A 57,671-nucleotide genomic window follows, 5' to 3' on the forward strand; every position below is an offset into this window, starting at 1 on the left:
CTTTGTTGAATGTATCATTAATGCCAACAGCTAAACGAGCACCTTTGAACTGGAATCCAACGGGCTGGCACAACAAAAAGATTAGTTCAGGTTGGTTATATAATCGTAGCCATTTGATTGGTTATCAATTAACAGGACAGAATAATAATCCTAAGAATTTGATGACAGGAACGCGTTCATTAAATAGTCCAGAGATGTTAGCACATGAAATGGATGTTGCTTATTATTTGAAACAAAGTAGTTCAAATTATATTAGGTATCGCGTTACACCAGTCTTTCGTGGGGATGAATTATTACCACGGGGAGTGCAAATGGAAGCTCAATCTATTGGTAATAATTCAGTTCATTTTAATGTTTATATTTTTAATGTTGAATCTGGAGTTACCTTAAATTATACAGATGGTACTAGTCAGATTGGTTAAATTATAGATTAATGGGATTATTATCCTGTCGCTACAGACTAGCTATTTGTTTTTATCAATGTAAAACATTCTTAGAATATATCGATGACAAAAGCCATACCAATTTAAATTTGGTATGGCTTTTGTCATTTTATTTTTGACTGACTGACAAATATCGAAATTCTAGTCAGTTTAGTTAAATACTATCTTCAAAACTCCAATTTAGGGTAGTAGAATATTTGCCGCCCTTTAAATAATTGTCATTGATATGGAGTAGAAGACCGTCTTTTTTGTCCCAGTCAATAGATTCTAATGCTGTGCCAACGTCAGTTTGGTAAATTGGTGTTTTACTGTTGAGAATATCAGAGTGATTGCCACTATCGTAATAACGCAAACTTGCTGCTAGGACATCACCATTATCGTTGATCATCTCACCATTTTGAGTTACAAAAACTTTGAGGGATTTCTTTTCGCGACGATCATCATTAACATTGATCATACTATTAGGTGAGTTTAATGTATCGGGTCGGTATTTGAGGGTGCTTTTACTAAAAGCTGAAATTGATCCAAAATCAATGTCTTCAATTTTAGGAAAAATTTTATTTGTGATGTAGTCGATTCTTTCATCAGTAGCTTCGTTACGATAAACTTCACCGTCATGATTCACCCCATAAACGTAGGAATTGAAGGAGAATTCTTTCTTGGCAGTGATGTCAGGTGCAGTGGTATTTACGACAATGTCCTTGCTAACATCAGGATTAAGATCTCCCACGGTTAGAATGAGATTATCAGAGCCCGTGTCAGAGTCGGGAATGATTTGATAGTCATCAGTAGTCAATTCCTCACCAGCAACTTCAACACTGTTGACCTTGGTTCCAGGTAACATTGGGATGACATAATAGCCATCTTTTAAAACACCGTCATCACTCTTGTTGATCAGATTATCGTAATAGGTAATATTATCATCACCAGTAGAATCGATCAGATGTTGATCGGTATTATCTTGATGTTGATAGGTATTGTTAATTAATTTATTGGTAATTTCAATATCAGGTTTACTTGAAGGGATGACTGTTAGCTTAGCTTTGTTTGACGTAATAGTTTTCGTTATCTTGCTTGTTGAGAAAGTAATAATAGCTTGGAAATATGAACCATCATCAGCCATTGTTGTTGCAGGTGTGGTATAGAAGGTTTCGTCGCCACTCGATACTTTGACCCCCTTAGAAGCGCCTGGGGCATATTTATACCAGTCAATGGTGACAGTTCCATTACCATCGTCGTCATCCCCATCGGCATCGCCACCAGTATCTCCAAGCAAAGTAAAGGTAGCAGACTCTCCGGAATCAACAGTTTGGTCATCTAAACCACCACCAATTATAATGTCCTCATCATCCTGAACTGATGTGCCATCTTTATTGGTAAAAGTACCAGTAACACGAACAGTTCCTGAAATAGATTTGTTGTTGGCAGTCACCATTCCGTTTTCATCAATTGTTGCAAGGGTAGTATTATCTACGGACCAAGTAATATCACCAGTGGCATTGGCTGGTGTTGGTATGGCATGAGCGTAAGTAGTATTAGATAATTGATCACTGGTGTTATATAGGTACTTATCATCAACGGTAACGTCTAATTTGAGTGCATTAACTGCTTCAGGTAAAGTATGAACAGCTGCTACGTTTGAGTAGATGTGAGTTTTAAAACCCAGCCATCCAGTCAAATAAGTATAGTATTGGGTATCTAATTGATACCAAACTGTTCCTACTTTATTAGGAGTTACTGTAAAATTTTTTCTGTAACCACCATCACCTTTGGATACAGGAGACCAGTTTTTACCATCAGTTGATTGTGACCAACGAAAATGTTCACCGTCAAAGATACCCAAAATAACGTTCCAAACAGATCTACCAGCATCGGTTCTTAAAGTAACCGGTGAATCAACGACGGTATAATAGTCTGGATTGGGCTGAAGTCCATAACCATTTGTCATCCAAATGCCCAGGAATTTTTTAGGTGGGGCGTGGGGTTTATTTGGTGGAATAACAACGACTTCATCATCAATTGCACGGGCTATTTGTTGTTCTCGGGAGTAGGTAAGAGTAATTAGTATCAAGGGAACTAATATTAATAAGAGCGATTTAATTACTTTTTGGAAACCTTTGCTTTTTTTATTCTTCATAACGTGACCTCCGAGTACTGGGCACCATAAGTGTACAGGAGGATGTTTAAACAATTATATTGTTTTATGCAAATTATTTTATTTAAATTTGAATATATTGATTAAAATCAATCGATATATTGAATTTTTGGGATATATTTTATTTGTTTACATAATGTATACATTAAAGAATAACGACACTAGCGATTGTTTATTGGCAAAATCGACGGGCAGCACTTAAACTATCACGTTTTTTTCCATGGATAATTTGATTTTCTAATTCAATACGTTGATTTAATTTATCCAAATGTAATTGGGCATCTATCAAAGAAGATTCGGCCCGTTCACGTTGTTGTAATAAGATTTTATGACGCTTTTTTAAGGCGGCAAGACCAGTCTTCTGACATAGCTTTATGTATTCCTTTATTTCAGGGATAGGTGTATCTAATTCACGCAAGAACTTGATTCCTTCTAGCCAGACGATAGCTTCATCATCAAAAACTCTTTGGCCTTTATCGTTTCTCTGTACGGAAGGGACCATATCCAAATCGGTATAATAACGAATTGTTGCGATTGGTAAATCTAATTTTTTACTCACTTCAGACATGCTAAACATTTAATCACATTCTTAGAGAAATCATTTTTGAGCAGTTGGACGAATGACAATTTCGTTCATAGTTGTGTCTTCAGGAGAGTCAATGGTGAAAGCAATTGCCTTTGCTACTCGGTCTGGACTAACGGCATAGTCATTATAAAATTTATCTAAATTTTTTTTAGTTTCAGGGTCTTTAATATGGTCAGTTAATTCAGTAGCAATAGCGCCAGGGGAAATTACAGTTATCCGAATGTTACTTTTAGCAGCGGCTTCCTCTTTACGTAAGGCCTCACTAATGGCTCTAACACCGAACTTAGTTGCAGAGTAAACTCCAGACCCAATACTAGTGGCATGACCAGCAACGGATGAAATATTAATGATCTGACCACTATATTGATTGCGCATAGTTTTTAAGGAAGCATTAATGCCATATAGGGTTCCCTTGAGATTGACATCAATCATTTTATCCCATTCATCGACTCGTCCCTTAATAAATTCAGAACGAGGCATAAGTCCGGCATTATTGATCCAAACGTCGATACGACCATAAAATTTTAAAGCCATTGCAGCTAAATTTTGTACCTGTGAGGCAACCGCTACATCAGTTACTTGATAGATTGCTGAACCGCCAGTGTCGTCAATATCCTGAACGATTTTTTGTAATCGGGATTCCCGACGAGCCCCCAAAACCAGTTCATTGCCTTGATGGGCTAGTAATTTGGCAGTAACTTCGCCGATTCCGCTGGAAGCACCAGTAATAACAATAACTTTTTTATTCATATGTAATTTCTCCTTTGAAAATATAAATCAGGTCTTCAAAGTGATATTAGCATCTTTAATATTAAATAATTATTTTAGAGCTTTATATAAGCTAGACAAGTTGTCTTAGAAAAAAGGGTACAAAAAAAGACTTAGGTGACCACACCTAAGTCTTCGGTTGATACAAAGCAGTCGAGATAACCGCTTATTAAATACGTATCGTTTTAAGTATAACAAAATTAGAATAAAAAAGATATAACAAAAAAGACATCCGAAGGGATGGCTTCAATTAATTTTTAAATTAGTCTTTTGAAACTTTTTCTTTCCATGAAGTTGCTGTTTCAGCAAGAACTTTGTTCAAATCTTCGATGTTCTTCTTACCTTCAGTGTTCATCCATTCTTTACCGGCTTCTTCACCGTCTTTAGCGAATGGTACGATAGCACCTCTCCATGTAGCACGGCCACATAGAACACCATTGAACTTAGCATCAGCATCTTTAGCCAAGTGTAGTTCATCTCTAAATGCTTGGGCTGTAACACCGGCACTCAAGAAGATATATGGTAGGTTAGTTGCGTCACTTTGTTCCTTGAAGTACTTGATAGCTTCATCCTTTGTGTAAACAACAGGGTTGTCGCCGTTAAATCCTTCAACGTAATCCAAGTTAATAGGAACTTCAACCTTCAAAACGTCAATGTGATATTGAGGCTTTGAGTATTCTTTCATAGCATCGATAACTTTACGAGGCTTTGCTTTAGCATATTCAGCACTCTTAACATCACCGATTGAATCATCATAAGTAACCAATTCAACGAAGAAAGGAATATCTTCAGCAACACATTCGTCACCGATTCTTTCTACAAAGGCTTCTTTTTGTTCAAGGATTGAATCATCTTCATCAGGATCAATGTATAGTAAGAACTTAATTGAGTCTGCTCCGGCTTCCTTCAAACGATGTACTGACCAGATTGGGATTAAATCAGGAATTCTACCTGCTTCAGTAGCGTCGTAACCTGTCTTTTCATATGAAACTAAAAGACCTGAACCTTCAGCACGTACTTTTGATGCTGGAAGACCATATTCTGGATCCAAAAGAATAGCTGAAGCGTAGGGTGTTAATTCGCTTGAAATAGCTTTCTTGAATTCAACGATATCTTTTTCGTTAGCTGGCTTGTTTGCGGCTGCGGCTAACATCTTCTTTAGTGATCCACGTTGGTCAATAGCAAGAGCTGCAATAACTCCGTTCTTGTCAGACATTTTCTCTAGTGCTGCGTACTTTTTTGCTGTTGTCATATACATTCATTCCTCCGAATAATAAATTAAACTTTAGTACTTAACTATGTCTACCTTTTCAAAATAATCTTTATATTGGCTGATGTCAATATTTCCAGTCTTTTCTTGCAAAGTATTTAGAATACCGACAGTCATAGCTCTTTTCATAACATCTTCTGGTTTTTCATCTTTAACCAAACCTGCAGCTAAACCAGCTACAGTAGAGTCACCAGATCCAACAGGGTTAATTGCATGAATTTTTGGAATATTTACTTTGAAGAAGGATTGTTGGTATTTAACAAATGCACCCTGTGATCCAAGTGAAACTACTACCCAAGGAATTCCTTTAAAGATTTCCTCAGTCGCCAACTTGTCTTTTAAATCGTCCAAATCAGTTATTTTTTGACCAATCAATTGGGCAATCTCGTCTTGGTTAGGTTTGATCATAAATGGCTTAATATCGCTCTCTAGAGCTAAACGTAATGCTACATTAGAACTATCTAAAATAACAGGGACATTGTGTCTAGCGGCAACACCAATCATTTTGGAATAAATTCCAGCTGAAAGACCTTGTGGTAAACTTCCAGAAATCGTTACTAAGTCGAAACCGCTTACTTGAGCGCCGAAATGATCTAAGAAATCATTTTCATCATCAGAGTTTAAAACTGGCCCGGCTTCAAGAATTTCGGTTTGGTCACCGTTATCATGTAAGATAGCGATACAGTTACGAGATTCTTGATTTATTTTCATGAAAGCATGATCGATGTCGTTTTCATCAAGTTGATTAGTGATATATTGGCCAATTGTTCCACCAATAATACCTGATGCGGTTACAGGAACATTTAATTGTTTAAGAACTCTAGTAACGTTTAATCCTTTGCCACCAGCTGTCTTGGAAACATCTTTGACACGGTTGACCGTATTAATATTGAGATGTTCTAGCGGGTAAGAGATATCAACAGAAGGGTTCATAGTGATTGTTAAAACTGATTTACTCATTGTGCAGACTCCTCTATAAATGGTCTAATTGAGGCCATTAAAAATGGGTTCTATGAAACAAACATTACGAGGTAGTCCAGCTTCAAGCACTGTACAAATAGTTCAGTGCTTGAAGTTGGGCTATCTTTTTTGTTCCATATAGCCCCGATGAGTTACACCTGGGTAGCTCACTTTTATTTTTAAATTTTAAATTAATTGGTTAAAACGAGTTGGTCCTGTTCCACTCTCTAGTCGTGGTAGAATCCTTCGTCCCATAGCTTCATTTCGTGATCGTAGAAGTGTGGATTGTCATGTTGTTCTGGATTGTCTTTGCTTTCAACGGCATCGATTTTCTTAACTAGGTCGTCATCTTCACCCAAGTATTTAGCAGCAAGGAATGTCTTAACGATTTCTTCGGCTAGGTGTTCACCAACAACGGCACCACCAAAACTGATGACATTAGCATTTAAGTGTTCCTTTGCATATTTAGCAACTGTTGTATCGGCAACTAAAGCAGCACGAACTCCTTGGTTCTTGTCAGCAGCAGTTGAGATACCAACGCCGGTACCACAAAGTACAACACCATAGTCAGCTTTGCCATCACGGACAAGGTTAGCTACACGTAATCCATAGATAGGGTAGTGAGTTCTTGTGTGGTCATATGTACCAACATCAATAACCTTGTGGCCCATAGCCTTTAACATTTCTGAAATCTTAATTTTAGTATCTGTAACAATATGGTCGTTTCCTAATGCAATAATCATAAATTTAATCCCTCCTAGTTAATATAGTTTTTCAAGCATGTCCAAACGGATTTGGTGACGTCCACCAGCATATTCAACACCTAAGTATTCATCAACGATTGATTCGGCACGTTTGTTTCCAACAATTCCTGCACCAATAGCAATGGCTTTAGCACCGTTGTGTTGTGTAGTCATGTGAGCTGTATTTTCTTCAGTAACGTTAGCTGTTACCATTCCGTGAATCTTGTTACTTGCCATAGCTGAGCCAGTACCATATTCATCAAACATAATTCCACGATCTGTTTTGCCATCTAGTACAGCATGTGTAACTGCAAGTGATGAGTCAACGAAATCTGCGGCTGGCTTTTCTGAAAGGTCAATGACTTCATAACCTTTGCCTTCATTTTCAAGGTAATTCTTAATATAATTTTTTAATTCAAATCCAGCTTTATCTGAAGCTAATGCAATTTTCATAAAAATAATCCCTCCAATTAATTGGTAATAAGTCTTACATATTGTTGATAGTAATCGATAGTTTCTTTTGAAGTGCTCTTGTTAGTAATCAGGTAATCCACATCGTCAAGACTATAGAAAGTATAGAAATCGTTTCTATTTAACTTGTATCTGTCAGCGACAATGAATTTTGTCTGAGAATTGTTTAAAGCAACGCTTTGAATTCGACCTTCTTCAGTGTTGGCAGTCATAATTTGAGAATTCTGAATACCATTGACACCGACGAAAGCTTTATCGAATTTCAATCCACTCACAGCATTACTTGCTAATGCACCAATCAATGTTCCTGAGCGACTACGATAAATACCACCAGCTAAAATTAATTCACAATTGAGATCTGAATTTTTAAAGCTTTCAAAGACAGGAATACTAATTGTTACGACTCTCAAAGAATTAATGTTTCTAATATTTTGAGCAATCAATTCAAGTGTTGTTCCTGGACCGATAAAGATAGTATCGAAATTATCGATTTGATCTGCAGCTAATTTAGCTAACTCCTGTTTTTCCTTAATATGAACTTCACGCTTTTCAACATGAGATGCTTCCTCTAATGGAGAAACACTCAATTTCTGAGCGCCACCGTGGATTCGGATCAACTTGCCAGATTCTGACAATTCTTCAAGATCACGACGGATGGTCATATCGGAACACTGTAATAGGGTAGTTAAATCATTAACAGTAACAATATCGTTTTTATCTAATTCGGATATTATCTTTAGAAAGCGTTCTTTCTTTAACAAAAGATCACCTCTTTTTGTTTACTATTGTTCGTTACAAACATTAATTTAGCATTAAGCTGGTTACTTGTCAAATGCTTTTTGAAAGCATTTCCAAATATTGACTAGTCTATAAAAGTGGTGGTCTATTAGTTTATATAGGAAGAGAAATTTATTGGTTTATATATTAATATTAGGTATTGACATATTTTATGATAGCGTTTACTATTGTTCTTGTAAACAAAAACAAACAAAAACAATAACAGGTAGGTGATGGTGTTAATGAGTGAATTAGCTACTGATCAACTATTTAGCGAAAGTGAAGTTTATATTTCAAAAGCTTCAACCCAAGAAGAGGTCTTTCGCGAAGTAGCCGCATCTTTATTAAAGAAGGATCTTGTAACTAAAGACTTCATTAATAACTTATTGGAACGTGAAGCAAACTATCCTACAGGAATTGATATGTCAGTCGTATCGCCAAAGATACCCAATATAGCAATCCCACATACGGAAAGCGAATTCGTTAAAGCAAGAATGATTGTTCCAATCAAGTTAGATAAGGAGATTTCTTTCCATAATATGATTGATCCAGCGAAGGAATTCAACGTGAAGTTTTTATTCATGATTTTGAACAATGATCCAGAAGGCCAATCTAATATCTTGGCACAGATCATGGACTTTATGGCCCGGACATCTGAGAACGAACTTGTACCATTCTTTAAGAGTGATAATCCTAAAGAAATCTACGCCTTTTTAAATCGTAAATTTATTAAATATGCTAAAAGCAATCAATAAGGAGAGTGTTAATTATGTTTAAAATTTTAGCTGCTTGTGGTGCCGGAGTTAACTCAAGTCACCAAATCAAAGATGCTTTGGAAACAGAAATGAGCAACCGTGGCTACGAAGTACAAGCTGACGCTGTTATGGTTAAAGATATTACTGAAGATATGATGAAGGATTACGATCTATTTACACCAATCGCCGCTACTGATCTTGGATTTACACCAAGCTGTCCAGTTGTTGATGCTGGTCCTATCCTATATAGAATGCCTGCTATGGCTGCACCTGTTTACGACCAAGTAGAACAAGCTATCAAGGATAGTGGCAAAGCATAGTAACAACAATATTCATCTAGGGGGAAACAGGATATGTCAGGAATTATTGATTTTGCCAATGCGATATTCAAACCTTTAATTGATCTTGGTGCTGCACCAATGATGTTAATCGTTTTGACAATTATCGCCTTGATTTTCAGGGTTAAATTTTCTAAGGCTTTGGAGGGTGGTATTAAATTAGCCATCGCTCTTACAGCTATCAGTGCTGTTATCGGATTATTGACAACAGCTTTCCAAGACGCTTTGAATGCCTTCGTTAAGTCAACTGGTATTCAATTATCAGTTACTGACTTAGGTTGGGCTCCACTTGCTACTATTACATGGGGTTCACCTTATACATTGTTCTTCTTGCTAGTTATGGTTATCGTTAATATCGTCATGATCGTAATGAACAAGACAAACACACTTGATGTTGATATTTTTGATATTTGGCATCTAGCTTTCGTTGGATTACTAGCAATGTTCTTCGGAGCAAACCTATTGATTACAACATGTTTAGTTATTTTCATCGGTGTTTTGAAGATTATCAATTCTGATTTGATGAAACCTACTTTTAATGATCTATTACATGCACCATCTTCAAACCCAATGACTACAACACATATGAATTACATGATGAATCCTATCATCATGGTCTTTGATAAGATCTTCGACGTTATCTTCCCATGGTTAGATAAATTTGATTTCGATGCTGCTGCATTGAATAAGAAGATCGGTTTCTGGGGAAGCAAATTCGCCATTGGTATTTACTTAGGTATCTTTATCGGTTTACTTTCACACCAAGGTGTTAAAGAAATCTTTACACTATCATTTACTGCTGCTTTCTGTTTGGAACTATTCTCATTGATCGGTTCATGGTTTATCGCTGCCGTTGAACCATTGTCACAAGGTATTACAGACTTCGCTAACAAGAAGTTAAAGGGTCGTACAATGAACGTTGGACTTGACTGGCCATTCGTTGCCGGACGTGCTGAAATCTGGGCTGCCGCTAACGTCTTAGCACCAATCATGCTTCTTGAAGCACTTGTATTACCTGGTAACAAGATCTTACCTTTAGGTGGTATTATCGCCATGGGTGTTACACCAGCCTTGTTAGTTGTTACACGTGGTAAGATTATCCGTATGATCATCATCGGTGCTTTGGAACTACCATTGTTCCTATGGGCCGGTACATTATCAGCTCCAATGGTTACTGCTACTGCTAAGAAACTTGGCGCATTCCCTAAGGGTCTTGCATCAGGAACAATGATCTCTCACTCAACTATGGAAGGTCCTATTGAAAAATTCTTGGCTTACTTAGTTGGTAACGCATCAACTGGTCAAATTAAATTTGTTCTTTATGCTGCACTTGCTTTAGTTGCTTACTTATTACTATTCATGTGGTATGCAAAGCAAATGAAGAAGAGAAACAAGATTTATGCTGACGAAGCTGCTGCTAAAGCTGCTAAATAATTAGATAAAAATAAAATCCTTCAGATTAAATTCTGAGGGATTTTTTATTTTGAAATGAGTTTGGATGGGGTGGTGGTAGTGGCGGTTCACTGCCGCCTTCCACAAAAATTGGAATTGGGCTGGAACGCTGAGGGCACGACTTGGAGGCTTTTGTCTTCGACGAAAGTCTTCAAGCTCGGCCTTATTCTAAGTGGGTTCCCCACTAAGAATAATTTCTCGGCTGAGCCCAATTCCAATTTTTGTTCCAGGCTAGAGGGTTGGTTTTATAATCAATATAATGATTAATTAATTTAGATCAAAAGCAATTTAAAAGCCATTAGAATAACTAATTCAATAGCGGTTAAAGTTAAAAATCTAAGCAACCCAAATCTCGATTTTTGTGGAGGACGGCATCTTTCAATCAACTAGTGTTTTTTATTAACTTCATTTTGCAATTAAGTTAATTTTTTAATATTAAATTTGAATATCTTAGCCTTGCTTAATAAAAATATTTAGTTATAGTAAACTTTAATGTAAAAATTTCTGAAAGCTAATAATTATCGGTGCTAGCTATTGTATAATAAAAATAAGGAGGCGAGGGCATGAGTCGCACACCATATACTTATCAGGATACTGATGCTTTTAAAAGTACAGAACAATTAATCATCAGAGGTCGTTTTTTTGCAACAACTGTATCTGACAAGTTTAATCAATTTGAACCAAAGAAAAGAAACATTCATAAGATTTTGACTATCAAGAACAAGCTGTTGGTTCCAGAACTATTAGCTGTTAAACGGGAAAGAATGTCAAAGTCACTCTTTGCATTTTTTCGGGGAACCGTTGATGTGATGCATTATGATATGTCGAGAAACGAGAACAGTGGTATCAAAGTATTAGTCGGTGGGGATGCTCATCTGGGTAACTTTGGTTTCTATGGATCTTCAGAAGGTCAATTGCTATTTGACATGAATGATTTTGATGAAGCTCATTTGGGACATTGGGAATATGATTTAAAGCGTTTATTAGTTAGTGCTTTGATTGTAGCTAGAGCTCATGGTTTCGTTGAAACGGATGTCCAAGAATTCTTGTTAACTGTCGTTGATACTTATTTTGATACGCTAAAACATATGACGAAAATTTCTGAAATGAAGCGGTTTATTTTACCAAATACACTTCAAAATATTACAGAGATTTTTGGTAAATTGAAGGATAATGAAGAATACTTTCAAGAATCCTTTAATAGTATGATTGCTAAGAGTATTAAGAAGGCTCAAAAGAGTAATTCTAAATTAGTGATCGAGAAATATACTGAGATAAGCGCCGCTGGGGAACGTCGTTTTGTCGAAAATAAACCTGTTACACAACACATTAGTGAAAAAGATTATAAGAATGTTGTCGATGGTTATAAGCGCTACAAGAAAAATCAACGCAGCGATGTACGATTGTTCTTGGAAGATTTTGATATCGTCGATATCGTTCGTCACAGTGTTGGTGTTGGTAGCGTGGGAACGTTGTGCTATTTGATACTTTTACAAGATTTAGATAGTAACTACCTAGTGCTCCAAGCTAAACAAGCTTTACCAATTTATAACGATGATAAATTGTATTCTGACGTTGAAGTTAGTCAGGGTCAAAATATCGTTAATAGTCAATTGATTCTTCAAAGTGCTTCAGATCCATTCTTGGGAGCTTTTGACACTAAGAAATATAGCTTTTACATGCGTCAATTTAAAGATATGAAATCATCAATTAATCTGGACAAATTAGATTTTGAATCATTTGAGGATTACACCAAAGTTTGTGTGATCTTACTTGCCAGAGCGCATTCACATTCACCGAACTATCCGTTGATCATTGGTTTTGGCGAAGAATACGCTGATATGGCTAACTCATTAATGAACTTTACTAATAGTTATGTTGAACAAGTTGAATATGATTTTGAATCATTTAAAAAGGAACAAAGGGATGAAGGTTAAATAATATATGAAGGCAAAATATTACAATAGGGATTTAAGTTGGATATTATTCGATGATCGAGTCATTGATCAAGCGTACGATGAAAATGTACCATTACTAGAAAAATTAAGATTTTTGGCAATTGCCTCAAATAACTTAGATGAATTTTTCCGTGTGAGAATGCACAACATTCATACTCTCGTTGATGAGCACCGATCAGAGAGAAGAACAGGATATTCTGGTAAGGAAATCTTGAGTTTAGCTTATGAATATAACTGTTCTAATATAGTGCGCCAATATACAGCCTACGATGCTTTGATCAAAGAAAGTGCTGATCGTAATCTATTTCATTTGATGAAATATAACGAATTGAATGATGCTGAAAAAAAGCATATCAAAAAATTCTATAATAAGAAGCTTGTACCAAGAATAGATATGCAAAGATTTGCAGAAGAGTATAAATTCCGAAAAAACTTATACTTTTTGATGAAGACGCCTAAATATAATTACATCTGTCCAATTCCAGAAGATATGGATCGTCTAGTTGAAACTGGAGTTGATGATCATTATATTTTGATTGAAGATGTTATGCGCAATTGTGCCAAGGATTTAATCAGAAAGTATAAGATTTCAAAGATGATTGTTTTCCGTGCTACTTATGATAAGAATAAGCCTTATGATTTCTTGGATAAGAACATGTCTGATGAAAAATATCTAAGCACAATGATCAACTACGTTGATACTAGAGATCTTCGTGAGATTATGAGGGTAGAGTTCTCAGGTGAGGATGAACAAAAAGGTCGCGAATACTTTTCTAAATTGTTGGGAATTAACAAAAAAGGTGTTTACAAGATTCCTGGTCCAGTTGATTTGAAATTCCTAGGTGGATTCTTCAAACGTTACAAGAGTCATGAAGACATGGTCTTTCCTAAGTTCAATGCTTTGAAGTGGAATCCAGCTAAGAATATGTTGCAATACTTGGATAAATCACCAATTTTTGTACAATATCCATACGACTCATTCAGTGTCTTTATCAGTTACTTGGAAGCAGCTGTTAATGATCCTAAGACAAAAAAGATTTGTATTACGATTTATCGTACTGAAGAGAATTCAGATCTCTTGAGATTGCTCAAGAAAGCTGCTGCTAAAGGAATTGATGTTACAGCGGTAGTTGAATTACGGGCTAGATTTGATGAAGTTCATAACATTGAGGTTGCCAAAACACTTGATGAAGCAGGTGTTAAGGTCTTATTTGGTGATAAAGTAAATAAAGTTCACTCAAAGATTTGTTTGGTATTGCACGCTGATAATACTGGCTATGTGCAAATTGGAACTGGTAACTATAATGCTATTACTGCTAATGTCTTTTCTGATGTCAGCTACTTTACAAGTAATCAAAGATATATTGATGATGCTACTAAGTTCTTCAATTATTTGGTTACTGGCGAAAAGAAGCCTTATGAATTACTAACTACTTCGCCTAACGGCATTAATAATATGGTAATTACTAATATCAAACATGCTACCGAAGCTTATTTGCGTGATGGTCAAGGAGAAGTCTTCATGAAGGTCAATGGTTTGACTGATGTGGATGTGATCAATGCTATTTATGAAGCCGCTAAAGTTGGTTTACCATTTAGACTGATTGTCAGAGGTCCTTGCTCATTGAAACTTGGTGTTTGTGGTTCCAAAGAAGATATTCGAGTGAAGAGTATCGTCGGTGAACTATTGGAACACAGTCGAATTTTCAAGTTCCAATATGGGAATGATCATACTGATGTTTGGATTTCTTCAGCCGATATGATGACTAGAAACCTGGAACGTCGGGTGGAAATTGCTGTACCAGTAGTTGAAGAAAAGCCTAAGCGCCAATTGTTGAAAATCATTAAGATGTTCTGGAAGGATACTGAAAATTCATATCAAATGAATGATAAAGGTGTTTACACGAAGGAACATGTTAAACATGGAATTTCAGCTCAACAAACTTGGATCAAGCGTCTTGAGTGGAGAAAATATATCCAAACTAATTAATAAATATTTTCCTAATAAATTTGCAAATCTATATAAAATAAAAACCAAAAAGTCGTAATAATTGAACCATGATTATTACGACTTTTTGGTTTTTATTATACGTTTCTCCACAATACATAAATAAATGAGTATTATTTCACATTGTTATATTTAAAATGTCATATTTAGTAATTTTTTTGTCAATTTTCTGGATTGAATAATCCCTGTATAAATTTATAATTTAGTTGAAGTCAGGATGAAAGCGGATACATTAAACCGTAAAAGGAGAAAAATTGAAAACTAAGGAATATCAACTTAATTTAGATTTTTTCGATAATAAACAAGAAGATACTCAAAAAACTATTTTTTCATTAGCGAATGGGCATTTTGGAGTGGAAGCAATCAATCCAATTAATGAAAGTATCAACTATGGTACTAATGTTAACGGTTATTTCGACACTGGAGAAATTACTTATGGTGAAAAAGCTTTCGGATATGCTTCAGAACATCAAACCATTGTAAATATTCCCAGTTTAAGAACAATTTATATTCAAAGTTTAAATGGAACGACTTTTGATAAGTCAATGTTAAAAGAAAGAACTTTGGATATGAAAACCGGAATTCTCACAGAAAAATTTGTACTAGAAAATAGTTCTGGTGAAACTATTCAAATGGAAGTCACATCATTTGTGGGACAAAGTTTAAAAAATTGGTATGGGATAGAATATTCCTTTGCTGCTGGAACGTATGTGGATGATATCTATATTACTAAGAATATTATTTTTAATAGGGATATTAAGCAAGTAGAAACAGATGATCCGCGGAAACAAAGTCTCGTTCAAAAAGTTACTGTTATAGGAGAACAAGAACAAGATTCATATTCATGCGTGATAAAGACGCAAAATACTAATTTATCATTACCAATCTTATTAAAATCTGCCGATGAAATTAACTTAAGTAACTATAAAGTATCATTGAAAAAAATGAGCAAAGTAGGATACATCTTTGGAATTGGTGATATTCAAGAGAATGTTAAAAATCCATTTTTGCAGATACCAAATTTAGATGAAATAAAGGCTGATTCAATATCATTTTGGAAGAATACTTGGGAAAACTCTGCATTAAGTATTGATGATTCTCCAAAGTTAAACAAAGCAAGTCTTTATAATATGTTCCAATTATTTCAATCGGCCGGTAGAGATGGCAAAACAAGTTTGTCTGCGAAAGGCCTTAGTGGAACCGGTTATGAGGGGCATTATTTCTGGGATACTGAGATGTACGGCATACCTTACTTTGCACATACATCACCAGGTATCGCCCGAAACTTATTGATTTATCGGTTTAATTGTTTGGATCAATCGAGAAAAAGAGCCTCTGAATTAGGTGTCGATAAGGGTGCCTTATTTGCATGGAGAACAATTAATGGTTTAGAAGCCTCAGCTTATTATCCAGCTGGAACAGCACAATATCATATCGATGCTGATATAGCTTTTGCAGTGGATTATTACTATAAAGCAACTAAAGATAATGAATTCATTGAAAAATATGGTATGGAATTGATTTTAGAAACAGCACGCTTTTGGAAAGGATTTGGTGATTACAATACAGTTGATGGACAAAGGCAATTTGAATTTCATACTGTAACTGGCCCAGATGAATATACGGCCTTAGTTGATAATAATTATTACACTAATCGAATGGCTAAATATAATTTATCACTGGTCAAAAAGTACGCTGATATTTTAAAGAAAAATAATTCCAATAAGACTAAAGAATTGAAATTAACTGATGAAGAAATTATTGATTTAGATCAGACGGTCAAAGATGTTTACTTGCCATATAACACTGATAAAGGTATTTATGCTCAAGATGATAGTTTTTTACAAAAGCCAGTTTGGCCATTTGATAAGACGCCAAAGGAAAACTATCCATTGTTATTACATTATCATCCATTAACTATTTATAGGTATCAAGTGGCCAAACAAGCCGACACATTGTTAGCAGAATATCTATTTGCAGGTGAAACTCCTGTTGATCAATTGGAACGTGAATATGACTATTATGACAAGGTAACAACACATGATTCATCATTATCGAAATCAATTTATGGCATTATCGCTGCAAGGTTAAATCGAACGGATGAGACCTATAACGCCTTTAAAGACAGTGTGCTCATGGATTTAGAGAACAGTCATGGAAATACTGATGATGGATTGCATGTGGCTAACTTAGCAGGAAGTTGGCTATCAATAGTAGCTGGATTTGCTGGTATGTCGTTGTGTGATGATTATTTATCCTTTGAATATCATTTACCAAAGCAATTTTCAAAATTGAAATTTAGAATGCTTTATCTAAATAATTTACTGGAAATATCATTAAGCCAAAATAGCATCACAATAAGCTTGATCAAAGGAACAGGTTTTAAAACAAAAATCAGCGACACAATTTATGAATTAAATTCGGAGAACAAGAAGATTACACAAGTAGTAACAAAATAAAATTTATAAATCTTAAGGGAAGAAGGGACAACGATGACAAAGTTGGTCGTAGGAACATATAATCTCCAGAGTACGAAGCCAAATGATAGTTTTAAACAGGCAGAATTATTGAAGAATAATCATGTAGATATCTGTGCTGTACAAGAAATTAATTATGACAATTATAGATTTAGTTCAGAAAAATTTAATGGGCTAGCTGGATTCAAAAAAGGTGATCAAAAGTATGCCGATGATTTTTTTGGTAGTGCCATTGAATTTGCTGAGGGCGATATGGGAGTTGGAACTGTAAGTGAGTTAGCTCTAAAAAATAATAGGATTATAAAACTTTATTCCGAAGATGCTAAACCGGAAACTATTGATGGTATGCATAAATACTATAAGGAATACAACGTTTCTAAACCGGGGACCTTAAAAAATTTGGAGGAATATAACAAGACACATACTTATATCGAACCAAGAATTGTTACTAGAAGTGAAATTGAAATCGATGGTAAAACATTAGCTTTCTATAGTACACATCTAAGTTTTGAAACAATTGCTTTAAGACATGCCCAATTGGTACAAATCAGAAAAATTCTCAGGGAAGATACAGCAGATTATAAAATTTTGGCCGGGGATTTTAATACTGATCAAAGTACTAAGGAAATAGAATTTTTACGTAATGAATTTACTCTAGCCAATGGTAATAAAGGTATTTGGTATGATACTTTCCACTGTATTGATCCAACCATGAACGTTTATTCAATTGACAATATTATGTTATCAGACAATATCAAGCTCTTAGATACTAAGCTAATTCAATCTGATTTATCAGATCATCTAGCACTTATTTCAACAATAGACTTGTTATAAGGGGATATTAAAAATGATGAAAACTAGTAAATTAAAAGAAAAATTTGAAAAACTACCATTATCTTCTAAAAAACTTTCTGAATATCTACTGGTAGTTGGTAGTGCAACAACCATTTATCTATTTATTGGATTAAGAGGAATTTTATATGAACCATTTAGAGCACAATTGGGAGCCACTAATACTCAACTAGGATTATTGATGAGCATTATGGGATTTGTCCAGATTTTTGGATACTTGGTTTTTGGATGGATTCAGGAAAGAATGAATGTTCGAAAACTTTTAACTTTTGATATGATTTGTTACGGGATAATTGGATTAGTTATTGCTGTATCATCTAATCCTCCATTCCCACTTTTGATTGTGTACTTTGTACTGTTTGGTATTTTTGGTGAAGCACTTTATTGGCCAACAATTCAAAAATCAGTAAAACATATTGGTGGTAAAAAATCACAAGCTACAGCCTTTGGTGTTATGGAATCATTGAGAGGCGTTGGGGGCTTAATCGTTAACAGTATTGATGTTATTCTTTTCAGTGCCGTGTCTGCTAGTTTAGGTATGATTTTAGGTATCAAGGCAGCGATGATCTTTAACTCAGCAATTACGATTCTATTTGCTTTACTTGTTTGGTTCAAATTACCACATGATTTTATGGACGATGCAAAGATGGAATCAAGTAACAAAGAAAAAAATGAAGATAAAACTGATAAAATTAGTTTTAATGCGGTTATTCAAGCGTTTAAATTACCGGTAGTATGGCTAACAGGATTGGGCTCCGCTTGTGCCTATATTACATATGTTGGTGTAAGCACTTACTTTGTACCTTATCTACAAAATTCTTTTGCTATCAGTGCTGCTTTAGTCGCAGTTTTTGGGATTGTTAATGGTACTGCAGTAAATGTTGCCTCATCATCAATCTCAGGTATTGTTTCAGATAAATTATTTAAGAATAGTGCTAGTTGGATGTCAATCTGTTATGCATTAATGACTGTTTTCCTAGGTATAACTATGTTTATTCCAAAGGAAAAATCGCTTGTTGTTGTCGCGATGATTTTCTTATTACTAACAACACTTTCATGTTTCTTAATCAGAGCCGTTTATTATGCACCACTTGGTCAGTACGGTATTCCAGATGATATTTCATCAACAGCTATGTCAATTGCTTCATTCTTCGGATACAGTCCATCATTTTTCGCTTATCCAATTTTTGGTAGGATTCTAGATTCATATTCAACTAACGTTGCTTATAAAAAAATATTTACGATTCTAATTGTATTTAGTATTCTAGGTATCATTTTGAATCTGATTAATTCAAGATTAATTAAGAAGGGATATAAAGCTCCCGTAACTGATTAATTACATTTTAAAGGAACCATGCCACAATCGGTATGGTTCTTTTTTGGTATCTGAACATTTTTAGGGGAAAATAGATGTTAATATCTCCATGATGTATAAATATGTTTTGTATAGATAACGTGTGACCTAATGAAAAGTGGTGTGAGGAATGAATGCCTATCATGAACAACAACAATATAGTAAATATTTACCCATCAGGGTTATTTTCCATAAGAATAATCCTAATTTCTATGTTATTCCGCATTGGCATGAGGGATTAGAACTATTGTACGTTTTGTGTGGAAATCCGGGGACGGTTTTAATTCAAGGGCAACGCTATAATTTGAAAGAACATGAATTACTGATTATTGGGTCGAAACAAGTACATAGTATGGATTTGAAAATTACGCAGATGGATAAATTACTTACAATAATCATTCCGCCAGAATGGTTGTTTGGTAAGAGTATTAATAGTGAAGTATTGAATTTCAGTCCTATATATAAAAGGGCAGAATATTTTCAAAAAAATATTCAATTTAAGGAATCACTAGAGAATTTAATATTTTTCTACCAAAAAAGCTACATGGATGAAGCCGAAAATATGAATGCTTTATATTATAGTCATGTTGTTGGATCTAACGTAGTTAAGCTGATTGGTGAAAATAGTATTGCAAATGAAATTGTTCAAAATAATGAAACTCCTGATTTTTTGAAGGATGCAATTTTATATATTAAACGAAATTTTGATCAGCAATTGGATATACGTGATATCTCTAGTTCATATCATGTTAGTCCAGAATATTTCTCTCGTATTTTTAAAAAATATACAGGCATATCTCCTAAAAAGTTTATTTTAAGGTTGCGACTTACTAAGGCAATTGAATTGTTAAGAACTACTAATTTGGATATGAATGAAATTGCTGTTATGTGTGGATTTGGCACAAATAAAAATTTCTTTGTATTATTTAAAAAGTATTACACGACAACACCGTTACAATATCGGAAATCATTGTTTGATTAATGCAAAATAAAACACAGCTTGTCTCATCAAAAAATTATCGATCTCAAAAGGATTGGTAATTTTTTGTTTGAGCGCAAAAAAATAGTCCTCCAAAAATGGAAGACTATTTTTTCGTTAGATTCGATTAAGTTTTGTTAGATTGTTAATCGTTAAAATTGTTGCTTTCGACATCCTTGATGAATGTCTCTAAGTGATCGAAGTAAACTGGAGCATTATCAATCATATGGTGGTGACCACCGTTTGGTGTTGTAACTAATCTTGCATGAGGGATTTCCTTTTGCATGATCTTAGCTGTAGCGATAGGCATTGTTTCATGCTCACCGAAAGTTATCAAGGTTGGGACAGTGATTTCTTTCAAATGACTTCTGAAATGCCAATCCTTTAATTTACCAGTGATAACAAACTCGTTGTCGCCTTGGAAAGTATTGTAAACGGGAACAGCAGTTGTGTCAACCAAGTGTCTAATAGCAGTTGGTTGTTTACGATCAACGTATTCGGCATTCAAAATATCAACGTAGCTTTGGTAAGTTGGATCTGAAAGGTTATTTTCAGCTTCAATTTTTTCCATATATTTAACTTTGTCAGCGCCTAAAGCATCTAGACGACATTTGTTGATATTGATAACATAGTCATCAATTTCATCAACCATACTTGAGATGATAGCACCTTTAAGATGTTGACCATATTTAGCAGCATACATTTGAACTAAAGCGCCACCCCATGATTGTCCAATGAGGTAGAAATTATCTAGTCCTAATTTTTGTCTAACTTCTTCAACTTCTTCCAAGAAGTAATCGTAAGTTAGATATTTTTTAGCAATTTCGGGATCACTATAATCTGGTTGATCAGAATACCATGAACCTAATTGATCATAGAATGTTACTTGAACACCAAGATCAGCAAGCTTGTCGCCAAAGTTTTCCCAGTATTCATGGTTTCCACCAGGTCCACCGTGTAGGCAAAGCAATTTAATATCGCCGTGACCAGCTGTGTGTGTCCATAAGTGGTATCCGTTGTCTAAAGTAAGGATAGTTGTTCCTTGTTTCATAAATTAGTCACCTTCCTGCAAATGATAGTTATAAGTATATATCTATCTCTTAGTTTATTTCAAATAATCTATAATATTATTTTAATAATTCTAATGAAACTTTTATTTTATATTTGCTGAAATATGTCGTAATATTTAAGTGTTTGAAATAATTATGATAAAATTGGTATATGTTAAAAGGGGCGATATGATGAAGAAGTTTCTAATCAGTCTATTGTCTGTGGGGATGCTCTTGGGAATATTTGGTGAAGTAAGTTATCATACCGGTTCACCAAATGTAATGGAAGAAACAGTTCAAGCAGATACAACAAACAATAGTCAAACAATTAATTATGAAGTTTTAAAAAGAAATTCTAATGGGTTATCAACTGAGATAAGTCCATTATTTACTAAAAGTGCAACTATTTATCCAAATAACGATGGAACTTACCGAGTAGTAATGACCGCTCGAATTAGTGATCTGACTAGTTTGGACGTTCAAACAGATGGTGGTCAAGCAATGAAGGTAACAAAGATTGATAATGATGCACATCATTTGAACGTTAGTTTTAACATTAATAGTTTAGATGATCTAGACAGTGAAATTCCGGCAATTGTTCAAACGAGTACTTTAGGTATTAGTGGATTTGAGCATCATGTTGATTTTTCCTTTGATAAGGATTCCTTGTTGCACCAAGGTCCAGTTAGCACCTTCGCTGATTCGTTAAATCAGATTACTAGTGCTGAAAATGATTTGAACACGACCGCCAATAATGTTAAAAATTTAGCCGGAAATGTAAAGTCAGCCGCTGACAGTGCTAAAGATATTTTGTCGACGCCAAAGAGTGATACAACAACTTCAACGACAACTAACAGCAGTAACGATACTGATCCAAAAACGGTTTTAAAAGAATTAACTTATAAAATTGCAAAGAATAACGGTGATGGTTCTTTGATCTCACCATACTTTACGAATACAGCTAAAGTTATGCAAAATCCTGACGGAACTTATTATGTTGAAATGACGATCAAATATCCTAAAAAATTTGGTAACAATGCTTTTGAGCTTAATTTGATTAATAATCAAAAGCCATATAATCTAAGTTTCAGAAGTGATGGGGACAGTAATTATATTACCTTTGATTTCCCAATCAATAAGATTACAGATTTGAGTAAATCAATTCCTGGTAATATTACGATGAATATTCCAGATTTCGGTTTGAACAAGAATCTAGGATTCAATTTAAATTTTGATAGTTTGAATCCTTCTGATTTATCTAGCCTGATGAATAGTTCTGATACGTCAGGTTTATTGTCAGATTTGAGCAGCTTGAGTAATCTTGGAGATGTTAAACCTGCTACTTCAACAACGGATACTGAAAAAAACAAAGGAACCTTGCCACAAACTGGCAATCAAGCCAATGATATTCTAATTGTCATTGGTGGGGTGATTTTGGTCATGGTTTTGACCCTACTAAAGGGAACTTATTTGAAGGATTAAATAAATAGATTGTTCTGGTCGATGATTTTGACTGGAATGGTCTTTTTTTCATCTTTCAGTCTACTAGCTTTTTTTATTTATAATAATGTGTTAATAATTATCTAACAATAAAAATATCTAACCATTTGGAAGGAGCCATTATGGGGGCTATCAGTGAACGAGATATTGTCACTCTTTGTGGTCAAGTGGGTACGATTCTACTGGAAAACGGTGCGGAAACTTCACGAGTTGAAAACACGGTTGAGTATGTGGGTCGGGCTGTTGATTTACCGGTTATTTGTCACGCGACAATGACGGGTATTTTTGTTAGCTCGGAAAACAGTGCTACAACACGGATTTTTAAGGTGCGGGTTGGGGACTTTAATTTACAAAAAGTAGATGAGATCAATACTTTATCGAGAGAATTTTCTAGACATGAAATTACGTACGATGAATTAAAAAAGGAAGTAAAACGCGTTGATACCGAAACTTTGGATTTTTCGTGGTTAACGAAGTGTATCGGCGCTGGACTAGTATCGATGCCACCAATGTTGCTGTTCAAAGCCACTTGGGGTGATTTAGCATTGGCTTTTTTCGTTGGAATACTGGGTTATGTAGCATCACAAATAGTCGCCCATCATACCAAAACACCTTATATTCCAGTGGCAGTCGGCAGTTTAGTCATTAGTTTATTAGCCAATGTTTTAGGGATTGTAGGCATTGCTCACGATGCAAATTACATTATTATCAGTGCTTTGATGCCGTTAGTTCCAGGAGTTCCAATGACTAACTCTTTGCGAGAAATTATTGAAAGAAATACTATTTCAGGAATCGTGCGGGCGACTGATGCAATTATGGCCGGAATTTCAATTGGTAGTGGCGTTATTGTCGGCCAAATTATAATTAAGTCGATTTTTGGAGGTTAATTATGATGGAAATAGTTTATGGATTTATTTTTGGATTTTTATCCAGTGTTGGCTTTGGCATCATCACTAATAATCCCCGTCGAACACTGATACCGGCTGGATTGGTCGGAGCTATTGCTTGGATCGTTTATATTATTGTCGGTTGGTACAATCACGGATTGATTATGCCCAATCTCTTAGGAGCAGTCGTGATTGGTTTATTAGGAAATCTTTGTGCAATTTTAGTTCGGGCACCAGTTAATATTTTTTACGTACCTTGTTTGGTTTCATTAGTTCCCGGAGCAATCCTTTATGATAGTATGAAAAATTTTACTTTAGGCAATGATAATGCCGCTTTTGTAGGGTTTGTTAAAGCTTTAACAGTAGGAATGTCATTGGCAATTGGTTTTATTATCGCCGAAGCCATTGCTAACAAAATTTATCCACCATTAAAGAAACGGTTAGCTCAACGTGAAAATGATAAGAAATAATTTAGTTAGAGCATAAATCAACGGAGTTGGTATTAGACTGCTGTCTTCCACTGCTGAGCCCCCGAATTGCTCTCACTCCAGATTAGAATGATTGTTTCTATTTTTAGTAATCTAAATTAATTTATTAGTTTCTAGCTTATTTAGTTCTATCTCAATGACAAAAAAGTCCATATTATCTGACGTTATGATCAGTTAATATGGGCTATTTGTGCTGAAAATGTATGTAAATCTCCAAAACTTGATAAGCATCAATTTTTTAATTACCCAACCCCAGTAGAATAAGTCTTGTAAGTTAGAGGAGAGGTAAAGACGATGATTAAATTAAATATATGGATTTCAAAACATCAAAATAAAATCACAGCCGCAATCGCTATCCTGATTGCTTTAAGTTTAGTTTCAGATTACTTGATCAAATTACCAATTGCCGCCACGGTCTTCATGATCGTAGCCAGTATTCTTGGAGCGATTCCGATTGCACTCCACGCGTTCTCAGCCTTGAAGAATAAAGTTATTAGTATTGAACTATTGGTAACAATCGCCGTTATCGGGGCTTTTATTATCGGTGAATATGAAGAATCAGCTGTTGTTACTTTCTTATTCCTATTCGGTAATTATTTGGAACAAAAGACCTTGGAAAAGACTCGCTCTTCAGTTAAGAGTTTAACTAAGATGGCACCAACAACGGCTGAATTAGTTAATGACGATGGTCAAACTGAAACAGTCGATGTTGATGATTTGGACGAAGGTGACCATGTTTTAGTTAAACCAGGTGGTCAAATTCCTGTTGATGGCAAAATTATTAACGGAACTGGTTATATGAATGAAGCTTCAATTACGGGTGAATCAACCCCAGCTAAAAAGGGTATCGGTGACAAAGTTTTTGCTGGTTCCTTGACTGACAATGGAACAATTACCGTCGAAACAACTTCTGTCGGTGAAGATACTACTTTTGGTAAAATCATCGAATTAGTTGAAGAAGCTCAAGATAGTCAATCACCTGCTGCTCGTTTTATTGATAAATTTGCAACTTATTACACACCAGCTGTTTTGATTATCGGTATCTTAGTTTGGATCTTCACCCAAGATTTCCCATTAGCAATTACAGTCCTAGTTCTCGGATGCCCCGGTGCTTTGGTAATCGGTGCGCCAGTTTCAAACGTTGCCGGAATTGGTAATGGTGCCAAGAATGGTATCTTGATGAAAGGTGGCAATGCTGTCGATAGTTTTGCACATGTGGATACTTTAGTGCTTGATAAAACTGGTACTTTGACGACTGGTCAGATGTCGGTCACAGATGTGGATAACTTTGGCGAAGATAAAGAGTCCATGTTAGGTCTGTTATCCGCTGTGGAAAAAACTTCTGATCATCCATTAGGCCAAGCTATTGTTAAGTATATTAATGATTTGGGCATCACTAAAACACCAAAATTACCTGAACTAGATACTGTTAAGGGCCAGGGGTTAGTTGGTTCAATGAATGATACACAACTCTTGGTTGGTAACGAACGTTTAATGAAAGCCAATCAGGTTGAAATCACAACTGCTCAAAGAAAAGCTATCGATGCGCGCATGAATGATGGTGATTCTGTTGTCTTGATGGCAATGGATCAAAAATTACGTTTGGTAGTTGGGGTCAATGATCAATTAAGACCTGATGCCAAATCCGGATTACAAGCATTGAAAGATGCTGGTTTAAAACGAATCGTGATGTTGACTGGTGATAATAAAGTCGCTGCTCAACGTGTCGCTGACAGATTACCAATTGATGAAGTTCACGCAGAACTATTGCCTGAAGATAAAGTTGAATTTGTTAAGAAGTTCCAAAAGGAAGGAAGTACCGTCGCTTTCGTTGGTGATGGTATCAATGATAGTCCTTCACTTGCTACAGCTGATATTGGAGTTGGTATGGGTACTGGAACAGATGTTGCCATCGAAACGGCCGATATTATTCTAGTTAAATCTAGTTTTAAAGCTTTGGCTCACGCTTATGTTTTGGCTAAGAAAACAACTGCCAATACCAAAGAAAATATCATCATTGCTGTTGGTACCGTAGCCTTACTATTACTCGGTTTGATCGTGGGAGTAATTCACATGGGTAGTGGCATGTTTGTTCATGAAATCAGTATTCTAGTCGTAATTTTCAATGCAATGAGATTAATTAAAAATAAACCGGCAAAACTTGATTCAAATCAAGTTCTGAAACCTGCCGACCAATTAAGATAGTATTTGTAAGTTAAACAAGCAAGTGATTTTCGAATTACTTGCGAGCTGTAAGTGCTTCAACTTTGGAACATTTACAGCTCGTGGGTATTTGAAACTTCACTAGCAAGGATCTAAGAAATATGGAGGAATCAATTATGGCAAAAGCAATTTTACAATTAGGCGAATTAACTTGCCCATCATGTATGACAAAAATTCAAAAGGCTGTTGAAAATCAAGCCGGTGTTTCAAACGTCAAGGTTCTCTTCAATGCTGGTAAAGTTAGAGCTGATTTTGATGAAAGCCAAACTTCCGCTGAAGAATTATCAAATGTGATCAAAGATTTAGGATATGAAGTATTAAAAGTTAAAGTTAAGGAGATTGCCTAATGACTGAATTAACAATCGAGGAAAAATTTACCGCTGAACAAAAACAAGCTGATGCTGATCACCACAAACCTACTGCTGGTGCGATGACTGGTCACATTGTTGCTAATCATTTCTTATTAAATATCAAATTGCACCAATTAGAATGGTTCATTAAGGGCGCTAACGCCGAGAATTACAAAGCTGTTTTAGGACAAACTATCACTGACAACAACGCTTGGTATGATAAAATAGCCGATGAATTGTTGGATGAGGGCGAGCTTCCTCCTTCTACTGTGAAAGAATATTCTGACTACGCTATGATCGAAGAAGATGGCAAGAATAAATACTTGGACGCTGAAGCAATGCTCCAAACTGTTGTTAATGATTTCAATACTGACAATATGTTTGTTACGCGTGCTATCAAGTTGGCTGAAAATGAAGATCGTCCATTCATGGCACAATTGTTGGTTCAACTATTAGGTTTTAACAATCATCAAATCAGAATCTATCAAGCTCTTCTTGGAAAGACTGCTCGAGAAGGCTTTGAAGAAGAAGATGATGAAGACTTTGACTAAGGAGAATTAGTTAATGGGAAAATTAGCGCATGACCACACCGCAGAGGATTGTGTTGAATTAGTAACGATCTTTCAAAATTTAGCAAAGGTTGATCTGGAGACAGTGGCAACTTTGGTGACTCACCATCACTACAAAAATGGCGAATATCTTTTCTCTGCCGGTGATACTGCCGATTCGTTGATCATCGTGGCACATGGTCAGGCGAAAGTTTTCCAAATGTCTGCAAATGGTAAGGAACAGATGTTACGAGTCTTGCAGACAGGTGATTTTGATGGTGAGGCCGCTTTGTTCTCTAATTCAGAACACAACAGTTTTGCCCAAGCCCTGATGGATACTGATGTTTGTCAGATATCTCGTCAAGACTTCCAAAAATTGATGCAAGAAACTCCTGAAATGGCAGTGAATATGGTCAATGCCTTGGGAAGACGAATTTCTGAGCTGGAACAACAGAACACGGAAGTTACGACTGCCAGTGTTGAAAGTCGTTTAGCTAGTTATTTGTTGGAAACTAGTGCGGGACTTGATGAGGAAATATTCACTTTACCATTGAAGAAGAAAGATATCGCAACTTATTTAGGTACTACGCCTGAGACCATAAGTCGTAAGTTAACAGCTTTGGCCAATCAGGGTATGATTCAAAAAATCAGTAATAATAAATTTAAAATCTTAGACAGTGATCGATTGATGATGATCGATTAAATAGAAATACCGATTTCCTACTGGAAATCGGTATTTCTTTGTTTTAAAGTAAGTAAGATGTTACAAGTAACATTAATATATTAATATTTAGAAATATATATCTTATAATCGGGATAGATTGAATTTAGTAAACAACTTATGGGGGAATTATGCGTAAAATATTTTTCGCATTATTAATTGTTTTAGGAATATCCAGTTTTAGTATATCAACTGTGGTTGAGGCCGAATCAACTACTAATATCAAAACTGCCAATAACATTTATCATATTAAAATTGATGGTAAATTTAGTGATTGGGATGATACTCACAAAACGGATATTGGGTATGATTGGGATAAAATCATCAAACAAGGTGTCTTATTAGCGGACGATAAAAATATGTATATGTACATAAATATGTCTAAAAATAACAATGGTGATGCACCACTACAAGAGAACACCTATAAATTTACTATAGCAAATAAGGAATATAATGTGGATTTTAGAAGTGTCGCTGGAATGAAAAACAACGAAACTAAAAATGTTCGTGTTGATGTCTGGGGTCCGACATATAATGGTGCTGTGAAATCAGCTGATGCTAAAGTTCACCGGACTATTAAAAATGGTCATATACATGATATTTTGGAAACTAGAATTCCCTTTGCAGGAATCAAAGCTCCTGTTGCTGCTAGTCAGGATATAACAATGTATGCAACTAATTTAGGTCCCCAAAAGTTAAAAGTAACTGGTGGGAGTACTGGTCCAGTTGTTTTAGCAATCATCGGATTTGCGATTGCTTTATTTGCTGTAATTAAAGTGCCAAAGATGAGAAAAGCTAGGAAGGTAATTAATAAATAGTTATTTATTCTTTGGAATAATAATCTGGTTATATATGCTGTCAGTTTTGAAACGCGCTAAACTGACGGCTTTTTCTTTTATAGTTGGTAGTATTGGGTTCTTTTTCATCTTGATGGCGTTAAGTACCCCTTACTGGATCTGGTTTTTTACTCATGCAGTGATTTATGGAGTAGCTGGCATAGGAAATTTGACCCATATCTGTCAGGTATTACCCGAATATGGAATAGTTTATATAATAAATTCAATGGAACCAGTAACCATGACAATTGATTATGAATGTTCAGGAATAATTGAGACGATGGCTTTTATTGGTTTATTAGCATTCTATCCAACATATTCCCGCAAAGAAAAAGTTTTTTATATCATATTAGGGACATTATGGATTTATTTGTCTAACGTGATTCGATTATTGATTGTCGTTATTATAGTACATTTGGGTGGCGGATCGGTTTATTATTTGGCACATACAATTATCGGCAGAATAGTATTTTATTTATTGATCATTATGTTATATTACAATGTCTTCACCTATTCCAGTTTATCTCAGGGAATCTATAAAACTTTTAAGGAAAGAATAAAACGTATATGAGTTACTTTTGGTACTTAACAGTTAGGCAAATGGGTTTTTGGTTAACGTGGATCTTGATACCAATTATTGTTGAAATAATTCCGGCATTTATTTCGGCAATTGTTTTAGTACAAAAAAATCGTCATCCTGAGGAAGAACCAGTGCCAATGAAATTACCGTTTATTACGATAATTGTTCCTGTTTATAATTCAGAAGATACACTTTATAACTGTTTGAAATCTATTAAGGATTCAACATATCCCGATAAATTGATTCAAGTGATTTTAGCGGATAACCAGAGCACAGATAATAGTTTTGGTGAATTTGCTCGGGCTCAGACGGATCTTGGTTTAAATATGCAATTGATGAAGACGATAAAGGGCAAAGCTAATGCCTTAAATGCTTCGATTTATCAATCAATTGGGACTTATATAATTAATATTGATAGCGATGGAACTTTGGAAAAGAATGCTTTAATGAATGTTGTTTTAAAATTTGAGAATCATCTAGATATTTCGGCAATGACAGGTACTATTTTACCCCGTAAAGATATGATCAAACGAACTAAGAAGTTCTCGTTAAAACTTTTGAGAAAGAATGAATACTTTGAATATGCTCAGGCATTTTTATCAGGACGAGTAATTGAATCTTATAGTGACCAGATTTTTACCATGTCAGGAGCATTCTCGTCCTTTCGTAAATCTACATTAATGAAGACATTTATGTATGATACTAAAACGTTAGGTGAAGATACTGAAATGACTTTTCAGATTCGTGATCGATTGAAACAAAAGGTTTTGATTTGTACTGATGCAATTTTTTATATTGATCCCATCAGTAATTTGGATGAATTATATCGACAACGTCAGCGCTGGCAACGAGGAGAGTTGGAAGTAGCACATTCATATATGCGTAATGATTCGGCTATTAAAAATTTCTTCAATAATTTTTTAATACGTCGAATGATGATTGATCATACATTTATTTTTCCGAAAATGATTTGGTTATTTGCTAGTTTTGTCTTGCTCTTTTTAAGATATTCACCAGTTATTTTAGGAATATCATATGTAATAATTTATTTTTTATACGTACTAGTATCAACGCTGAATTATTTCTGTGTAAAGATGTTATTAAAAAAATTTCAAAATGAATTACGGTTTTATACACGAATTAGCTGGGTCGCATTAACGTTGCCAATGTACAATTTTATTTGCTCGTGGTTTAGATTGATTGGATCGTTGAATGTTTCGGAGAAAAATAAACAGTGGAATTCATTAAGTTTTGATGAGGAATCAAAACATGCGTTAAAAGTTGTAAAAAAAGATATTCGTAATTTGAGGAGAGAAAAAGATTGAATATAGAAGGTTATGAAACGTATAACACATATAAATTGACGTCGTATATTAATGCTAGTCATGCCGTTCGTTGGGAAGGTGGCATGGGGAAAGAACATATGCATACTTGGGCTGTAATCTGTGAAATCCATGTTAACAATGATCGAATGGTTCGTTTTGACGCAATTGAGGAAGAACTTAAAGAAGTTTCGGCTAATGTGTCTGGAAAGTTTTTGAATACAGTGCCACCATTTGATCGAATTAATCCAACATTAGAAAATCTAACGACCTATTTCTTTCAGGTTATCACTGATATATTACGAAAAAGTAATGCTGTTTTAACTCGTTTAGAAATTGGCGAATCACCCACTAGATTTTATTGCATAACTTTGAGATAGGGGAATGAGATGAAAGGTAAGTTTTTCAACTTTGGTAATCGATTGATTCGATATCTGTTTTATTTTTTATTTTTACTGACATTTTATTTTGCAATAACTTCACCTAACCTGATTCTTGGCGATAACAGTGTAACTGGTGCTGGGACTACTATGTATACGACTGTTTTTATTATTCTTAGTTTGATTCTGTTGGTCAGTTTTTTCACCTATAATGAATTTGCTGATTTTATAAAATTTATTTTTATCGATAGAAGTTTAATCACAGCCAGTGCGATTTTTGGTATCGCAATAATTGTTCAAATTGTTTTTGTATTAAATGTTCATCCAGTAATTGGATTTGATGCGGGTGCAATTCATGAAGCCCTAAGTAATACAACGGATGCTGAACTTCGAGGATACTATTCACTGAATCCCAATAATATTCCCGCAATGTTAGTGCAACATCAATTAGCAATGTTTTTTAATACTAAGTCGTGGTTATTTTTTGATTTAGTTACAACGTTATTAGTTGATATCTCAGCACTGCTCAACATTGGTAGTGTGATGATATTGGCTCGGAGAAAGACACCTTTAGCAATATATTTACATGCTGTCTGGTTACTATTATTCCCAATGATTATAGTTCCCTATACTGATACTTGGGTGCTGCCATTAGTATCGTTGTATTTTTTTTGCTACGTTTTGTTACGCTATGGTGATTTTTATTGGCGTGTGAAAATTCCAACTGCAATTATTTTTGGTATGGCGGTGATCAGTTCATATTTTATTAAACCGTCGTCAATCGTAGGTTTTATAGCAATTATTTTGATTGAATTTCTATATTTATTTAAAGAACGAAAGGATCTTGTAACAGAAGTCATATTTGGCTCCGTGATTATTCTAACTATGGTGCCAACGTACTTGATTGAAAATCATCAAATTGAGCATCAAGATTACATTCAAGTCAATACAGCTCGTAGTAAGCCGATGATTAATTTTATTAATATGGGTGTATCTGGTGATGGTGGTTATAATGCCAAAGACTCTTTGATGATGGCTGAATTACCAAATCGTAAAGCTCAAATTGATTATTCCAAAAGAATGTTAAAGAAAAGAATTGGTAAGATGGGGCCTTTCGGATATATAAAGTTTTTATTTAAAAAACATCGAAACAATACAGCGGATGGAACGTTTGCTTGGATCAAAGAAGGACATTTTATTCGCGGGAATACTAATCCTTCGTCGAAGGGGTTTCGCGGTAAATTACGTAATTTTGTTTACTTGTATGGGAAAAATCTAGGTGATTTTCGTTATGTTGCTCAAATCTGGTGGATAGTTTTTTTAGCAACAATAGTTCTTAATTGGCGAGATCAAACGAAAATTGTGCAAACTTTACGTTTAGCAATTATTGGAGGTTTTATATTTTTGTTGATTTTTGAAGGTGGTCGGAGTCGATATTTGATTCAATTTTTACCGGCAATGTTTATTTTGGCTTCACTTTCAATTGATAAGTCTTGGAATTGGTTCAAAGGACTCTTTTCTTGGGTTAATGATTAAAAAAATAACGCAGATTATAAAAAATCTGCGTTATTTTTGTGTATACGTGTTATCCGAACGATTTTTATAAAATCAATTGATAAGTTCGTGGATAGATGCTACTTTTAAGGAACTAAATCTTAAATATGGGTGGTTATATATGTTTACTCCGGAAGAAATTCTTCAGAAGAGTATCACGGCAGGTGTTAATAAACTGCAAAAGACCATGTTAGCCAAAGCAATTCTTGGCTTCATCGGTGGGGCAATGATTTCAATTGGTTTTTTAGCATATGTACGAGTGACGGCGTCGATTCCTAAAGATTTGGCTAGCGTTAAGGCCTTAGTTGGGGGAGCGGTTTTCCCAATTGGTTTGATCATAATTCTTTTAGCAGGTGGAGAATTGGCAACGGGAAATATGATGGCCGTTGGAACATCGATTTTTGCTAAGAAAGCTAGTTTTATGGATTATATTAAAAATTTGGTAGTAATTACATTCTTCAATTTTATCGGAGCAGTTTTTGTGGCCTATTTCTTTGGTCACGTGGTTGGTTTAACCCATGCAGCACCATTCCAACAGGCTGTAATTTCAATTGCAGCAGCTAAAACGGGTGCGTCATTTGTTCCTGCTTTTGTTTCCGGAATTGGTTGTAACTGGTTAGTGGGAATTGCTGTTTGGTTAGCCTTTGGAGCTAAAGATGCAGCCGGAAAGATTATGGGTATTTGGTTCCCAATCATGATTTTTGTGGCAGTTGGTTTCCAACATAGTATTGCTAACTGTTTCATTATTCCGGCAGCTATCTTTGAAGGTGGCAGTACCTGGATGTTATTCTTCCAGAATTTTGTGCCAGTGTATTTAGGTAATATCATTGGTGGAGTAATTTTTGTTTCAGGATCCTATTACTTTAGTTATATGAAGAAAAATTAATAATAATAATATTTAATACTTCAATGATGGAATATTCATTGAGGTATTTTTATTATCAATAATGTGTCCTATTTGAAACCGCTAAACAATAATGGTAACATTATATAACTTTAATTTAAGAGGTTGTTATGATGACAGATAAATCTAAGGTTAATGAACTAGATGAAAAACAAATTGAACAAGCACATTTAGATGATGTGGTTGACAAAATTAAGAAGTCTGAAAATCAGCTTCGTGAACACATGGACGTTGCTGAAGAAGATCTCAAAGTAATCAATAATGCATTTGATGATATTCACTTAGGTATGGATGGCGATGCTATTTCAATGGACGCAGCTCTTTCGATCCATCAACAACAACAGATGTTGGATGAAAGAAATAATAGTTGGCAACAATCGCGTCAACGTTTGAGTATCTTAAAGAAACTTGAAAAGACACCATTTTTTGCGCGCCTAGATTTTCAAGAAAAAGGTGAACCCAAACGAGAGACTGTTTATATTGGTTTGAGTTCCTTCACAGATAAGAATGATCATTTTTTGGTCTATGATTGGCGGGCTCCAATTTCCTCAATCTACTATGATGGTAAATTGGGCGACGTCGAATATCAAACACCAGATGGGCTCCAATCGGTTAATCTCTTCTTAAAACGTCAGTTTCTAGTCGACGGAGGTAAGATCAAAGCTTACTTTGATACCCAAGAAACGATTGGGGATCAGATGTTACTCGAAGTGTTGGATGGAAAATCTTCTACACACATGAAGGGTATTGTTAAAACGATTCAGAGTGAACAAAATAAGATCATTCGTGATACTAAATCTAAATTGCTTTTTGTTCAGGGTGCTGCTGGATCAGGTAAGACATCAGCAATTTTGCAACGAATTGCATATTTACTTTATCAATATCGTGGAACATTGACGTCCAGTCAAGTTGTTATGTTCTCACCCAACTCACTTTTCAATGACTATATCAAAGATGTTCTACCAGAAATGGGTGAACAGAATATGGTCCAAATGACTTACAAACAATTTTTGGCTCGTCGTTTGCCAAATTTAAAAGTTGAAAGTTTATCACAACAATTTGAAACCGTAGTCGATTCTGAAAGTAAAAATATCGGTAAGTTTGTAGCCGATGTTGATTTCTTTAAGACTTTAACTAACTACAGTAAATTGCTGGATCAAAGTGGTATGGCCTTTAAAGATATCAAGTTCCAAGGTAAGGTCTTCATTCCGAAAGAAAAGATTCAAGAAATCTACTATAGTTATGGCGAACAATATAATTTAGGCAATCGAATTGATGCTACGGTTGACCGTTTGATCAAAATGTTACATCGTAAAATCGGTGCCGAAATGCGTTCTAATTGGGTTTCTGAACGAATTGAAGATTTGAGTAAAGAACAATTACAAGCACTTTATACAACTGCTGATCAAGAATTTAAGAATGGTGATGAAGAGAAACGTTTCTTAGCCCGTAAAATTGTTACGGCCATGATGCAAGGGGTTAACAAGAATATTAAACATCTACGATTCTTGAATGTAGCCACTAATTATCTGAATTTTTTAAAGGCTGTTCCTAAGATCGTCGATTTGAAAAAATATGATATTACAATTACACAATGGAATCAATATGTTGATAATTTCATTCAAAACTTCAATCAGAAACAAATTTCAATGAATGATTTAACACCATATCTTTACTTATATGATTTAATAACTGGTAAACATGGCGAATTGGACATGAAGTTTGTCTTTATTGATGAGATTCAAGATTACACACCATTCCAATTGGCTTATATGAAGTACAAATTCCCCAGAGCTCGTTATACGATGTTAGGTGACTTGAATCAATCGATTTTCACTAAGAAAAATAGTCAGACGCTGTTGTCTGAAGTTCAAAGCTTGTTTGAAACTGATGAAACCAGAGTTATTCAATTAGTTCATTCATATCGTTCTACAAAACAAATTACGGACTTTACCAAAGCTATTTTGACTAATGGACAAAAAATTGAACCATTTAATCGTGAAGGTGATCTACCAAATCTTTTGATGGCAAAAACTGAAGCTGAATCTGTTCAGCACGTAATTGGCCAGGTTAAAGAAAATGATAAACGTAAATATACGACAGCTATCATTGCTAAAACTTTGGCAGATGCCGAACATTTGCATGAATTGCTCAAGGCAAAAAATGTTCCCTCAACTTTGATTCGTTCAGAAAATCAACGATTGGCAACTGGGACCATTGTTTTGCCATCATTCTTAGCGAAAGGTTTGGAATTCGATGCGGTAATTATGTGGGATGCTTCGAAGGATAAATTTGACGAGGATGAGCAACAATTAGTTTATACAATTGCTTCTCGGGCGATGCATCGCTTGACGATTACTTCAATTGGCGAGTTATCACAGTTGTTGCAACGAGTACCAGCAGAAGATTATGAAATCGAACAAAACGTTTAAAAATTTTTTCTTTCCATAAAAAAATCACACTACATTATTGTTTATGAATTCCCAGTTAGGGGATCCACAATAATATGGTGTGATTTTTGCTTTAGAATTCAATAACAATAAATGATTTTTAATTACGCCAATAACCATGTTCTTGATCAACTGCTACTTGAGCAACTAAATTCAAATAATTGAATGGTTCATCAAAATTAGGTGAGAATAGCATATCGAGAAAGGCGAGTTCATCGATAGTATTACCGTTTTGAATTACGACGGATAAAGTATTGGCTGATTGGGAAACTTCGTGGTCAGAAATCAATTGTGCTCCCAAGACTTTGCGACTGTTTTTATCATAAATTAATTCAATAGAAATCTCAGCAGTTGTAGGCATAAAGTCTGGACGATAATTTCCTTGATAGAGAGCACTAGCAGCCTCAAAATGAGCAGCTTTGGCCTTAGCTAAAGTAAGTCCAGTACAAGCAACAGTTTTATCGAAGAGCAACATACCAGTTGTGGCTTGAGTTCCAATTGATTTGAGATGCCGATCCAAGACATTAATTCCAGCTAGGGTTCCTTGACGGACTGCGTGTGATGCCAATGGAATATAAGCTTGACTGAGCGTTGGATTGTAGTGAACTTCAGTCGCATCACCGGCAGCAAAAATATCAGGGTCGGAAGTTCCCATATAAGGATCAGTGATAAAAGCACCATTTTTAGCAAGTTTTACTTGTCCTTTGAGGAGATCGGACTGAGGTATTACTCCAGGACAAATTGCGACCATATCAACGTTATAGTTACCATTAGTAGTAGTCAATTGTAATTGTTCATCGGGAAGATCACTGAATTTAGTAACTTCGGTGTCAGTATGTATTTCAGCACCCTTTTCTTCTAAAAGATCTTGAACTTTTTTAGCGATATTAGGATCCATGTATTCATCCAATAATTGATGATTGCGTTGGATTAAGGTAACTTGGTGACCGGATTTGAGATAACCTTCTGCTAATTCAACCCCAGCATAGCCACCACCAATAATAGCGACGTGATGAAACTTTTGGGCAGCGGCATATAATTCATGTGCTTGGTCACAGGTTTTACATAACATTACTTTGGGATTTTCGACTCCTGTAATTGCAGGAATAGCGGTGATTGATCCCGTTGCCATAATTAATTTATCATAAGTATCGTGGACTAATTCTTTAGTTTGTAAATTATGCGATAAAATAGTGTGTTCTTTTGCGTCAATCCGAATTACTTCAAATTGCATACGCATGTCAACACCTTGTTCAATGAAATCATCTGGATCAGCATAGAGGACATCATCCAAATTTTTCACAGTACCACCCAAATGAAGATAAGTCCCACAAGAAAGATAAGAAATTTCAGCATTTCGTTCGTAGACAGTAATGTCAGCATCTGGATAATATTTTAGAATCTGCTTGATAGCAGCAATACCTGCATGAGTACATCCAATAACAGCAATTTTCATATTATATGCACAGCTTTTAAAGAATCGATAATTTTAATTATAATCGTAACGTGGTCATCCTTTCGATTTGAAGTATACTACGATTATACAAGGATTGTGACGAATGTAAACTCGTATATAATAAGAATTGTAAAGGTGGTGGGGTATATGGAACCAGTTTACCGATATTTTGTGCAACCACAATTTGATATTCGCACACATACAGTTTTTGGCTATGAATTATTAATTAAGCAATTGACTTCTGAGGGATGGAGATTGCCAAAGTCATTTTCTAGTATTGATTCTAATGTAATGTCTAAATTGTTAATGGAAACAACTAAAATTTTGGGCTTAAAGGTTCAGTATTGTTCAGTTAATGTTAGTCGAGAACAGTTGATGGATACGATGATAGCCAAAGCTATTATTCAAAGTCAGATTCAACTTTATCCGGCTAAATTGGTAGTGGAGTTAACAGAAGAGGATGGCCCACGTAGTTATCCAGACACTGGTTTGATTCCACATTTACGTAATTTTGTGGAACATGGGATGCAAATTTCATTGGATGATGTTGGAACAGGAATTAATGATTTTAAGAGTATTCAAGAGATTCTGCCGTTGGCATCAGAAGTTAAGTTTGCTTTGCAAAACTTCAAAACAGGGATTGAGAATCCAATAATTCAACAAAAATTACATTTTTGGCATGCTATTAGTCGTGAATATGGATTGCGTTTGATTCTTGAGGGAATTGAGGATGCAAGGGATTCTAAACTAAGCAGTAGTTTTGGTATCAATTTACGTCAAGGCTATTATTATGGAAAACCACAATTGTTACGATTGCCAGGCGATCCGGTTGATTTTGGATATTAAGGCTGCCGTCTTCCAAGTTGGTTAATTATGAAAATATCTAAAGATTGATTAGCAGATAGAATTTTATAATTTAATGAAGTAGGTATTTCATTAAGTGAAAATTGAATATAGACAAAAAAGTTATTCCAGTAAAAGTTTACCGGAATAACTTTTTTGTCTATATATTTTGAACATAAAGGTAAAATAATATGCCGTTAAATTAGATATAATCCCACTGCACACAAATAAATAATCTAGTCTGGAATAAAAAAGCTGATGGGCTAAATAGTGAAATTTCACTTAGCTGGCGAATTTTGCCAGGTTATGTGAAAGGTCGATCTTCAAAATAACTCGTAGAGCTAGTTCGAAGTCGTGCCCACTATGTTCCAGCCCATCAGCTTTTTTATGGAAGACGGCAGTGAACTAACTCAAAAGCGTTAAAGTAACTCGGTTCAAGCGTTTTGAAAGTTCAAATAGCTTCTCATAGGTAGGATCACTTTGGTACAGATCCATCTTATCTTTGAGTTGCTTCTGTTCGAATTGTGAGAAGTAAAACTTCAAATCATGATTACCATATAAGGTAGCCAATAACGCAAAGGCCTCAGGCGAGATCTTATCAGCTGTCAAAATTTCCTTACGCAAATCAGCAACTAATTCCCGTTTAACACTACGGTTAGGTAAGTAATTATTGGTTTTGAAAACTAGGCCAGTGACAGCTTTGGTTACATCGACTTTATTAACCAGTGAATCACCAATTTCATTATAGATAGTTTGAGTGATTTTCTCATTAGTAGCCATCGCTCTCAATACATGTGTGACACTTTTTCCTTGGTTCTTGTTGATGATTTGGAAAAATTCGTTTAAATATGTTTTGTCGTCAGGTAAAACCTTGTTAATGATGACACTGTTGTCGGTTAAATCAATAATATCATTTAACGCCAAGTCGAAAAATGAGCTTTCGGCTAAATAAGCGCGGCGTCTGGTATTCTTAAAAATACGAATACTACCTTTTTCGTTACACGATAAAATAAAATATTTTTGTGGAATATTTAAATCCATAAAGTGCTCCTTCAATTCGACACTAGCTTTGATTTCTTAGCCAATGTAGCTTTAATTTCTGGTATTAACTCGTCTTCTAAGAGATTATAACCTTGCTTGGTAAAGTGCAAACCGTCTGTTTGTAGCAACTCTTTAAGATTAGCACAGTTAGCCATATCGTGAAGTAAATCGATATACGATACGTCTAGTTGTTTACTGAGATGTTCGGTGACCAACTCAAATTGTAATTGGCGAGTCCAAGGTCTAGTCGGATCTTTGATCCAGTCAATGTAAGGTGGCGAAAGTAAAATTACCCTTTCAGGTCCCAGAATTGTAATGATGTTAGTTAAGTTGGCCGCAAACTTTCCCGGTTTGATTTCATCGTCTAACGAAATGTCATTGACACCGAATCCTAAAATAACTACTTGTGGATTCAAACGTCTAACTCGTTCAACACGTGTCATAGCATTATTGGTTTTGTAGTCTGAAATCGACATGTTAATGACTTCGTGACCAGGAAAGTCATTCCGGATGCGTTTGGCCAAAGTATCGCTAGCCTTTCCATCACGAAATCCCATCATGGTTGAGTCCCCAAATAATACTATTCTCTTCATATATGTATCCTTTTTTGAAAATGTTCTATACTATACTAGAATACCAGATATTTTATAAAAGTTAATTACTATATTAAGCAGGTCTAACAATATGCAAAGTTTAGCAAACTATGATGAATTTACTCGCAAGCAATGGGAAAACTTCCACGGTGAATATACCAAGCAAGCCATTACTGATGGAGAGTTGCGTAAAATCAAGTCCTTGGATGATGAAATCTCGATTGACGATGTTCGTTCGGTCTATGCACCGATTCGCCATTTACTTCATATCTATCTGAAGAATTATCGTAAATTAACCAAATTAAAAAATGAGTTTGTCGCTCGTTCAACCCGAAAGGTTCCATTTATCATTGGAGTTTCGGGTTCCGTTGCGGTGGGTAAGAGTACCACGGCACGGCTGTTAAAAATCATGCTAGAGCGGGCCTATCCGCAATATAAAGTTTCACAGATGACAACGGATGGATTTTTGTATCCTAGTAAAATTTTGAAGGAACGTAACTTAATGGATAAAAAAGGTTTCCCGGAAACTTATGACATGGGCAAACTTTTGAAATTCTTGGGTGACGTTAAGACTAAAGGTGGCAAAATTCAATATCCTTTATACTCACATAATATTTACGATATTATTCCCGGCAAATACGAAGAAACAGATAATCCTGATATTTTGATCGTTGAAGGGATAAATGTATTACAATTACCTCAGAACGAACAAATCTATGTCAGTGATTTCTTTGATTTTTCGATTTACATTGATGCCGAGATGGAAGATATCGAAGAATGGTTCTTGAATCGCTTTGAAAAGCTTTTAGACTTAGCTAGAAACGATCCTAACAGTTATTACTACCAATTTACCCAGATACCGGAAAAAGCCGCGATGGATATGGCTAAGAACGTTTGGAAGACAATTAATTATCCAAATTTGCATGATTATATCAAACCAACCAGAAACCGAGCTAATTTGATTTTACACAAGTCTGAAGATCATCAAATCGATAAAATTTATCTTAGAAAATATTAAGCGCATACAATATATGACATGGAACAGATTTTCGTATACAATAGAATAAATAAAAAAATGGGGGAAATTGATTTGAGCAAGCAATGGCCTGATGCTGATAGCATCATCGTTCTAGACTACGGTAGTCAGTATAACCAATTGATTACACGTAGAATCAGAGATATCGGTATTTACTCTGAATTACTACCAAATACTATTACTGCTGCAGAAGTTAAAGAAATCAATCCTAAAGGTATTATTCTTTCTGGTGGACCAATGAGTGTCTACGATAAAGATGCCTTTTCAATCGACCAAGACATTTACAAACTGGGTATTCCAGTTCTCGGTATTTGTTATGGTATGCAATTGATGTCTTATAACTTAGGCGGTAAGGTCGAATCAGCTGATAACCGTGAATACGGACGCGCTGACATTACTGTAACCGACTCAGATTCTGTATTGTTCAAGGGTCTACCCGAAAAACAATTCGTTTGGATGAGTCATGGTGACCTTGTCCGTGAAGCACCTACTGGTTTTAAAGTAGTTGCCACAAGCAAGAATGCACCAATTTCATCAATCGCTGATGATAAACGTAAAATGTACGGTGTTCAATTCCATGCCGAAGTTAGAAATACTGAATTCGGTTTGGATATCTTGAAACACTTTGCCTTTGACGTTTGTGAAGCAAAAGCTAACTGGTCAATGGATGATTTCATTGATCAACAAATTCAAAAGATTCGTGACACTGTTGGTGACAAGAAGGTTCTTCTTGGTTTATCAGGTGGTGTTGATTCTTCTGTTGTTGGTGTTTTACTCCACAAAGCTATCGGTACACAGTTGACAAGTATCTTCGTTGATCATGGACTTCTTCGTAAGAATGAAGCTGATCAAGTTATGGACAGTTTGAAAGGCAAGTTTGGTTTGAACATTATCCAAGTAGACGCACAAAAACGTTTCTTAGATAAACTTGCTGGCGTATCTGATCCAGAAAAGAAACGTAAGATTATCGGTAACGAATTTATCCAAGTGTTTAACGATGAAGCTACTAAGTTGAATGGTATCGACTTCTTAGCTCAAGGAACACTTTATACAGACGTTATCGAAAGTGGTACAAGTACCGCTCAAACAATCAAATCTCACCATAATGTTGGTGGACTTCCTGACGACATGCAATTTAAGTTGATCGAACCATTACGTACTTTGTTCAAAGATGAAGTTCGTGAATTAGGTGAAAAACTTGGTATGCCACATGACCTAGTATGGCGTCAACCATTCCCAGGGCCAGGCCTTGGAATTCGTGTTATTGGTGAAGTTACTGAAGACAAGTTACAAATCGTTCGCGATAGTGACTGGGTTCTTCGTGATGAAATCGCTAAGAACGGACTAGACGAAAAAATTTGGCAATACTTCACTGTATTACCAGGTATTCGTTCAGTTGGTGTTATGGGTGATGGTAGAACTTACGATTATACAATCGGAATTCGTGCCGTTACTTCAATTGATGGTATGACAGCTGACTTTGCTCAGATTCCTTGGGATGTACTTCAAAAGATCTCAACAAGAATCGTAAACGAAGTCGATCATGTCAATCGTGTAGTGTATGATATTACTTCTAAGCCGCCCGCAACTATTGAGTGGGAATAGGATTCCGTAGAAAAATATAGAGCATCTCTGATTAGGGTCAGGGATGCTCTTTTTATTATTTCCGTAAAAGGGAGGATTTATATGCTGGGAAAAATCGAAAACTTTAGGGCAAAAAAAACAATAGCATTAAAAATGAGTGGAATAAAAGCTAATACCAACAAAATGAAAAAGATGCTTAAAAGTAAGGCGATGCCTATTTATATAACTCATGAACATGAAATGTACAGATATATAAATGGGAAAATCAATGTTTCCAAATTTGATTATGAATCAAATAATGATCAACCAGGAGCTAAGATAAAAGTGAATTTTAATGATCTTGACAAATTTGAAGAACATTATATAGAAACAATAGTGGCAGTTGAATCCTTTAGAAAATTTTTCTTTAATGATTCTTTTGATTATCAAAGGAGTATTGATTACTTTATATTTGCTCCCATTTCAGTTACGTTCATGAAATATGAAACTAAAAATGAACTTTTATTATATCCAGTAATTAAATATTCAAATGATGAAACTATTATGATGGAATTTAATTATTATCCCAATGAAAATGATAAACTTTCGGTTAAGGAGTTTTCAAATTGTATATTTGAAGCTACTAATATTATAAAAGAGATAAAAATCCCAATTGAATATATTCAAGCGTTAGATTTAAAATATGACATTAATTCAAAAGAAAGCTTTAATTACGATTCACGTGAAACGTATAGAGTGAAATTAGAGAATTCAAAAATTGATAATTTTCTTAAATTGATGGAATTATTTTTAAATAGTTTGTTCATTTTTGATAGTTATACATGGTTTGGAAGGTCTGAAATTATTATTGATAATATAACATTATCAGATAAAGAAATATACGAAATAAAAAATGGTATTTCTAATCAAAATGCGAATCCAAGATATTTAAGGGAGTTAAATGATTTTAGTGAGCATAATGATAGAAAATTGATTGTAATGGATAACATGACAATGGGACTAGGTGATATTTTGGATCAAACAGTGCCCATAACAGTAATTGATGAAGAGATATGTTCATTAAATGCAAAGATATTAGATCTTGCCACTATAAGTGCTGATAGTTCTATTAATGATTTATTAAATGCAAAAGAGTATTTAATTTTTTTGAAAAATCAAGTACAACATAAATATGATTCGTCCTTGATGGCTCATGAAATTATGAAATATGTCATTAATGATCTATTTGAGATTAATAATCAAATAAATCAAATTAGTGATTTGATTAATATTTATTTCGATAAGGCTCAATATTCAAAAACTAATAACGAAATATTATTTCAGGATTTTATTTCTGTTGCGTCATTAATGTTTTCTACATCAGTAATACTTGATTATGTTATAAAACCGATGTATATGATTGTTTTTAAAGAACAACTGTCAACGATTGGAAATTTATTAGGATATATAACTGTTTTGATATTGAGCATAATTAGTGTTTTAAAAATAAGTAAGATAATAAAAAAAGATTACAAATACGATTCATTAAAACAGCATTTAAAAAAAAGATAAATAAAATTAGTTTAAAGTCCCTTAATAAAAATATTTTTAAAAAAAGACAATAAAATAAGAGAATTGATAATAAAAATAGTTAATGATTGAAGAGTATTATTATAAATAAATTGTGTTACAGAAAAGGGCATATTTTCATTATCTTTGTAAAATGATGAATAAGATGACTGCCTGAATGAGTTCTGACGGTACTGTATCAGCTATATTTTGACTTAAATAAGAAAGTATCAGTTGCTGACATTGCTAGAGTAATTAAATAAAATAATTTACCCATTTATAATGAAGCTGCACCACATAAAAGTACTTTAGGGAGGCCCCGTGAGAAAAATCTTTTATAGCATGGATTTTGCGGCATTGATTGGGTTCGGTGGCTTGCAAATGGCTGTTAATGTGGCTCAAAGTAATTGTTCTAACCAAAAAGCTGAACAACGCAACGAAATGAGATCCAATATGAAGAGCCACATGCAAAATATGAGCCAATGTCAAGGTATGCGAAAAGGTCGTATGATGCAATACCGGAATGATAATATGGCATCAGTTGATACTACCGATAATAGTAAAATTACAATGCCGATGTATGGCCCCGGATATTGGATGAAGTTTCAAAATAAACAAATGATGCAAAATGATTTTATGACTACTTGTATCAGAATGAATAGTGACAACTTTACGAATAATTAAATAAAAATGCACGAAAAAGAAATAAAGCTCATTGATGGTGGGGCTTTTTTGTTGCCTTTTATTTTGATAATATGCTGAACTTCTTTTACAAATCGTAAATACAATTATAATTTTAGATAAATAAAAACCCTCACTGGGGAGGTAAGGGTCTTAAGAGAATATTCATCATACATATGTGTTTTTAGAGGGCTAATCAGGTGGCAACAATCATAGGGGGAGTTATTTCTGATTATCCTTATATTAACGGATAAATGTTAAAAAATAATAAATTGATTTGAATATTTTGTGAAGATTCATAGAGGATGTTTTGAAAATGCCGATCTGACAGTATTTGTGGCGTATGTTAGAATTTCCGATTTGTATATTGGTTTGATGACATGGTTATCTTTTGTGTGAATGTCTTCTTATGGGGTAATTGACTTTGAATTTTGTTTTCCGTCTTTGGATTAAAAAAAAATCCCAAACCAATTGAGGTTTGAAATTTTGAGTTGTTGTTGGAAACTATGCGAAGTCTTCAACAATAAGAAATGCATTGTTTCCGGATGTTGAATTTGTTGCTTCAGGAACAACGCTAACACCTACTCTTGTTGTTCCGGACTTTACTAAATTGTCGTAGTGATTTTGTGCAAATGTTTCACTCTTGAAGTCTTTTAGGACAGAGGCTGCGATTTCTTGAGCTGTTGAGCCATCTGTACCATCACCAAACGCGTTGGCAATATTTTCGCCGCCATCTTTGTAGGTGATTCCTAATTGAGTGTATAATTCATACCACTTATTTCCATCTGGACGAACGTGTCCTTCTCCACCGTTTTGAAGATCATTGATTCTGATATCTGACATTTTTTGAATAGAAGCATCGGTAGTCAATGTTGATAGTCCCTTACTTTGACGTTCCACGTTAATTGAATTAAAGACCGCAGATTTTACATCTTCAGCATTGATACTTGTTTGATTGTGACCAGCATCAGGATTTGTAATATTAGCGTGAGAATCTGTATTGATATTTGAGTTAGTGTTAGCAGTATTGGCAGTTGTTGACCCATCAAAGGTGTTGCCAAGACCAAAGTCAGACATCTTTGTTGGATTCAATGTTTTATTAAAAGTCATCTTGGATGCATCGGCATATTCGTCGGATGAAATTTGAACGAAGACTTGACCATCTTTGTTGACGAATGATTCACCAATTAACCAAGCTGAATCTTTGGCTAGTGAACGGTCAGCCATACTACCGGTTTTACGGTTATATAATGATAAAATGCTGTTAGCTGTACCAACTAATTTAGTTGATTGTGGTTGTTGTGTTCTGGCACTTGAAAGATCTGAGTCTGATGCACGAAGATATTCATTAGTTGATACTTGATACATTGTTACACCATTGATAGTTGCAATCTTGCCGACTAACCATGGAGTATTAGGTGCTAAAGCGCGGTCCATTACTCTGTGACCGTCTGCTCCAAACAATTGAGCAGCAATTCCTGAATGTGTCGTTGCAACGGTAGCAGCTTTTACTGTATTTTGGTTCAAAGCCAATGCACTTGTTGTAGCCATTGCCAATGCAGCGATAATTGCTGCTGATTTTGTTGAAAACCTCATAATAAATTCCCCTTAAAATATTATTTGAATCCGTATAAAATAAATTGATATCCTTGAAAAATAATATTTTCTTTTATTTCATAATCAGTTTGATTATAATACTTTTAGAAGCAATTATAACTATATTTATAAAAGCGAAATATAGGTCGATGTGGACTTGTTATATTTTTCATACATTTTCCAAACATTGTCTGTTGCATAACCTCAACAAAGAAATCATAATACAGTAACCATGTAATCAAACTGTATTAAACAAACGCATGATCAGCGCGTATAATAAAACCACTAAAACAACTATGAATAATTATATGAAATGGGGTAATCACATAAGAGTTAGAAGAAGACGAATTAAAAAGTTTTTCCGAATCTTTTTAATAACTATAATGTTGTTGGTTGGTCTGGCTTATTATTTCAATTATTCTTCGGCATCAACTATTGTGGAAGATATCAGGGCTAATCGGACTGCCAAGCAGAAACAAGCGATTATCCAAACCAATCTAACTAACTATTTAAAGACGGTCACAAAAGATGGTACGGCGAGTGTCAGCTTTTACAATTTGGGTGGTAACAGTAAATCAAGTGATGTTGATACGAAACTTTATCAAGAGGGTAGTCTGGAAACTGAATCCAACGCTTCGGATGTTCGAATCGCTGCCAGCACTTACAAATTATATTTGGCCGCATATCTGATGAATCAGAAGTCGAATGGTGATTTTGATTGGACGGAAGAAAATATTGATGGGTTTTCCAGAATGATCATTAACAGTGAAAATGATTTTTCGGAGAATCAAATCGATAAATATGGTGCTGACAAATTGAGTGCTTTCAACAAAGAGCAAGGTTGGTATCCAGAAGTTTTCCAATCAGGACAGTCAGCACATACGACGAGTCATAGTCTACAGTTGTTGTTGCAAGATCTTGAATCAGGAACGGGTGCTTTTAAAAACTCAGACGATCAAACGAAGATTCTGGATATGATGAGTAAACAAATTTATCGAAATGGAATTCCTACGGGTGCCGCTGAGGCTAATCCAGGGACAACGGTTCAGGATAAAGTCGGTTTCCTTGATGATACAAATAATGATGCTGCAATTGTGACGTTACCAAATGGTCAAAAGTATATTCTTGTCATCATGACTAATGGACATAATCAAAGTAATCTTAGTGGTTTCCCTAGAATTGCCGAAATTACGAAGAATATTCAAAAAATTGTTTATGGTTCTGATGCCGGTACCAAAGTAAATAATTATTCATAACAAAAAGCTCTGTCAGAGATGGCAGGGCTTTTTGTATACAGCAAATTGTAATCTTGTATCAAATAATAATTATTTATAAAAAGAATTTTTCCTGAAACTTGCAATTAGACTTTCATATTAATATAATTATAAAGAGAAATTTTAGGGGGATTTATTTTATGGTACAGTCTGTTGCATCCGCAAGCGATGATGATCTATTTTCAGTTAGTTTACTTGCATTTTGGGTAAAGGGGAGTATTACGCTGGATGATTCATTTTTGCATGTAAATATGCCAAATACCGTGTTATTTGGTCTTTTACCTGCTGGTAAGAACAAGGATTCTTCACCATTATCAGGTATTACAAATGTTTATACTTCAAAATCATATAAGCTCGGTTCAATTATTTGGGGCGCATTGATCATTCTTTTAGGAATCTTTTTGTTAAGCCATTCAATTTTTGGTGCTTTAGTTGCCATTTTAGTTGGGGCTGCAATCCTAGGTAGTGGTATTCAAACTTCATTTACTTACGAACGTTCAGGAATTACTAAAATCATTGAGTTTCCATTCTTTGAAGCTAGTCGTGTTGATGAATTAGAAAACAAAGTTACTAGCAAGTTAGCTCAATATCAAGATGATCGTAATTTCAGAAAACAATCTGAGATTTCCAGAACTCAATCAGTTAACAATACTGCTAGTGTCGTTAGTGCTATCAATAACAACAATACTGATGCTCCAGTAGCACCAGCAGCTTCAACTACTGATGCGGATACAGATTCAGATGCACAAGATTTCATGTTTTGTTCTCACTGTGGTGCAAAATTGAAGAGTGAATCTCAATTCTGTAATAAATGTGGTACTCAACTTGGTTAATCCTAGAGAAATCCTATCTTAATTGATTGGATTTTTTTATTTGAATAAAATTATGAAAATACAAAGGCTAATAATTATGAAAATGAGAAAATTACACTTGGCTATTATCATGGTCATGGGTACGTTGGTTCTTGCTGGATGTAGCAATCAGAACAAAACAAACAATGCGGCTAATCAGAAAACACCTGTCAGCTCAGTAAGTCACAAAAAAAATAATAATAGTAAACAATCATCAACTATCAAATCAGCTGCGAATGCAGCATCAATAGAACATACTGTTAGTTTGTCAGACTTGGAAGCTAAATATTATTCAACTACTGATCAAAAACAAACAGTTCAACAAGTAGCGGGACAAATGCCGGATATTGAAGAACAAGATGATTAGAAAGTAATGGGGAATCGTGCAAATTTTTGTACGATTCTTTTTTGTATGTTGTAATAGATATAACTAAATAATAATTGAAAATGATATATCGGTTTTAAAATATAGATTGACATTAATTATGCAAGGGCTTACACTGATGTCGTTGAAGGCAATATATTAAAAACTGTATATTGGGGAAGAGATGTAATCGATGAAAGAAACACAATATCAAAAAAAAGGTATTGCTTTGATATACCTAGCTAAGAAATTTTTCACATTAGGTATTGGGGATAAAATTCCCACGGTTGATGAACTATGTTCTGATACTAATACTTCAAGGGGAACAATGCAGAGTGCGTTAGAAACCTTGAAAAATGATCAGGCAATTAGAACTTTGTCTAAAGGCCATATGGGTACCTATCTAGTGGATCAGAATCAAGATAAGTTGCTTAATTATTTAGACGATAGGAATATTGTTTGTGCCATGCCATTACCATATACAAAATATTACGAGGGTTTGAGTACAGGGTTCTATAAATCATTTGAAGATAGGAAATTGAATTTAAATTTAGCTTATGTTAATGGATCGGTCAATCGATTGAATGGTCTCAAAAGTAATCGTTATGATTTTATTGTTACTTCAGGACTAACGGCTGATTATTTGATTAAAAATAACGATGTTGATTTAATTTCACTCTTTCCTCAAGAAACTTATGTTTCAGAGCATGTGATTGTGCATAAGAAAAATAAGAATAATTTCATTTACGATGGTATGAGTATTGGGGTTGATTCTAATTCAATTGATTACAAAATTTTAACACAAGAGATTGTTAAGAATCACAACGTTAAGCTGATTGAGACTCCATATAATCAAATCGTTCAAAGGATTGAAAATGGTAGCATCGATGCTGCCATTTGGAACCGGGATGAAGTGGAAGAAAAGAATTATCCAGTATCATACGATTCAATAGATAGTGAGCTGGTAAATAAATCATCATGTGCAGCTTTACTTTGCAAAAAGGGTAATTCATTTATTAAAGAGATCGTTCAAAGATATGCGGATGCAAGTAAAATTACAGCAGTTCAAAAGGCAGTTATATCGGGTGAGATTTTACCTGAATATTAGGGAGATGAAATCTATGAAAGAAACTACTGAGAAAAAATTAAATGTTTTAATGCGGGTGGGGAAGCTAGATCAAGATTCATTTGATTTTTTAACAGATGTGGATGAGTATTTTGATACAAATTATTACAGCAATGATAATGAAATGCTGCTGATTCATTTGTCGGTGGCGATAAATAGAATGTTTGAAAAAGAATCAGTTGATAAAATGCCAGATGAGTTATGGAAACAAATTAGTGATAAACCAGAGTATAAAGTTGCCAAGTCCGTCTGGAATGACTTAAAATCAAAAGCACCAGTTGATTTTACAGAAGAAGAAACAAAATACATCTTGTTACATATCTTGAACATATTAAGGAGGAATAATGATGATTAAAATTGTAATAGGCGGTCAAATGGGAAAAGATGAAATTAAAAAATCTTTGATTAAACTAATTGGTGATCGTGATGTCGAAATAACTGTTAAAAACGACTTGGATGCAGCGATGGCAATTCAAAACGGGGAATCAGATTATTATATCGGAGCTTGTGAGACTGGTGCTGGTGGTGCATTAGCAATGGCAACTGCATTACTAGGATCGGATAAAACCGTTACAGTAGCTTCTCCATCAAAAGTATTATCAGAGGAAGAAGTTGCTGATGAAATTAACAATAAGGGGAAAATTGCATTTGGATTTACGATTAATACCAAGGATACGGTGCTACCGATCTTAGTTAAGTATCTAGTGAAATGATTTAAAGAGTTTTACTTATCTTTCAATATACATTATACAGTATATTGAAAACAAATAAAGGATGGTATAAAAATGAACGTTACTACGTTGATTAACTATTTATTAATTGCCGCCGTTGGTGGTGTGGGTTCAATTTTAGCTAACCGTGGTATTGCTGTTTTCAATGATGGGCTAAGACCTATCATGCCGGAATATCTAGAAGGAAAGATCACTAGAAAAGAATTAGCAGCTACCAGTTTTGCGGTCAGTTTTGGATTAATTATTGGTTTTGGTATTCCAGTTTCGTTGGGGTCAACTATTCTAGTTGCTCATAGTATTTTACTATCAGCCGATGTTATTGGTACATGGACTCCTGATACTAAATGGGGTACTGCTTTAGCTGGTATTATCGGTGCTATCTATGGGGCAGGGTTATTATTTGGACTTTCATCAATTGTCGCATTATTCAAGATGCTACCATTTAATTTCTTACCAGCACTTTCATTAATGAGTGGTCCAATTCTATTGGCTTTCTGTGCTTTTCCAGCTCTTGCCGTTGCAAGTCAACACAGTCCTAAAAAAGGATTCATTACATTTGGTTTAACTTTCTTAGCTTACTTATTAGCAACTAAATTCGGTACGTTCAAAGTTAATGGTTACACGATCACATTAAATGCTATTGGTATGTCATTATTGGTCGCTATGATCTGCATGATTTACTTTGCTGCACAAATTAAAGGTGACGGTAATTCTAATGCTAGTTTAGTCAACGTTTTCTCAAAACGTGTTGGTCGCATCAAGGGTAATTGGATTTGGCTTTCAATCATGGGTGGTTTAATTACATCTGCCTCAAGTATGTTGATTCTTGCAGTTGATATTCTTCCTCAACAATTATTAGTTAAGAATCAAGTTATGGAAGCTGCTATTGCGACCTTTGCTCGTGCTATTGGATTTATCCCGTTGGTATTTTCAACTGCCATTGTAACTGGTGTTTACGGTATGGCCGGAACAACAATTATCTTCGCAATTGGTTTGTTATTAAAAGGGCAACCAATTGTGGCTTTCTTAGCAGGTTTTGTTTGGATGTGGATTGAGGTTCAACTTCTTGCTGCTACTGCCAAAGGTTTGGATAAATTCCCTGGTTTAAGAGACATGGGTGAACATATCAGAACCTCACTTCAAGATACGATTGCTATAGCTTTATTGATTGGTAGTGCGATTGCTTGTAATAAAATGGCGGCAAACATTGGATTCTTCTGGGTTATCGGTTTTTGGCTCTTAAACAAGAAATCCAAGAAGCCACTAGTAGATATGGCTGTTGGACCAATTGCTACAATTGCATTCGGAATTCTGTTGAATATCTTAAGAGTAATCATGATTTTTTAATATAAATGGAAAGAGGAAATTCATATGTTAGTACCAGGTATGGTTTATTCACACGAACATATTCCAATTGATTTGTCAGAAGTTAAACATAATGAAGATTGTCACTTAGATTCACAAGATTTAGTTATTAACGAATTTAAGGATTTATACGCAAAAGGTGTTAGAAATGTTATTGATATGACTAATAGAGGTATGGGAAGAGATATTCCTTATGCTCAAAAAGTTGCAGAGGAGTCAGGAATTAATATTGTACAGTCAACTGGATTCTATCAGGATGCTTTTCTTCCTATCGAAGTGTTTAGATTGTCAGTTAATCAATTGGCTGAGGGAATGATTAATGATATTGAAGTTGGAATCAAGGGAACCAATGTTAAAGCTGGAGTGATTGGAGAAATAGCTACAACCCAGGGTAAATGGACTGTTGGTGAAGGTAAGGTTTTTGATGCTGCTGTTATCGCGTCTAAAGAGACTGGTTGTCCAATTAGTACGCATACTTCAATTGGAACTTTGGGACATGAACAAGTTCACTATTTCCAAAGAAACCATGCCAATTTGAGCAAAATTGTCATTGGGCACGTTGATCTATCGGCAAAGTCCGATTATGTGATCGATATGTTAAAAACAGGAATCAACGTGGAATTTGACACAATTGGTAAGAATAACTATTTAGCTGATGCAATAAGAGTTCAGATGCTCAAAGACATTGAAACAGCTGGTTATACAGACCAAGTTGTTATGTCGATGGATATAACTCGTAAATCTCATCTAAAAGAAAACGGTGGAAATGGATATGCATATCTATTGGATAATTTCGTACCACAATTGAAAAATGGTGGTGTGTCAGAAGAATTTATCAATAAAATGTTGATTGACAATCCTCAAAGAATCTATGGTGATTTCAATGCCTAAATTTAAAACTTACCCTTTAGAAAGCATTTCACCTGAAGAAGCACTGAAAAAGCAATTTAAATTAGTGGATACGATGACACGTCATTTCATGGGTGATGAGTTATTAAGTAGAGGGGATTTAGGAGTAGTTCCAGGCCTGAATCAACCTAGATACACCAAAAAGGTAGAGGAAGTTTTAGCAGATTATTTTGGTGTAAAGGCAGCAATGCTAGTTCGTGGATCAGGAACTGCAGCTATTAGATTGGCACTACATTCAACTTTGAAACCTGGTGATACCGTGCTGGTTCACAAGGCACCAATTTACCCAACGACAAAAGTTTCAATCGATAGTATGGGTATCAAGACCAATGCCATTGATTATAACGATATTGAAAATCAAGAATTGCCTAATGATATTTCAGCCATATTAATTCAATACACACGTCAACAGCCAGAAGATTCTTATTCTATGGAAAAGGTTATTTCATTTTTAAAAGTAAATTATCCAAAAATCCCAATAATTACGGATGATAATTATGCCGTAATGAAGGTTAGACAAATTGGAGTTGAATTAGGTGCAAATTTAAGTTGTTTCTCAACTTTTAAATTATTAGGTCCAGAAGGAATTGGTTGCATTGTTGGTAATAAAAGGGAAATAGACCAACTAAGAAAAGAAAATTATTCGGGTGGTTCACAAGTTCAAGGACATGAGGCTTTAGATGTTTTACGTGGTTTGACTTATGCGCCGGTAGCTTTAGCTAATCAAGCCTTGGTCGTTAATGAATTAGTTAAAAGATTAAATAATAAAGAAATTCCAGAAGTCTCTTATGCATATGTAGCAAATGCTCAATCGAAGGTTTTACTTATTGAATTTGAAAACCCCATTGCTCAAGAAATTTTGAAGTATACAAATTCCTTAGGAGCAGCTCCCAATCCAGTTGGAGCCGAATCTAAATATGAAATTGTTCCAATGTTTTATCGAGTGTCAGGAACTTTCAAAGAGTATGACCCTGAACTACTTAAAACTACTATTCGAATTAATCCCTACAGATGTGGAGCTGATACGATTATTCGCATCCTAAAGGATAGTATCAGTAAGGTGGTGGAATAATGTTTTTAAAACAACTTGAAAAGCTAAATCCAGAATTAATTGATTATGCTTTTGAATTACATCGGACAGAAAAAATTTTGCCAGATACATATGTAATTGATCTTGATATGATTCATACAAATACAGAAAAAATCGTTGCTGAAGCAAAAAAGGATAATATTGAATTATTTTACATGACCAAACAATTAGGTAGAAATCCGATTGTGGCTAAAGAAATAGAATCTGCCGGAATTGAAAAAGCCGTCGTAGTTGATTATCGTGAAGCTGAAGTTTTTATGGAAAATGATTTGAAATTAGGTAATGTGGGACATTTGGTTCAACCACCTAAGTCATTATTGAAAAAGATTATTAATTATGGAACAGAATATTTTACGATGTTTTCACTTGAAAATACGATTGATCTAAACAACGCTGCTAAAGCAGTTAGTAAAATTCAAAAGGTCATTCTGAAGATTCAGGATACGAAAGATGATATTTATCCAGGTCAAGTTGGTGGATTTACTTTGAAAGAGTTAGATGATCAATTAGATAAACTAAGACAATTATCAAATATCGAAGTAGTTGGATTAACGACTTTCCCTGCAGTTCTATTTGATGAAAAAACTTGTAGTTATAAATCCACTTCCAATATGGACACAGTTAAAAGAGCAAAAGAGTTATTTACCGAACATCAGGTTGATTGTTCAGTTGTAAGCTTGCCCTCAGCAACTGCAACCAAATCATTATCATTGATTAAAAAATTAGGCGGTACGGAAGGTGAACCAGGACATGCTTTGACAGGAACAACACCAATGCACGCAGTTAAGGAATTACCCGAGAAACCTGCTTATTGCTATGTGAGTGAAATTTCACATAGCTACGGAGATCATAGTTTTATTTTTGGCGGTGGTTATTATCGCCGAGGACATTTAAAGAATGCTGTTATCAAAGATAGAAATAAATTTGAACATGCTGAAGTTTTACCATTAGATAATTCCAGCATTGATTATTATTTGGAACTAAATAAGAAATTTAAATCTGGATTGCCAGTAATCATGTCATCCAGAACTCAAATGTTTGTAACAAGAAGCACCATTGCACTAGTCAGAGGACTACATACAGGAAAACCTGAATTAGTTGGTTTGTATGACAGCCAAGGTAGAGAAATGTCGAAAGGAGTTAGATAAGATGGGTAAATTTGGAGTAATTGTTTTAGATAGTTTTGGTGTTGGAGCAATGGATGATGTTCCTAAGGTACGTCCAGATGATGTAGGGGCTAATACTGCTTTAAATATCATTAAAGCGGTTCCACAAATAAAAATACCAAATTTAATTAAATTGGGATTGATGAATGCAATTGGTAAAGAACGTGGAGATAATAAATTTTCTACAACAGCTAATTGGGGTACATCTAATTTGATGCATCATGGAGCTGATTCTTATCTAGCCCATCAAGAAATTATGGGTACAAAACCTAAAATGCCTTTGTTACAACCATTTAATGAAGTGATCGATATAGTCGAAGCTCAGATTAAAAAAGATGGTTTTGATGTTAAAAGATATGGTGATGCTGGTTATCAATTGTTGCTAGTAAATGATTGTGCAACGGTTGGGGATAACCTTGAAGCCGATCCCGGCCAAGTTTATAACGTTACGGCTGCTTTGGATGAAATGTCGTTTGATGAAATCACTAGATTGGGTGAATCAGTTAGAACCGTTGTTAAGGTATCACGTGTCATTGCTTTTGGTGGTCGAGATGTCACTTTGAAGGATATTCTTAATGCACGTAAAATTGAACATGAAACATACGTCGGGGTATCAGCACCAGAGTCCGGAGTTTATAACAAAGATTATCATGTTATTCATTTAGGCTATGGAATCAATCCAGCCGTCCAGTTACCATCTATTTTGCACAAAGCCGGAATTGATGTTGCTTTAGTTGGAAAAACTTCAGATATTATTAATGTTGATACGAAACGAAGATTCCCTGGAGTTGATACTAATTATTTGTTTGATAAATTCATTGAACAATCTAAGGATATGAAAAATGGATTACTATTTATGAACATTCAAGAAACAGATTTAGCAGGTCATGCTGAAGATCCAGTAAGTTATGCAGATGTACTTGAAAAGGCTGATAAAAAATTGAATGAAGTATTACCACTCTATACAGGTGATGATATTTTAATTATTATGGCTGATCATGGTGATGATCCAACAATTGGATTTTCACTTCACACACGTGAACGGACACCATTACTAATCTATAAAGCAGGTACTCATAATAAATATGTTGGTGACCGATCAACATTATCAGATGTTGGTGCCACTGGTTCAGATTACTTTGGTGTTGAAGCACCTGAAAACGGAAAGAGTTTCCTGCATCGAATTATTGATGGAACAGATATTGCTGATTAATAAAAAAATGAGAAGTCAATTTGTCTTCTCATTTTTTTATTTGGAATGCTTAATTCTTATCCTTTTTTACTGGAAAAATTATATAATTATGCCAACAAAAGTAATTGGAGGATAGAAACATGACACGAAAAGTTATCCTATTTATTGCTGAAACTCTTGATGGTTATATTGCTGAGGCAGATGGTAATATTGATTTTTTGATTGATAATGATTTTACAAGTGGTGAAACTAAAGATCGAGAATATGATAAGCTGGCCAAGCGGATCGATACGGTGGTTATGGGGCGTAAAACTTATGACCAAGTGGCTAATGAATTAGCACCAAATAATTATCCGTACACTGATTTTGAAAATTATGTTTTAACCAGACATTCAGGTGACGATATTGCTAATATTCATTTTGTTAATGGGGATGTCGTGGATTTAATCAGAGGCTTGAAGAAGGAGTCATCCAAGAAGGATATCTGGATCATTGGTGGCAGCAGTGTGATTGCACCATTAGTTAACAGTGATTTGATCGATGAATATCAGATTGGAATTATCCCAATTGTTTTGGGCAGTGGGATTCCATTGTTCTCGGATAAGACTAAATTTAAAGAATTTAATTTAGAATCAGTTAAAAAGGTTAATGGAATTGCTTATTTGAATTATCTTAAATAATATTCAAATGTAGTTACTAACGTTTAAATAAGAAACATTTGAATAAATAATGGTAAAAAGAAAGACATATTGAAATTAATTAATATGTCTTTCTTTTTATGTGATAAATATAATCAATATTTTTGTATAAACTTAGGAATTTTTGATTAATTAAGCATTTATAAAGTGATAAAATAAAACCCTATGGTAATTTTTGATGAAGTAAAATTGACAGTTCGAATTTAATAGAAATCAATTGTTGAGTATAAAAATTGTTCCTTTAAAAATGTAATTATGGGTTGATACAATGGGGTGCAACATGAATTGTATAATTATTCAATATTTGTATATAAAGTTATTTCAAATTAATTAAAATCAATTTTACAAAGTGATAAAGTTTAAGTATTAGATACTCGAGAGGGGTAATT

The 57,671-nt window shown here is 34.7% G+C and carries 54 protein-coding genes (1 of these 54 only partly in view); 41 read left to right on the forward strand and 13 right to left on the reverse strand.

Translation table 11 applies throughout. The features are described 5' to 3' along the window. Positions 1 to 422, forward strand: the 3' portion of a protein-coding gene (locus tag IV57_RS04025; protein ID WP_057880219.1) for a DNA/RNA non-specific endonuclease. Its footprint begins 409 nt before the window's first position; the window shows 422 of its 831 coding nt (coding positions 410-831); its start codon lies beyond the left edge, outside the window; it ends in the stop codon at positions 420 to 422. Between the two features lie 175 nt (positions 423 to 597). Here IV57_RS04025 and IV57_RS04030 read toward each other — a convergent pair whose 3' ends face one another. From IV57_RS04030 to IV57_RS04065, 8 genes are all read right to left on the reverse strand, one after another. Then, positions 598 to 2,580, reverse strand: a complete 1,983-nt coding sequence (locus tag IV57_RS04030; RefSeq protein WP_057880220.1) for an Ig-like domain-containing protein — start codon at positions 2,578 to 2,580, stop codon at positions 598 to 600. Positions 2,581 to 2,770: 190 nt separating this feature from the next. Next, positions 2,771 to 3,175 (reverse strand): MerR family transcriptional regulator, encoded by a 405-nt coding sequence (locus IV57_RS04035; protein WP_057880221.1) that lies wholly within the window; start codon positions 3,173 to 3,175, stop codon positions 2,771 to 2,773. A gap of 21 nt (positions 3,176 to 3,196) precedes the next feature. After that, entirely contained in the window at positions 3,197 to 3,934 is a 738-nt protein-coding gene (locus tag IV57_RS04040; protein ID WP_057880222.1) for an SDR family oxidoreductase, read from the reverse strand. 280 nt (positions 3,935 to 4,214) lie between these two features. Beyond that, positions 4,215 to 5,210, reverse strand: coding sequence for a tagatose-bisphosphate aldolase (gene lacD / locus IV57_RS04045; protein ID WP_057880223.1), 996 nt, complete (start codon positions 5,208 to 5,210; stop codon positions 4,215 to 4,217). 27 nt (positions 5,211 to 5,237) lie between these two features. Further along, a complete protein-coding gene (locus IV57_RS04050) occupies positions 5,238 to 6,182 on the reverse strand; it encodes a hexose kinase (protein WP_057880224.1) in 945 nt (314 codons plus the stop codon). Between the two features lie 227 nt (positions 6,183 to 6,409). Then, positions 6,410 to 6,925, reverse strand: a complete 516-nt coding sequence (gene lacB, locus IV57_RS04055; protein ID WP_057880225.1) for a galactose-6-phosphate isomerase subunit LacB — start codon at positions 6,923 to 6,925, stop codon at positions 6,410 to 6,412. Positions 6,926 to 6,943: 18 nt separating this feature from the next. Next, positions 6,944 to 7,378: a galactose-6-phosphate isomerase subunit LacA gene (lacA, locus tag IV57_RS04060; RefSeq protein ID WP_057880226.1), complete on the reverse strand. Its 435-nt coding sequence runs from the start codon at positions 7,376 to 7,378 to the stop codon at positions 6,944 to 6,946. 17 nt (positions 7,379 to 7,395) lie between these two features. Beyond that, positions 7,396 to 8,157 carry a DeoR/GlpR family DNA-binding transcription regulator gene (locus IV57_RS04065; RefSeq protein ID WP_057880227.1) on the reverse strand — a complete coding sequence of 254 codons (762 nt, stop codon included), beginning with the start codon at positions 8,155 to 8,157 and terminating at the stop codon, positions 7,396 to 7,398. A gap of 258 nt (positions 8,158 to 8,415) precedes the next feature. Between IV57_RS04065 and IV57_RS04070 the strand changes: the two genes are divergently transcribed. From IV57_RS04070 to IV57_RS04110, 9 genes are all read left to right on the forward strand, one after another. After that, positions 8,416 to 8,928: a PTS sugar transporter subunit IIA gene (locus IV57_RS04070; RefSeq protein WP_057880228.1), complete on the forward strand. Its 513-nt coding sequence runs from the start codon at positions 8,416 to 8,418 to the stop codon at positions 8,926 to 8,928. Between the two features lie 14 nt (positions 8,929 to 8,942). Further along, on the forward strand, positions 8,943 to 9,248 hold the full coding sequence (locus IV57_RS04075; protein WP_057880229.1) for a PTS sugar transporter subunit IIB: 306 nt from the start codon (positions 8,943 to 8,945) through the stop codon (positions 9,246 to 9,248). Positions 9,249 to 9,281: 33 nt separating this feature from the next. Then, positions 9,282 to 10,700 (forward strand): PTS galactitol transporter subunit IIC, encoded by a 1,419-nt coding sequence (locus IV57_RS04080; protein ID WP_057880230.1) that lies wholly within the window; start codon positions 9,282 to 9,284, stop codon positions 10,698 to 10,700. A gap of 581 nt (positions 10,701 to 11,281) precedes the next feature. Further along, positions 11,282 to 12,655 carry a DUF2252 domain-containing protein gene (locus IV57_RS04085; protein ID WP_057880231.1) on the forward strand — a complete coding sequence of 458 codons (1,374 nt, stop codon included), beginning with the start codon at positions 11,282 to 11,284 and terminating at the stop codon, positions 12,653 to 12,655. Positions 12,656 to 12,662: 7 nt separating this feature from the next. Then, a complete protein-coding gene (gene ppk1, locus IV57_RS04090) occupies positions 12,663 to 14,666 on the forward strand; it encodes a polyphosphate kinase 1 (protein WP_057880232.1) in 2,004 nt (667 codons plus the stop codon). A 272-nt stretch (positions 14,667 to 14,938) separates the two neighbouring features. Further along, positions 14,939 to 17,143, forward strand: coding sequence for a glycoside hydrolase family 65 protein (locus IV57_RS04095; RefSeq protein ID WP_057880233.1), 2,205 nt, complete (start codon positions 14,939 to 14,941; stop codon positions 17,141 to 17,143). 33 nt (positions 17,144 to 17,176) lie between these two features. Further along, positions 17,177 to 17,995, forward strand: coding sequence for an endonuclease/exonuclease/phosphatase family protein (locus IV57_RS04100; RefSeq protein ID WP_057880234.1), 819 nt, complete (start codon positions 17,177 to 17,179; stop codon positions 17,993 to 17,995). Between the two features lie 13 nt (positions 17,996 to 18,008). After that, positions 18,009 to 19,349, forward strand: coding sequence for an MFS transporter (locus IV57_RS04105; RefSeq protein WP_057880235.1), 1,341 nt, complete (start codon positions 18,009 to 18,011; stop codon positions 19,347 to 19,349). Positions 19,350 to 19,497: 148 nt separating this feature from the next. Next, a complete protein-coding gene (locus IV57_RS04110; RefSeq protein ID WP_057880236.1) occupies positions 19,498 to 20,349 on the forward strand; it encodes a helix-turn-helix domain-containing protein in 852 nt (283 codons plus the stop codon). Between the two features lie 142 nt (positions 20,350 to 20,491). Here IV57_RS04110 and IV57_RS04115 read toward each other — a convergent pair whose 3' ends face one another. Beyond that, positions 20,492 to 21,397: a proline-specific peptidase family protein gene (locus IV57_RS04115; RefSeq protein WP_057880237.1), complete on the reverse strand. Its 906-nt coding sequence runs from the start codon at positions 21,395 to 21,397 to the stop codon at positions 20,492 to 20,494. Between the two features lie 187 nt (positions 21,398 to 21,584). Here IV57_RS04115 and IV57_RS04120 point away from each other — a divergent pair, with 187 nt between their 5' ends. The 14 genes from IV57_RS04120 to helD all read left to right on the forward strand — a co-directional run bounded on the left by IV57_RS04120 (position 21,585) and on the right by helD (position 36,120). Next, positions 21,585 to 22,877: an LPXTG cell wall anchor domain-containing protein gene (locus IV57_RS04120; RefSeq protein ID WP_162261211.1), complete on the forward strand. Its 1,293-nt coding sequence runs from the start codon at positions 21,585 to 21,587 to the stop codon at positions 22,875 to 22,877. Positions 22,878 to 23,017: 140 nt separating this feature from the next. Then, on the forward strand, positions 23,018 to 23,782 hold the full coding sequence (locus IV57_RS04125; protein WP_057880239.1) for a threonine/serine exporter family protein: 765 nt from the start codon (positions 23,018 to 23,020) through the stop codon (positions 23,780 to 23,782). A 2-nt stretch (positions 23,783 to 23,784) separates the two neighbouring features. Beyond that, positions 23,785 to 24,252, forward strand: a complete 468-nt coding sequence (locus IV57_RS04130; protein WP_338025646.1) for a threonine/serine exporter family protein — start codon at positions 23,785 to 23,787, stop codon at positions 24,250 to 24,252. Positions 24,253 to 24,567: 315 nt separating this feature from the next. Beyond that, complete coding sequence (locus IV57_RS04135) at positions 24,568 to 26,475, forward strand: heavy metal translocating P-type ATPase (protein WP_057880284.1); 1,908 nt, start codon at positions 24,568 to 24,570, stop codon at positions 26,473 to 26,475. Between the two features lie 134 nt (positions 26,476 to 26,609). After that, on the forward strand, positions 26,610 to 26,840 hold the full coding sequence (locus tag IV57_RS04140; protein ID WP_057880240.1) for a heavy-metal-associated domain-containing protein: 231 nt from the start codon (positions 26,610 to 26,612) through the stop codon (positions 26,838 to 26,840). Further along, complete coding sequence (locus IV57_RS04145) at positions 26,840 to 27,394, forward strand: ferritin-like domain-containing protein (RefSeq protein ID WP_057880241.1); 555 nt, start codon at positions 26,840 to 26,842, stop codon at positions 27,392 to 27,394. The genes IV57_RS04140 and IV57_RS04145 overlap by 1 nt, the downstream gene beginning before the upstream one ends. A 13-nt stretch (positions 27,395 to 27,407) precedes the next feature. Then, positions 27,408 to 28,094 carry a Crp/Fnr family transcriptional regulator gene (locus tag IV57_RS04150; RefSeq protein WP_057880242.1) on the forward strand — a complete coding sequence of 229 codons (687 nt, stop codon included), beginning with the start codon at positions 27,408 to 27,410 and terminating at the stop codon, positions 28,092 to 28,094. A gap of 149 nt (positions 28,095 to 28,243) precedes the next feature. Then, positions 28,244 to 28,930 (forward strand): Firmicu-CTERM sorting domain-containing protein, encoded by a 687-nt coding sequence (locus IV57_RS04155; RefSeq protein ID WP_057880243.1) that lies wholly within the window; start codon positions 28,244 to 28,246, stop codon positions 28,928 to 28,930. After that, a complete protein-coding gene (xrtG, locus tag IV57_RS04160) occupies positions 28,923 to 29,519 on the forward strand; it encodes an exosortase family protein XrtG (protein WP_057880244.1) in 597 nt (198 codons plus the stop codon). Before IV57_RS04155 ends, xrtG begins: the two co-directional genes overlap by 8 nt. Then, on the forward strand, positions 29,516 to 30,853 hold the full coding sequence (locus IV57_RS04165) for a TIGR03111 family XrtG-associated glycosyltransferase (RefSeq protein WP_057880245.1): 1,338 nt from the start codon (positions 29,516 to 29,518) through the stop codon (positions 30,851 to 30,853). The genes xrtG and IV57_RS04165 overlap by 4 nt, the downstream gene beginning before the upstream one ends. Beyond that, entirely contained in the window at positions 30,850 to 31,230 is a 381-nt protein-coding gene (locus tag IV57_RS04170) for a 6-carboxytetrahydropterin synthase (protein WP_057880246.1), read from the forward strand. Before IV57_RS04165 ends, IV57_RS04170 begins: the two co-directional genes overlap by 4 nt. A gap of 9 nt (positions 31,231 to 31,239) precedes the next feature. After that, positions 31,240 to 32,766: a TIGR03766 family XrtG-associated glycosyltransferase gene (locus IV57_RS04175; protein ID WP_057880247.1), complete on the forward strand. Its 1,527-nt coding sequence runs from the start codon at positions 31,240 to 31,242 to the stop codon at positions 32,764 to 32,766. 139 nt (positions 32,767 to 32,905) lie between these two features. Continuing rightward, entirely contained in the window at positions 32,906 to 33,670 is a 765-nt protein-coding gene (locus tag IV57_RS04180; RefSeq protein ID WP_057880248.1) for a formate/nitrite transporter family protein, read from the forward strand. Positions 33,671 to 33,801: 131 nt separating this feature from the next. Beyond that, positions 33,802 to 36,120: an RNA polymerase recycling motor HelD gene (gene helD / locus IV57_RS04185; RefSeq protein ID WP_083488882.1), complete on the forward strand. Its 2,319-nt coding sequence runs from the start codon at positions 33,802 to 33,804 to the stop codon at positions 36,118 to 36,120. Positions 36,121 to 36,238: 118 nt separating this feature from the next. On the opposite strand, the gene IV57_RS04190 is transcribed toward helD, so the two are convergent. Then, a complete protein-coding gene (locus IV57_RS04190; protein WP_057880250.1) occupies positions 36,239 to 37,594 on the reverse strand; it encodes an FAD-dependent oxidoreductase in 1,356 nt (451 codons plus the stop codon). Between the two features lie 147 nt (positions 37,595 to 37,741). Here IV57_RS04190 and IV57_RS04195 point away from each other — a divergent pair, with 147 nt between their 5' ends. Beyond that, positions 37,742 to 38,440, forward strand: a complete 699-nt coding sequence (locus IV57_RS04195) for an EAL domain-containing protein (protein WP_057880251.1) — start codon at positions 37,742 to 37,744, stop codon at positions 38,438 to 38,440. Between the two features lie 402 nt (positions 38,441 to 38,842). Here IV57_RS04195 and IV57_RS04200 read toward each other — a convergent pair whose 3' ends face one another. After that, on the reverse strand, positions 38,843 to 39,478 hold the full coding sequence (locus tag IV57_RS04200) for a GPP34 family phosphoprotein (protein ID WP_057880252.1): 636 nt from the start codon (positions 39,476 to 39,478) through the stop codon (positions 38,843 to 38,845). A gap of 11 nt (positions 39,479 to 39,489) precedes the next feature. Next, positions 39,490 to 40,071 carry an SGNH/GDSL hydrolase family protein gene (locus tag IV57_RS04205; protein WP_083488883.1) on the reverse strand — a complete coding sequence of 194 codons (582 nt, stop codon included), beginning with the start codon at positions 40,069 to 40,071 and terminating at the stop codon, positions 39,490 to 39,492. Between the two features lie 91 nt (positions 40,072 to 40,162). On the opposite strand from IV57_RS04205, the gene coaA reads away from it, so the two are divergent. The 4 genes from coaA (at position 40,163) to IV57_RS04225 (ending at position 44,923) form a co-directional block, all read left to right on the forward strand. Continuing rightward, the gene (coaA, locus tag IV57_RS04210; protein WP_057880254.1) at positions 40,163 to 41,089 is read left to right on the forward strand and encodes a type I pantothenate kinase; all 927 of its coding nucleotides are present in this window, start codon (positions 40,163 to 40,165) and stop codon (positions 41,087 to 41,089) included. Between the two features lie 57 nt (positions 41,090 to 41,146). Further along, on the forward strand, positions 41,147 to 42,712 hold the full coding sequence (gene guaA, locus IV57_RS04215) for a glutamine-hydrolyzing GMP synthase (protein WP_057880255.1): 1,566 nt from the start codon (positions 41,147 to 41,149) through the stop codon (positions 42,710 to 42,712). 81 nt (positions 42,713 to 42,793) lie between these two features. Then, positions 42,794 to 44,242 carry a hypothetical protein gene (locus IV57_RS04220; RefSeq protein WP_057880256.1) on the forward strand — a complete coding sequence of 483 codons (1,449 nt, stop codon included), beginning with the start codon at positions 42,794 to 42,796 and terminating at the stop codon, positions 44,240 to 44,242. Positions 44,243 to 44,560: 318 nt separating this feature from the next. Further along, positions 44,561 to 44,923: a hypothetical protein gene (locus tag IV57_RS04225; protein ID WP_157051898.1), complete on the forward strand. Its 363-nt coding sequence runs from the start codon at positions 44,561 to 44,563 to the stop codon at positions 44,921 to 44,923. A 501-nt stretch (positions 44,924 to 45,424) separates the two neighbouring features. Here IV57_RS04225 and IV57_RS04230 read toward each other — a convergent pair. Beyond that, positions 45,425 to 46,516, reverse strand: a complete 1,092-nt coding sequence (locus IV57_RS04230) for a CAP domain-containing protein (protein ID WP_057880258.1) — start codon at positions 46,514 to 46,516, stop codon at positions 45,425 to 45,427. A gap of 437 nt (positions 46,517 to 46,953) precedes the next feature. Here IV57_RS04230 and IV57_RS04235 point away from each other — a divergent pair, with 437 nt between their 5' ends. From IV57_RS04235 to IV57_RS04290, 12 genes are all read left to right on the forward strand, one after another. After that, complete coding sequence (locus IV57_RS04235) at positions 46,954 to 47,772, forward strand: serine hydrolase (RefSeq protein ID WP_236704312.1); 819 nt, start codon at positions 46,954 to 46,956, stop codon at positions 47,770 to 47,772. A 158-nt stretch (positions 47,773 to 47,930) separates the two neighbouring features. Further along, positions 47,931 to 48,623 (forward strand): zinc ribbon domain-containing protein, encoded by a 693-nt coding sequence (locus IV57_RS04240; protein WP_057880260.1) that lies wholly within the window; start codon positions 47,931 to 47,933, stop codon positions 48,621 to 48,623. Between the two features lie 76 nt (positions 48,624 to 48,699). After that, positions 48,700 to 49,008 (forward strand): Lreu_0056 family protein, encoded by a 309-nt coding sequence (locus IV57_RS04245; RefSeq protein WP_057880261.1) that lies wholly within the window; start codon positions 48,700 to 48,702, stop codon positions 49,006 to 49,008. Between the two features lie 190 nt (positions 49,009 to 49,198). After that, entirely contained in the window at positions 49,199 to 50,113 is a 915-nt protein-coding gene (gene yhfZ, locus IV57_RS04250; RefSeq protein WP_057880262.1) for a GntR family transcriptional regulator YhfZ, read from the forward strand. Between the two features lie 13 nt (positions 50,114 to 50,126). Then, on the forward strand, positions 50,127 to 50,486 hold the full coding sequence (locus IV57_RS04255) for a PRD domain-containing protein (protein ID WP_057880263.1): 360 nt from the start codon (positions 50,127 to 50,129) through the stop codon (positions 50,484 to 50,486). Beyond that, entirely contained in the window at positions 50,479 to 50,844 is a 366-nt protein-coding gene (locus tag IV57_RS04260; protein WP_057880264.1) for a DUF2620 domain-containing protein, read from the forward strand. The genes IV57_RS04255 and IV57_RS04260 overlap by 8 nt, the downstream gene beginning before the upstream one ends. A gap of 72 nt (positions 50,845 to 50,916) precedes the next feature. Continuing rightward, a complete protein-coding gene (locus IV57_RS04265) occupies positions 50,917 to 52,209 on the forward strand; it encodes a YhfT family protein (RefSeq protein WP_057880265.1) in 1,293 nt (430 codons plus the stop codon). Between the two features lie 24 nt (positions 52,210 to 52,233). Next, entirely contained in the window at positions 52,234 to 53,118 is an 885-nt protein-coding gene (locus tag IV57_RS04270; RefSeq protein WP_057880266.1) for a phosphotriesterase family protein, read from the forward strand. Next, the gene (locus IV57_RS04275; protein ID WP_057880267.1) at positions 53,111 to 54,208 is read left to right on the forward strand and encodes an aminotransferase class I/II-fold pyridoxal phosphate-dependent enzyme; all 1,098 of its coding nucleotides are present in this window, start codon (positions 53,111 to 53,113) and stop codon (positions 54,206 to 54,208) included. Before IV57_RS04270 ends, IV57_RS04275 begins: the two co-directional genes overlap by 8 nt. Further along, positions 54,208 to 55,374, forward strand: a complete 1,167-nt coding sequence (locus tag IV57_RS04280) for a YhfX family PLP-dependent enzyme (RefSeq protein ID WP_057880268.1) — start codon at positions 54,208 to 54,210, stop codon at positions 55,372 to 55,374. Before IV57_RS04275 ends, IV57_RS04280 begins: the two co-directional genes overlap by 1 nt. 1 nt (position 55,375) lies before the next feature. Continuing rightward, positions 55,376 to 56,605, forward strand: a complete 1,230-nt coding sequence (locus tag IV57_RS04285) for a phosphopentomutase (RefSeq protein WP_057880269.1) — start codon at positions 55,376 to 55,378, stop codon at positions 56,603 to 56,605. Between the two features lie 119 nt (positions 56,606 to 56,724). After that, positions 56,725 to 57,264 (forward strand): dihydrofolate reductase family protein, encoded by a 540-nt coding sequence (locus tag IV57_RS04290; RefSeq protein ID WP_057880270.1) that lies wholly within the window; start codon positions 56,725 to 56,727, stop codon positions 57,262 to 57,264. Positions 57,265 to 57,671: the final 407 nt, after the last annotated feature.

Source organism: Companilactobacillus kimchiensis (assembly GCF_001438805.1).
In the GTDB taxonomy this organism is placed as follows: Bacteria; Bacillota; Bacilli; order Lactobacillales; family Lactobacillaceae; genus Companilactobacillus; species Companilactobacillus kimchiensis.

Coding starts and splice junctions, on each gene's coding strand:
- IV57_RS04220 (WP_057880256.1), top strand. CDS start 42,794: ATGCTGGGAAAAATCGAAAACTTTAGGGCAAAAAAAACAATAGCATTA.
- IV57_RS04155 (WP_057880243.1), top strand. CDS start 28,244: ATGCGTAAAATATTTTTCGCATTATTAATTGTTTTAGGAATATCCAGT.
- IV57_RS04240 (WP_057880260.1), top strand. CDS start 47,931: ATGGTACAGTCTGTTGCATCCGCAAGCGATGATGATCTATTTTCAGTT.
- IV57_RS04270 (WP_057880266.1), top strand. CDS start 52,234: ATGTTAGTACCAGGTATGGTTTATTCACACGAACATATTCCAATTGAT.
- guaA (WP_057880255.1), top strand. CDS start 41,147: ATGGGGGAAATTGATTTGAGCAAGCAATGGCCTGATGCTGATAGCATC.
- IV57_RS04205 (WP_083488883.1), bottom strand. CDS start 40,071: ATGAAGAGAATAGTATTATTTGGGGACTCAACCATGATGGGATTTCGT.
- IV57_RS04080 (WP_057880230.1), top strand. CDS start 9,282: ATGTCAGGAATTATTGATTTTGCCAATGCGATATTCAAACCTTTAATT.
- IV57_RS04140 (WP_057880240.1), top strand. CDS start 26,610: ATGGCAAAAGCAATTTTACAATTAGGCGAATTAACTTGCCCATCATGT.
- IV57_RS04275 (WP_057880267.1), top strand. CDS start 53,111: ATGCCTAAATTTAAAACTTACCCTTTAGAAAGCATTTCACCTGAAGAA.
- IV57_RS04230 (WP_057880258.1), bottom strand. CDS start 46,516: ATGAGGTTTTCAACAAAATCAGCAGCAATTATCGCTGCATTGGCAATG.
- IV57_RS04035 (WP_057880221.1), bottom strand. CDS start 3,175: ATGTTTAGCATGTCTGAAGTGAGTAAAAAATTAGATTTACCAATCGCA.
- IV57_RS04075 (WP_057880229.1), top strand. CDS start 8,943: ATGTTTAAAATTTTAGCTGCTTGTGGTGCCGGAGTTAACTCAAGTCAC.
- IV57_RS04100 (WP_057880234.1), top strand. CDS start 17,177: ATGACAAAGTTGGTCGTAGGAACATATAATCTCCAGAGTACGAAGCCA.
- IV57_RS04030 (WP_057880220.1), bottom strand. CDS start 2,580: ATGAAGAATAAAAAAAGCAAAGGTTTCCAAAAAGTAATTAAATCGCTC.
- IV57_RS04120 (WP_162261211.1), top strand. CDS start 21,585: ATGATGAAGAAGTTTCTAATCAGTCTATTGTCTGTGGGGATGCTCTTG.
- IV57_RS04125 (WP_057880239.1), top strand. CDS start 23,018: ATGGGGGCTATCAGTGAACGAGATATTGTCACTCTTTGTGGTCAAGTG.
- coaA (WP_057880254.1), top strand. CDS start 40,163: ATGCAAAGTTTAGCAAACTATGATGAATTTACTCGCAAGCAATGGGAA.
- IV57_RS04115 (WP_057880237.1), bottom strand. CDS start 21,397: ATGAAACAAGGAACAACTATCCTTACTTTAGACAACGGATACCACTTA.
- IV57_RS04050 (WP_057880224.1), bottom strand. CDS start 6,182: ATGAGTAAATCAGTTTTAACAATCACTATGAACCCTTCTGTTGATATC.
- IV57_RS04040 (WP_057880222.1), bottom strand. CDS start 3,934: ATGAATAAAAAAGTTATTGTTATTACTGGTGCTTCCAGCGGAATCGGC.
- IV57_RS04195 (WP_057880251.1), top strand. CDS start 37,742: ATGGAACCAGTTTACCGATATTTTGTGCAACCACAATTTGATATTCGC.
- IV57_RS04260 (WP_057880264.1), top strand. CDS start 50,479: ATGATTAAAATTGTAATAGGCGGTCAAATGGGAAAAGATGAAATTAAA.
- IV57_RS04280 (WP_057880268.1), top strand. CDS start 54,208: ATGTTTTTAAAACAACTTGAAAAGCTAAATCCAGAATTAATTGATTAT.
- helD (WP_083488882.1), top strand. CDS start 33,802: ATGACAGATAAATCTAAGGTTAATGAACTAGATGAAAAACAAATTGAA.
- lacD (WP_057880223.1), bottom strand. CDS start 5,210: ATGTATATGACAACAGCAAAAAAGTACGCAGCACTAGAGAAAATGTCT.
- IV57_RS04255 (WP_057880263.1), top strand. CDS start 50,127: ATGAAAGAAACTACTGAGAAAAAATTAAATGTTTTAATGCGGGTGGGG.
- IV57_RS04265 (WP_057880265.1), top strand. CDS start 50,917: ATGAACGTTACTACGTTGATTAACTATTTATTAATTGCCGCCGTTGGT.
- IV57_RS04105 (WP_057880235.1), top strand. CDS start 18,009: ATGATGAAAACTAGTAAATTAAAAGAAAAATTTGAAAAACTACCATTA.
- IV57_RS04070 (WP_057880228.1), top strand. CDS start 8,416: ATGAGTGAATTAGCTACTGATCAACTATTTAGCGAAAGTGAAGTTTAT.
- IV57_RS04290 (WP_057880270.1), top strand. CDS start 56,725: ATGACACGAAAAGTTATCCTATTTATTGCTGAAACTCTTGATGGTTAT.
- IV57_RS04175 (WP_057880247.1), top strand. CDS start 31,240: ATGAAAGGTAAGTTTTTCAACTTTGGTAATCGATTGATTCGATATCTG.
- IV57_RS04190 (WP_057880250.1), bottom strand. CDS start 37,594: ATGAAAATTGCTGTTATTGGATGTACTCATGCAGGTATTGCTGCTATC.
- ppk1 (WP_057880232.1), top strand. CDS start 12,663: ATGAAGGCAAAATATTACAATAGGGATTTAAGTTGGATATTATTCGAT.
- lacA (WP_057880226.1), bottom strand. CDS start 7,378: ATGAAAATTGCATTAGCTTCAGATAAAGCTGGATTTGAATTAAAAAAT.
- IV57_RS04145 (WP_057880241.1), top strand. CDS start 26,840: ATGACTGAATTAACAATCGAGGAAAAATTTACCGCTGAACAAAAACAA.
- IV57_RS04085 (WP_057880231.1), top strand. CDS start 11,282: ATGAGTCGCACACCATATACTTATCAGGATACTGATGCTTTTAAAAGT.
- IV57_RS04110 (WP_057880236.1), top strand. CDS start 19,498: ATGAATGCCTATCATGAACAACAACAATATAGTAAATATTTACCCATC.
- lacB (WP_057880225.1), bottom strand. CDS start 6,925: ATGATTATTGCATTAGGAAACGACCATATTGTTACAGATACTAAAATT.
- IV57_RS04150 (WP_057880242.1), top strand. CDS start 27,408: ATGGGAAAATTAGCGCATGACCACACCGCAGAGGATTGTGTTGAATTA.
- IV57_RS04200 (WP_057880252.1), bottom strand. CDS start 39,478: ATGGATTTAAATATTCCACAAAAATATTTTATTTTATCGTGTAACGAA.
- IV57_RS04285 (WP_057880269.1), top strand. CDS start 55,376: ATGGGTAAATTTGGAGTAATTGTTTTAGATAGTTTTGGTGTTGGAGCA.
- IV57_RS04180 (WP_057880248.1), top strand. CDS start 32,906: ATGTTTACTCCGGAAGAAATTCTTCAGAAGAGTATCACGGCAGGTGTT.
- IV57_RS04245 (WP_057880261.1), top strand. CDS start 48,700: ATGAAAATGAGAAAATTACACTTGGCTATTATCATGGTCATGGGTACG.
- IV57_RS04130 (WP_338025646.1), top strand. CDS start 23,785: ATGATGGAAATAGTTTATGGATTTATTTTTGGATTTTTATCCAGTGTT.
- IV57_RS04165 (WP_057880245.1), top strand. CDS start 29,516: ATGAGTTACTTTTGGTACTTAACAGTTAGGCAAATGGGTTTTTGGTTA.
- yhfZ (WP_057880262.1), top strand. CDS start 49,199: ATGAAAGAAACACAATATCAAAAAAAAGGTATTGCTTTGATATACCTA.